Here is a 57,671-nt window from a genome sequence, read left to right on the forward strand (position 1 = left end):
TCAATGGAAGGGTTAAAAGTTCCTGCCGATGAATAACCTGCTCCAATTAAGCTTGCAAAGTAATTTCCTATTTGAGTAGCGGTTAGGGTGTCATCAAGTTCTGTTTCACAAAAGGTGACAGTAATGTCATCTCCTAGATCTCTACCCTCAGTAACAGTAATATCAAAAGTTGTAGAATCTGAAGTTCCAGGAGTTGTACAATCTGCAGAATCATCTACACTATAGGTGATGGTGTAAGTTCCTGTCCCAATAGATGGGTCGAATGAATTCTCATTTACACCTGTTCCTGTGAAAGTTCCTCCAGTTGAAGCTCCGGTTCCTGACAGGTAACCATTTAGATCGATTGAATCATCACCAACACACACTATTTTAGGACCGATTTCACCAGCCTCAGCATCTGTCGTGTTGTTAATAGTGATATTGATGTCGATAATTAAATTGTCACATCTTACAACTGATTCATTCTCATAAGAAAAATTAAATATTTCAGAATCTGAAGTTGGATTATTTATGAAGTTTGATAACCTATTTGCTTCATTTAAAGTATCAGGACCAAAATTTTCAGGGTTTACAGTTTCAATACCTGCTTCATTAAGAAGACTATTTAAAAATGCCTGTCCTTCGATTGGGTTTGAGATTAGTTCTCTAGCCTCGGTAACACATAATGTTCTATCTATTGAAGTCGCTACTAAGCTTTCTTCCACAGAAATTATAAAAGTAGTTTCAGAGTTACCTACTACGCATGGAAGTGAATCATCTACTATATAGGTAATTGTATATTCACCAGCTCCGATTGACGGATCGAACTCATTGTCCGTAACACCAGGTCCAGTGAAAGTTCCTTCTGTGCTAGCATCTGGATTATTGTTAGCAATGGCTGTTAGATCAATTAGATCGTCATTTGTGCAAACGTCTTCAATTGAATCAAAATTTCCTGCGTTAGCCGGGTCTGGCCTAGTAACCGTAATCGTTAATTCTACGCTGTAATCACAATCATCGATCGAGTAGCTATAGATGGTTGTGAAATCCTGGAAGTTATTTACTCCATAACTTCGAAGAATGGATGAAATAGTAGGATTAAAAGATCCATCTCTTGGAGTTTCTTCAGGTAGTAAGCTAAGATATAGTGGAGCTACATCGCCAATATCATCAACTCTTTCATCTAAATCATCATTACATATAGTTAAAGAATTGCTTGGTGGAGCGGGGTCACAATCTGTTACAATCACATTTACAATCGAAGAGTCTGAACAAGATCCGTTTTCGACTGTATAAATAAAATCTCCTGGAGTATCTGTTGCAGGATTAAAAGTTCCATCTCCAGGATTCCATGTTCCTCCTGTATCTGGTGTGCCGTTTAAATAATCGAATAGATTTACAGTGTCATCTGTGGAGTTTAGGATTACGGTGCCGTCCTCACCTGCGTTGGAAGATTCAGATATGGTAATATTAAAAATAAAACTATCCGAGCACTCTTCCGGAGTTGTAAAAGTTGCTTCAGTAACTATAGGTTGAGTAGGATCGTTTTGAAACTGTTGAGCTAAAGCTGATAACGTTGGATTGAAGGATACGGTTTCAGGTAATGTTCTTCCATCAGTGATAAAACTAAGTAGGATATCTGCGCCTTCTCCATTAGCAATTCTTTGTCTTAAGTCGTCCTCGCAAATTTCACCATTTACATCTGCTCCGGCATCAAAGGATATAACTTCAACAATAACCTGTGTTCTATCAGATTCACAAGGGGGGAAAATGCTATTTCTCTCATTTACAATCTGTGATACAAAATAATCTTCTCCATCAATAAGAGCTACATCATCAGTTAATGGAGTGCTTGAAGTTGCAGATCTATACCATCTAAAAGCTTGAAAATTTTCTTCCTCGCTGCTCGCCATTAAATCACCTACAGTCGCGCCTTCACAAAATGTTTGTGGACTAGCAGCTGTTGGGGCTGGAGCATCAACAACATCAATTCCAACAGCTACTCTTTCTGAAGGACAATCCGTTGTCGGGTCATTTGGAGCAAAACCTACAAAATAGCTATTTCCATCTGTAAGGTCGGCTGAATAATCGCTTATCTCTGAGTCACCAAATTGGTCACTGTAAATTTCAAGGCTGTAACCTGCAGGTGCAGTTTCGAATAAACCTAATAAATCATCTCCACTAAAATTAGAAGATTCACAAGGAGTTACGGTAAATCCATCAGTGCTGTTAGTAACAGTGTTTGTTGGTGTGTCAGCTGAATTTACTGTTACTTCAACAGCGACACGTTCACATGAATCATCAGAAGTGCTTCCAACATAATAAGTTTCTCCATTAGTTAGAAGTTCATTTTCGTCAATAGGGTCGGTGTCATTTACGGTGTCTGCACTTTCAAAGATAGCAGTGTCTCCGTCATTATCGGTAACCCCTTCATTAATAAGGTCCTGGACAGAGTCTAAATAACAGTAGGTCTGTTCGTTTTCTGACGTCGTTCCGTCTTCGTCGTTAACGGTATAGCATTGTCCGTAAGAGGACGCGCTACCCACAAATAAAATAAAGGCAAAAAGGAACCAATTAAGTCCCTTCCTCCCAAAAGTAAAATTTTGCATAGGCTAGGTGTTAAATTCAAAATTAGTATTCGGTTAAAACTCATTAAAAGTTGCACAAATATTAAAATAATATTTAATATGCGGAGTTAAATTAAGAAACATCTTAACATTTAAATCCGATGGCCGTAAGTTTGCTGAGTTACAACTCCTTGGGCGATCTAAATGTATAAAAAAATTGTCTATGTTAATAAAAATCAAGTGTGTTATCGGGATTTTTTTACTTTTAACCGTCAGTTCTATGGCACAGCAATCCCTTAAAGATGCTGAAAAACTCCTCGAAAGTGGGGAAGTTGTGGAAGCGAAGAAAATTTTTCTTCAAAATGATAACAACTCGTTAGCAAAAGAGTATTTAGGAGATATTGCTAGTTTTAATAAAAACTGGGATGAAGCAATATCATATTACAATGAATTGGTAGAGTCGCATCCTGAAAACGCCATGTATAACTTTAAATTAGGTGGCGCTATGGGGATGAAGGCTTACTACGGATCTAAATTTCAGGCGGCTATGCTTCTGGGCGATGTTAAGAAGTATCTGAAAAAGGCAGCCGAACTGGATAGTTCTCATAAGGAAGCCAGAAGGGCTCTAGTGGAATTATTCATGCAAATCCCGGGGTTCCTCGGTGGGAGTAAGATAATTGCTGAAAGCTATGCCTCAGATCTAGATAGATTAAATGACGTTGATGCGCTTTTAGCTGACGCTTACATATACAAAATCCAGGAGTATCGCGATCTGGCAAAAAATAAATATGAGGAGGCGATTCGGGTAGCCCAAAGAAAGCCTGAATTGATCTCTCGTAACTACCTCAATTATGAATTAGGTGAAGCTGCAGCTATTTACGAGGTGCAATTGGATGCCGGCGAGAAATTCCTAAAAAACTATATTAAAGATTACGGATATAAAGACCTGAAATCCCCGGCCTGGGCATATTACAGGCTCGCTCAAATAGAAAGGATTCGTGAAAATAGACAGGCTGCTCTTGCTTATATTGAAAAATCACTTTCTATAGATCCTAAATTTGATAAAGCTTTGATCGAAAAACTAAAGATCAAACGGTTATAATCCATCAAATCCCGTCTTCAAACTATTATATTTGCACAAAAATTTTCTATGAGAATTCATTTTATTGCAATTGGTGGAAGCGCCATGCATAGTTTAGCAATAGCATTAACCCAGAAAGATTATCAGGTTACCGGTAGTGATGATGCTATTTTTGAACCTTCCAAATCCAGATTAAAGAAATTTGGATTACTACCTGACAGAATGGGTTGGTATGAAGATAATATAACTTCAGATCTTGATGCTGTGATCTTGGGTATGCATGCTAAAGCTGATAATCCTGAATTGCTAAAAGCAAAGGAACTTGGAATTAAGATCTTTTCCTATCCTGAATTCTTATATGAGCAGGCAAAAGATAAGACCAGGGTTGTTATTGGTGGATCGCACGGTAAAACAAGTATTACTTCCATGATCCTTCATGTGATGAAATATCATGATAAGGAGATCGATTATATGGTGGGTGCGGCGCTGGAAGGAATCGATAACCCTGTACACTTAACTCAAGAAAATGATTTTATAGTTATTGAAGGTGATGAGTACCTCTCCTCACCAATAGACAGAAGACCGAAATTTCATTTATATCAACCTAATATTGCGCTATTAAGCGGAATCGCCTGGGACCATATTAATGTATTTCCAACCTATGAGAATTACGTTGAACAGTTCCGGATATTCATAGATTCTATCGTGAATGGAGGGATATTGGTCTATAACGAGGAAGACGCTGAAGTAAAAAAACTTGCTGAGGAAACTGAAAATCCTATTAGAAAGCATCCCTACCAAACTCCGGAATATCATACTGATGGTGATCATACAATTCTGGATGTTCCTGAAGGAGAGCTGCCACTGGAGATTTTCGGTAAGCATAATCTTAATAATCTTGCTGGTGCCAAATGGATCTGTCAGCATATGGGAATAGATGAAGATGATTTTTATGAAGCGATAGCTACATTCAAAGGGGCTTCGAAAAGACTGGAGAAATTAGCAGAAAACAACTCATCTATAATTTTTAAGGATTTCGCGCATAGTCCTTCAAAAGTAAGCGCGACTACCGCGGCGGTAAAGGAGCAATTTTCAGAAAAGAAACTTATAGCATGTTTAGAGCTGCATACCTTTAGTAGTCTAAATGCAGAATTCCTTAAAGAGTATAGGGACAGCCTTGAAAAAGCGGATGAAGCATTGGTATTTTATTCGCCTGAAGCTATTGCTGCTAAAAAATTAGATCCTGTCTCTGCCGATCAGATCATGGAAGCTTTTAGTAAGGAAGGTTTAAGAGTATTTGTTACTGCCGAAGAATTTAAAAAAGAACTGCATAATCTTAAGCTTGAGAATTCAGTATTATTGATGATGAGCAGCGGGAATTACGGAGGTTTAGATATGGAAGAAGTGAAAGCGATGATTTAATAATCTGACTTTCAGTAATTTTTGAATAAGTTTCATTTCATTGTTTATCTTTAGATCAGGATGAGCGATGAAAAAAATAATCTTAGTATAAAGAAATGGGCGGAGGATGACCGGCCTCGCGAAAAACTTCTTCAAAAAGGAAAGCTTAGTCTAAGTGATTCTGAACTTATCGCAATTCTTATAGGTTCGGGAAGTAGAAATGAGAGTGCTGTTGAACTTTCAAAAAAGATCCTTTCTTCCACGCAGAATAATCTAAGCGCTCTCGGAAAACTTTCTATCACCCAATTATGTAAATTCAAAGGAATAGGTCCGGCCAAGGCAGTTTCTATTGCCGCCGCACTGGAGCTAGGTAGAAGAAGAAGGCTGGAGGAGGCATTGGAGCAAAAGAAAATAACATCCAGTAATTCCGTTTTTGAAATTATGCAGCCTGTCATTGGTGAATTGGGACATGAAGAATTTTGGATCATTTATCTTAGTAATAACAATAAGGTAATCGAGCAGTTCCAGATTAGCAAAGGTGGAATAACCGGAACTCTAGTGGATGTTCGAATCACTTTGAAAAAAGCTTTGGAGGTTGGCGCGGTTTCTTTGATCCTGGTGCATAATCACCCTAGTGGAAACCTAAAGGCTAGTGAGGCAGATAAACAGTTGACCAAAAAATTGAAAACGGCTGCTGAAAGTCTCGATATCAAAGTACTTGATCATATTATTGTAACCGAAAAGTCATACCTTAGCTTTGCCGATGAAGGTATGCTTTAAGTCCCCTTTTAATGTTATTGATCTATACTCAAAAAATCACCCCAAGGATTATTTATGTGTTCAAGCACATTTGTACCCATGTACTTGGAATTCCTATAAAATTCACCTCCAAGATTGAAGAATTTATTGCCCATGATGGTGCAAAACTATCCTATGGAAAACAGTCTTTAGGGAATGAGTTTTTTATCCAGAAGGTAGATCTATTGATGGCGCAGGGTTTTTCTGAATTAGAAATAAAAGTACAACCCTGGGACGATACAGTTTGTTTTTTTCCGGTGCCAGAAGCCAGCGACCTTCCATTCGATATTTTCGCGGCTTCCTTCTACTTGTTAAGCAGGTACGAAGAATATCTGCCCCATGTGAAAGATGCAGAAGGGAGATTTCCGGCATCTGAAAGTCTGGCCCACCAGGAGAGTTTTTTACACAAACCCGTAGTGGATATATGGGCTATGAAGTTTCGGGAAATCCTTGTTGAGCGTTTTCCTAATCTTAAGTTTTCCGATAGGCGTTATAAAGTATGCACCATTGTAGCTTCTGAAAATACCTTCATTTTTAAGAATAAAGGATTTTTAAGAAGTTTTGTAGGACTACTTTCAGATCTCTTCCAGCTACAGTTAGGTAAAGTAATAGACCGGCTTCAGGTCTGGATAAGAATCAAAGATGATCCCCATGATATTTTCGAAGACCTCATAGAATTGATTAAACAGCATAAGATTTATATGTTGTTCATGTTTCAGTTAAGTGATTTTTCGCTTTACGATCGCAATATCAGTCATAACCGTATTCCGCACCGGGCGGTTATAAAGTCGGTAGCAGATTATGCCAAAGTTGGTTTGTTGATGGGGTATTATGCTATGGACGAGATAAGAAGTTTGCGGAAGGAAAAGTTGCGTATGGAAGAGATAATTCATGTTCCGGTGGAGCATGTGATGAATTCAAAGTTCAATTTGCGTTTGCCAGACCAGTATAATAACCTGACGGAATTGGAAATTAATAATGACCATTCCATGGGATATCCAGATGTACCTGGCTTCAGGGCAGGAACCTGTACACCTTATCTTTTTTATGATATAAATATGGAGGTTACCACTCCTCTTAAGGTGCATCCTTATGCATTTAATTCGGCGGTGACCGAAACTATGACGAAAACTAAACTGAAGGAAGAACTAGCACGAATGTTGCTGGAGGTAAAAGAGGTTAAAGGTATGTTTCGCGGGGTTTTCAGGAATCAGGATTTTTCTGATTATTCTAATAAAGAATATTACTATTCACTTTTAAAACAGATTCATGAAATTGGATAATATAGAACACGTTTTTTTTGACCTGGATCACACACTTTGGGATTTTGACAAGAATTCTGAACTGGCTTTCAGGGAAATTTTCGAAAAGCAGAAAATTGCTATAAATCTAGAAGAGTTTTTGGAGGTGTATAAGCCTATTAATTATAAGTACTGGGAATTATATAGAAATAATTCGGTGAGCAAAAAGGACCTTAGGTTTGGACGACTTAAAGAAACCTTTGATTCATTGAAATTCCAAACCCAAGACGCAACTATCAATTTGATCGCCGATGATTATATTGAATACCTTCCGAATAACAATCATTTACTGGATGGTAGTATGGAGCTTTTAAACCACTTAAAAGGTAAATATAGTCTTCATATCATTACGAATGGTTTTGAAGAGGTTCAGCAAAGAAAGATGAAAAGCTCCGGGATTCATGAGTTTTTTGAGACCGTTACGACTTCAGAAGAAGCCGGGGTAAAGAAGCCGCATCCGCAGATCTTTGAAATCGCAGTTAAGAAAAGCGGTGCAAAAATTGAGAGGTCTTTAATGATAGGTGATAATCTAGAGGCAGATATTATCGGCGCGCATAACTTTGGTTTGCAGGTAATTCATTTAAATTCTCACGATCAAGCTGTTCAAAATCAGTATCCTCAGGTTCAAAAGTTAAATGAACTTCTAAATTATTTATAGTACCAGCGAATAGGTATTTTCGTGCGCAAAGAAAAAGCAGGTGTCGCATTTAAGAATCATAAAATTAGTTTTACCGGTAATAATTTCCGGGCTACTCCTTACTTCCTGTTTTAAAGATGTCGATTTTGGGCAGTCTGAAGATATTTCCTTGGAGCCAGACCTCGAGGTGGACCTTTTGTTCTATCAATTGAATGAAACCGATTTTCTGGATTCTGAGACAAATGCTTTTACACCGGTTATTCGCGATACGGTGAGGCTTGAATTCTTGGATGATGACTATATACAGGATGGCTTGATGTATGCTGCTCTGCGGTTTAAGCATGAGAATAAATTTCCGTACGAGATAAATAGTAATATTAAGTTTTTAAGGGAGAACGGCAGAGGTGAGTTTAACGTAGCTTATACCATCCCGCCAGGTTCAGAATTTTCTTCTGCAGTCGTAGATACCACACATATCCTGGAGGGAAATAATATAGTGAATTTACGCAGGTCCATTCAGATGGTCGTTGAGCTTGAGATCGTAGGGGCTAACCAGAGTTTGCAGGGTGAATTGGAATTTATGTCAAAAGGGCTATTCAGGTTTGAATTTTAATATGCAAAGAATTTTACTGGTATTAATATTCTTCGTTACCATTATATGCAATGGGCAAAACAGGCCGCTGTTGTATAATGTAGATGATCTGCCCCAGTCTTTGCTTCAAAATCCAGGTGCACGAATAGATTTTACCAGGCATGTTGGAATACCGTTTTTTTCTCAGATCCATTTATCTGCCGGTTCTACCGGGGTGACGGCCTATGATATTTTTGCCGATGATGGTTCAGATGTAAACCAACGGGTTCGTAATGTAATGAGAGATATTACCGCTGGGGATTATTTCTCTGTCAATGAACAATTGGAAATTCTTTCTGTTGGTTGGAAAATGGGAGATAGAGGATATTTCTCAACAGGTATCTACCAGGAATTAGATGTTTTTGCTTACTTCCCCAAGGATCCGGCGGTGCTGGCCTTTGAGGGGAATGCAAATTACATTGGGCAGGACTTCGATTTTTCAGATGCTAATTTTACCGGCGAGGTATTAACGGTATATCATGCCGGTTTCAATTTTAAAGTGGACGCGAAATTAAGTGTTGGCGGTAGATTAAAACTTTACTCTGGGATATTTAATGTTGAAAGTACCGATAATGAAGGTGTGTTCAGGACCATCGAAACTCCTGGTGGACCTAATTTTTACCGCCACGAAGTTAGCGGACTGAATGTTACAGTAAACACCTCAGGATATGCTTCTTTGAAAAATGAAGAAGGGATGACGGTAGACCAGGCAGCGGCAGAACTAATGAGCAGGTCACTCTTTGGGCAGAATGGTGGTGTAGGTGTCGATCTGGGCTTCAATTACCGGGTGACAAATCAATTTTCGGTGAATGCCTCGGTGCAGGACCTTGGCTTGATGTTCCATCAGAAAGATGTCGAGAATTATAATTATTTCGGGTCTTTTCAAACCAACGGTTTAGAACCATTATTTCCTGAACTCGATAATAACGAGGCTACCATTCCATATTGGGATATATTCGAAGATAGAGTGGATTTGAGTTTACAGGATGAAACCACTAATAATGCTTATACTACCTGGCGGCCTTTAAAATATAATGCCTCTTTCGAATTTGGTACAGGTAAATCTATATTGCCCTGTGATTACTTGATAAGCAAGAAGCCGCGCTTCATGAATTTATTCGGAATGCTTATTTCGGGTGTGAACAGGCCTAAAGGACCAACTTATGGAGTGACTGCTTACTGGGACAGGAAAGTTAATGATCACTTGAGATTCCGGCTCGCCTATGCCGTAGATGAATTCAGTATCACAAAACTCGGATTCATGATGTCTTCAAGATTTAAGAATTTTAATATTTATCTTGCGGCGAACGATATTATTGGATATACTAACTTAGCAAAAGCAAATAGTGCATCTCTGCAACTGGGGATGCAATTTATATTTAAAGATTTATGAAAAATTTAATAATAGCATTATTCCTTTTTGGTGGGATATTTACATCTTCAGCTCAGAATATCAATGAATATAAATATATTCTGGTTCCTGAAACCTTTGAATTTACTGGAGAGGTTAATCAATATCAATTGAATTCTCTTTTTAAATTTCTATTTGAACAAGAAGGTTTTAATACAGTTATGAGGTCTGGTGATAAACCTCAGGATCTGGCAATAGATCCATGTATGGGTTTAAAAGCAAACCTGGTTAATAATTCAGGATTGTTTGTAACTAAACTGGTGATAGAATTAGAGGATTGTAGAGGAAGTGTAGTTTATAAGAGTAAAGAGGGTAGAAGCAGGGAAAAAGATTTCAAGACTGCTTATCACGAGGCCTTAAAGGATGCTTTTTCTTCAGTTGAAGCGTTGGATTATAAGTACACTCCTAATGAGAATTCAAAAGTAGCTGCCACTGATGATATGAGTTCAGCAAAAAAGACGGTTAAAGTTACTTTAGGGGCTGAGGTTGCCGGAAGTGTTGATAATGTTGCTTCTGAAGAAAAAACTGAGAAGCCTGAAACTGTTTTAAAGACAGGATCTGATCTGAAATATTCCAATGCAGGCAGGACTTTCCTTCTAGAGAAAACATCGCAGGGTTATAACCTGATCCAGGAAGGATCTATCGAACCAATTGCAATTCTTATTGAAACTGAAGGAGGTAAAAGTTATATCTATAATTCACTAACCAAACAGGGGATTGGTTATTTCGATGCTGAGAACAACCTGATGGTGGAGTATCTAGATCGTGATAAAAATAAAAAGGTCACTCTCAAATACGAGGTAATGGATTAATATCCATACTTTTTCTGCCAGCGTTTTCTTAAAAATTCCCGCTGGGCATTTTCACGTTGATTATTTCCTGGGTTATATAGAGTAGTGTTCTTGATCTCATCTGGCATAAATTCCGCTGCTACAAAATTACCTTCGTGGTTATGGGCATATTTATAGTCTTTCCCATATCCAATATCTTTCATAAGCTTGGTGGGTGCATTTCTGATGGAAAGAGGCACAGATAAATTACCTGTTTTCTTTACCAGTCGCTGTGCTTCATTTATGGCCATATACGCCGCATTGCTTTTTGGAGAAGTGGCGAGATAGGTAACACACTGGCTTAAGATGATTCTTGCTTCGGGGTATCCAATGGTATTCACCGCCTGGAAGGAATTATTAGCGATGACCAGTGCTGTAGGATTAGCGTTTCCTATGTCTTCACTAGCCAGGATCAAAAGTCTTCGAGCAATGAATTTCACGTCCTCACCACCTTCGATCATTCTTGCCAGCCAGTAAACCGCGGCATTCGGATCACTTCCCCGTATCGATTTAATAAATGCCGAAATGATATCATAGTGCTGCTCTCCTGTTTTATCATACAGCACAGTGTTCTGCTGAACCTTGGAAAGCACAAGATCATTGGTGATCTCAACATTTTTTTCTGCCGAGGTTACTAAAAGTTCAAAGATATTCAGAAGCTTTCTCGCATCACCACCACTCAATCTTAATAAGGCTTCGGTTTCTTTCAGCTTTACATTTTTAGCAGCGATGATCTTATCTTCTTTCATAGCTCTTTCTAAAAGGGCTACGAGGTCATCTTTAGAAAAAGGTTTTAAAATATAAACCTGACACCGGGAAAGTAGGGCAGAGATCACCTCAAAACTCGGGTTCTCTGTCGTTGCTCCTATAAGGGTTACCCAGCCTTTTTCAACCGCTCCTAATAAAGAGTCTTGTTGGGATTTACTAAATCTATGTATTTCATCTATGAATAGAATCGGGCTTTTAGTGGTAAAAAGACCATCGCTTTTCTTCGCTTTTTCAATAACCTCCCTTACATCTTTTACTCCGCTGCTAATCGCACTGAGGGTAAAGAAGGGTCTGCCAGACTCGGTGGCAATGATATTAGCAAGTGTGGTTTTTCCAACGCCTGGAGGGCCCCAGAAGATCATCGAAGGAATCATGCCCTGCTGGATCTGCTGTCTTAAAGCTCCATTTTCACCTATTAAGTGTGACTGACTTAGGTAATCATCTAGAGTTTTTGGGCGAAGTCTCTCAGCAAGAGGTTGATTCATAGCAATTAATTAGGTGACAGTTTTTCATCCGGTAAAGTTTGGATGCTTTTTTGTAATATTAATTAAAATTGAAGAAAGTTTGAAACCATCCAGTCCTTTTGTTTTTAGTACCGGAACTATAGGTTATCCTATCTTATTCGTTCTTTTGATCTGGATCGTATTCTGGGTCGAAGTAAGATTTGGAGTTAGTTTCAACAGTTATGGTGTAAGGCCCGGTGAAATGATGGGTCTTCGGGGTATTTTATTTTCCCCATTCATACATTCAGACATAGAACATCTCTTCAATAATACCATTCCGCTTTTTATATTATCCCTGGCCCTGTTCTATTTTTACAGGCCTATAAGCTGGAAAGTACTGCTCATTGGTCTCATTGCTTCGGGATTACTTACATGGCTTATTGGCAGGCCGGCAAATCATATTGGCGCCAGTGGAATAATTTACGTTCTGGCTTCCTTTTTATTCTTCAAAGGAATATTCTCTAAGTATTACAGGTTGGTGGCTTTGTCCCTGATCGTTGTTTTTATTTATGGTGGGCTTGTATGGTATGTTATCCCGATAGATCCAAGCATTTCCTGGGAAGGGCACCTGGCCGGTTTGATTACCGGCTTTAGTCTGGCTCTGATCTTTAAGCAGAATATAGTTGAACCGCCGAAATATCACTGGGAAAACCCAGAATACTCTGAAGAGAACGATCCTTTTATGAAGCATTTTGATGAAAATGGTAATTTTATAGAGAATTTGCCTGAAGAGGAATCAGATTCAGAAGAGGTTCAGTATAACTATATCTATAAGGATTCTAAAAAGGAAGAGTGATCTTGCTAGTTTAGAATTCCATTGAAATCTTAGAAATAAAAAAACCACCCGAAGGTGGTTTTCTTTATTATTGGCTAATTCTAATTACTTGGGAAAGCCCAAATGTCATCATCTAATAAATGTCCTCCCTGAGCTTGAATGGCAGCCTCGTAATTTTCAAGGTTGGCCTGGCGTTCCGAAATTGGGTAAAGGAACCTTCTAGGTATTATTCCGGAAGGATTTACTCCTGGAACAGCATCAGGATTAGGGGTTAGATCTGGATAACCTGTTCTGCGGTAATCTACCCATGCTTCTAGTGGGGCGTTACCGTAAAAGGCGATCCATTTTTCATTGATAATGGTTTCAATTTTATCATCTTCAGAACCTGAAAGTGATAAACCGCCAACATAAGAGTTGATTTCTTCATCTGAAACTCCTATATAAGACATGTTCGCAGAGACAGCATCTTTAAGAGCTTCTAGTGCCTCTGCATCAGATCCTCCGGTTCTTACTAAAGCTTCAGCCTCAATGAATTTCACCTCCCAGTAAGATATTAACGGAGTGGGTGAATCTGCCTGTCCCCAGAAAAGTCCATCTATACCTGCAAAACTTTCACCGTCTGTGGTGTAGAAAGGTAATCTTGGATCATCATTATCGGTTAGTTCATCGAAAAGAACCTCAGATATACCTAGAGTACTGGGCCTGTCATTGTCAAAAAGAAACCAGGGGTTGGCATTCTGGGCAGGCGTACTGTAAATGAAATCTGGTTGTTGAGCCGTGCTTGTAAAGGCTTGCTGGATCTCTGTCAGCGCATTTTGAGCCGCTGAGGTTCCATTAACTGAGGTAAGGTGAAGATAGTATCTCGCCTTTAACGCGTGAGCAACTCCTTCCCAATTCACATCATCGGCACTTCCAGCTCCTGCAAAAGCACCGATACCGGATGCTACACCTTCATCTATCGCTTCTGTCAATAACTGCTGGATCTCTCCATAGATCGATTCCTGAGTATCATATGATGGGTTTAAATTTCCCTCGTCACCTACGAAAGCTTCAGAATAGGGGATGTCTCCCCAGGCACTTGTAGCTACCCCTAGATTTGCGGCCATATACAATTTTGCCAAGGCACTAATCTCTCCTTCGTTATTCTGAATGATCACAAAGGCATCTTTCATGGAGCCGGCGCCATAAAGTCCGAAATCCCAGAGGTCATCTATATCACTCTCACCAATGTTGTATTGGTCATAAGCAATTTGTTGTGCATCTAGACCATCGAAATGCTGAACCAGGATTCCGGCGATCCTACCGCCAAGGGCGACAGAATTCCTGTGAGTTTGGGCGATCATACCTGGGTAAATTGCACCCGCGTTTACCAATTCTGCTGAAGGATTATCTGGATCTATGTTCGCATCTGTAATTTCACAGGAAACAGAAACGCTGATCAAGGCAATCCATATTAATATTTTTATAGTTTTCATCTTTTCCTAAAAATTTAATTGAACATTGAGACCGTAACTCTTGGTGTTGGGCTGGTTAAAATAATCCAGTCCCATACCGTTACTATCACCTGTTAAGTTGGTTTCTGGGTCTACTCCCGGATAGTCTGTTTCTACCCATAAGTTTCTTCCGAAAGCTGAAAAAGTAAGGCCGTCAAAAAATGTATTTTCCAGGAATTTATCCGGAAGGGAGTAAGTTAGAGTGACTTCTCTTAAACGTATCCATGAGCCATCATAGATCGCAGTTTCAGAAAGTCCTCCAAAACCATATCTTCTCCAGTAGTTGTTATTCTCACTAATAGTTGGATCGGAATATGGAACCACCTGAGTGTTTGGCTGACCTGTAGATTCTACTACTCCTTCAAAAACAGTTGACTGGTCTCTTAAGAGCGTAGCTTCAGATACACCAAAATAATCCAGGATACCGCAGGTTCCGCACCATACATCGCCTCCCTGTCTAATATCGATAAGAAAGGAAAGACCAAAATTCTTGTACTGGAACTGGTTATTGATACCCGCAAGCCAATCTGGGATTGGATCACCTATTACTCCATCTGTAGTTGCCTGCAGTGGATAGCCGTCATCATCGATCAAAACCTCTCCTGCGTCATTTCTGGCAAATCTAGAACCGAATATGGCTCCATAAGATTCTCCGGCTACAGCTCGTGAACTTGTACTCGAGAATCCGTTTAAAGTAACAGATTCTACACCTTCAACAAGTTCTTCCACCACGTTTTCATAGGTGGTCCAGTTAGTGCTAATTGTCCATTCAAAATTATCAGATCTAATAGGTGTTCCGCTTAATGAAACCTCGTAACCAGTATTGGATACCAGACCTACATTTTCAAACCTGTCTACGAACCCTGAGGAAGGAGCGGCATCTACGAAAATGATCTGATCTTCGGTCTCTTTATCGTAATAGGCGAAATCGAATTTCAACCTGCTTTCAAGCATAGATAATTCGATACCAACTTCAAATTCTGTGGTTTTCTCTGGAGTTAAGGTTGGATTACCTGCTCTCGATGATCTTTCGAAAGATGTTGCATCGTAGGCAGGGAAGGTTACACTTTGAATAAAACCATCACCACTTACAGAGGTTCCTCCAAAATTGGTTATGGTCGCGTAAACCGGTGCATCGTTACCGGCTGCACCCCATGCACCTCGAAGTTTTCCGTAGTTAAGGAAATTGCTGTCCATTAACTCAGTAAAAACAAAACTACCCCCAATAGAATAAGATTGGAAGGTGTTATCACCAACAGGTAGAGTGGAAGACCAGTCATTTCTGAAAGATGGAGTTAGGAATAGCATATTGTCAAAGCTAAACGTAGCAGTTGCAAAGACACCAATAAGTTCTCTTCTGGAAGATAATTCCTGTGCCTGGGTAGTGCTTACGTTAGAAAGATTGAAGAATCCAGGAATGGTCATACCATCTCCCAGAACTGTCTGCCTGTTCGTCTTATTATAATATCCGTCGTAACCTATGTTGGCGTCTACTCCAAAAGTGTCGCTAAAATTGTACAACAGGTTGAAGATACCATTCCAGTTCACATCCTGGTTCGCAATCACATCATTGATAACCCTACCATTTCCGAAGGATGCGTCAATTACATCAAATCCGATCTTACGGGTATCTGTATATCTATCGATAGATCCGGAAGTTTTGAAACTTAACCAATCTGTAATATTATAGGTAAGAGCTAACCTACCAATGAACCTGTTTACATCATCCAGGTTTATATTCCTGGCGACAGCAAAGTACGGGCTATTATATATACCGTCCCGGTAACTTCTCTGCCCAGGTAATTCAGCTCCCGGAATATCATAGAAATAAGTATCTGGATCATCTGCCGCAGCCTGTCCTTCCTTGCCATTTCCCATGTCGAAAGTTGGAGTGTTACGAAGTAAACCGAGCATAACCCCGGAAATATTTGATCCTCTCTGAACTCTGTTTCCTCCTGAATTAGTATACTGGCCGGAAGCATCTATTACCAGGTCTTCTGATAAGTCTGCCATTAGATCCAGTCTGAAAGTCTTTCTTTCGAAAATTTCATTTGGAGAAATACCTTCCTGGTTTAACTTTCCGATGGAAGCCCGGTAATTTACCTTTTCAGAACCTCCACTAATACCTAAACTGATATCTGTGGTTTGTCCGGTTTTAAAGAAGCCGTAATTATCGTAAGCCCTTGCCGGCATTCCGTTACCAGTTCCCGCTGGTACTAGTCTACCATTCCTGTCAAAAGGATAATCTGTAGCTCCATCGAATTCAAGATCTGAAATAAGCGGCCCCCATGAGTCTCCTTCAAAAGTTTCCGGGCCACGATATTGCAAGGCACCTTCGAAGTGGCGTCCCTGGGCATATTCTTTTTGCAGATCTGGAACCTGGTTGTATTCGGCAAATGACAGAGTAGAGTTTAAAGTAACCCTGGTTTGTCCTGCCTTACCTTTTTTAGTGGTGATCAAAACAACCCCATTCGCTGCTCGTAAACCATATAAGGTCTGGGCTGCGATACCCTTAAGTATCGAAATGGATGCGATATCATTTGAGTTAATGTCTATCGCCCTGTTTGAAAAGTCACTACCTCCAAGACTGGAGTTGTTGTTAGTCTGGGTAGGATCTTCTGAGAAGGAAGAGTTGTCGATAGGAACTCCATCCACTACAAAAAGCGGCGAGTTGGACCTGGTAATAGAGGTGTTACCACGAACACGAATGTTTGCTGAGGCTCCTACAGAACCTGAGGATGAGGTAACCTGTACACCTGAAGCTTTCGAGCTTAAGGCTGAAACAAGGTTTGTTTCACGTGATTTCTGTACATCATCTGCTTCAACAGATTCTAATGCGTAACTCAGAGAACGAGGTTTTGCACGAATACCCTGTGCAGTAACCACTACTTCTTCCAATTCTGCTGAGTCTGATGCCAGAGTCACATTAATCGTAGTTTGATTACCTACGGTGATTTCCTGAGTCTCTTTCCCTACAAATGAGTATACCAGAATATCGCCCTGATCTGCGTTGATGGAGTAATTTCCATCAAAGTCTGTTTGCGTACCGGTGGTGGAATTCTTAATAAAGACATTCACGCCTGGAAGGGGTACTCCCTCTTCACCGGTTACAGTACCAGTTATTGTTTGCTCCTGACCAAAGGAAAGGAAGGCCGTGAGCATAGAAAACAATACCATGATAATGCGAGGTAATTTTTTTTCCATTTTAAATGAATTTTGTTTATCAAGTAAAATTGTCAAAAAAATGTTAATAATTCTTAGGATTTTAGTTAAAAATCGAGAAAAATGATTTGTAATTAACTAAAAACGAGGTGAATAGCCAGTAAAATATGGTGAAAGGAGATGAAAGGAGATATAATTAGTGAAATTAACTAAATAACTGAAATCCAGTAATTTGTAAGAAATGGATTATATTTTTACTGTTTTTTGCAGAAAATTGAATTTACCCGTGTAAACAATTGTTAAACAGGTATGTGCATGTTCTATGGAGGGAAGGTACTAAAGTCTCTGTCTCACTGCTTCATATAGAAAAGCACCACAAGCTACAGATACATTTAAGGATGCTATGGTTCCAAGCATTGGTAGTTTAGCTTTGAAGTCTGCCGATTTCAAAATAGAGTTAGAAACGCCTTTCTCTTCATTACCCATAATGATAGCAATGGGTTGTTTAAGATCAAGATCATAAATTACATCATCAGTTTTTTCGGTGGCAGCAACCGTCTTTATATCGTAGGTCTGCAAATGGAAGATGGCGTCCTTAATATGGTTCACCTTACAGATAGGAATTTTGAATACAGCACCTGCCGAGGTTTTAACGGCGTCTGCATTGATAGGAGCAGATCCTTTTTCCGGAATGATGATTCCGGTTACTCCACAGCATTCTGCTGTTCTTATGATGGCCCCGAAATTCCTAACATCGGTTAGGCCATCTAATAATAAAAATAGAGGAGTAGAAGTAGAGTTTTGAGAATCTTCTACCAGCTTTTCCAGGCTTACAAAACTAATGGGAGAGATATTGGCAACAACGCCCTGGTGGTTTCCTTTGCTAAGTTTATTCAGCTTTTCTACAGGTACGTAAGAAACTGTAAAGTTGCCCTTGTTCAGATAACGGTTCAATTCCTGGAATAAAGAGCCGGAAAGTCCTTTTTGTATAAATATCTTTTCGATGGATTTGCCACTTTCGATCGCTTCGATAACCGTTCTGATTCCAAAAATTCGGGTAGTTTCTTTCATGGGGGCAAAGTTAGCATTTAAAATATTTCTCTGTCCAGCTTTTATAAATAAAAAAACCACCCGGTTAAGGGTGGTTTAATTAAACTGATCTTAAATCAATTTTTATTCATCTAGACAACCAACATAAGTTGATTGGTCTGGAGTTGTAGTATCCCAGAAAATAGGAGTTTGAGTATCATCACCTCCAATTGCAGTCGAAGCATCGATGTAATTGGCGTTGTTAAGGTTTTGCTCATCTACAGGATAAGTATATCTGTAAGGAACTAGGTTGCAGTATTCCTGAGGAATTCTTAACGCTGGTTCATCATATAATCTCCATACAGACCATCCCTGGAATGGGTTGTCATACATAGCAATCCAGAATTGAGTTGCAAGTTGTTCAGTTGAACCATCATATGCAACATCTGGCTGTGCTAGGTAAGCTGCAGCTTCGTCAGCAGAAAGTCCCCAGTAAGTAATAGAAGCAGTAATTGCATCATTATAGTGAGTCTCTGCGTCACCTGCACCTGCATAACCTAATTCAGCAGCATTTGCAAGGTTGAATTCAACTTCAGCATAGTCGATTAAAAGACCTTCTCTTGTTGGATCTAATAATTGATCACCAACGTGAGAGTAAGATCCGTAGTTGTTACTGGCACCATAGATACCACCAATGTAACCTTCTACGTTATCATCGAAATAAGCCATTCTTCTTGGATCTTCAAACTGGTTCATGTAATCAACCAATGTGTTTGCAGCCAAGAAATCTGAACGACCACTCTGTACTAGATCTTCCCATAGCGGGTTAGTGTTTGGAGTAGTACTCTGGTAATTGATAGCTGCGATATCGTCATTAGAAGTAAATACTCCTCCTGCGATAGCAGATTCAACAGTACTTTGAGCTAAACTTGGGTTTACATCTTGCAATCTTAGACCCATTCTAAGTTTAAGAGAGTTTGCAAACTTTACCCATGCATCCATATCACCACCGTAAATAACATCAGCGGTTGTGTAACCCTGTCCTGCATTAAGCATTGTAGTTACACTGTTTAATCTTGAAATAAGATCTTCGTATATAGCAGTATCGTTATCGTAAGCTGGTAGAGGGAACTCATCTGCCTGTACGGCTTGAGTGTAAGGAATATCTCCAAACGAATCTACCAATAAATGCCAAGCGTATACTTCTACTACTTCTAACTGTCCTAATCTAGCATCCTTTTCAGATTGCTCTAGTTCAGTGTCTTCCATTACGATGCTTTTTGCATTCTGAAGATCAAAGATCACATCTCTGTAAAATTCAGACCAAACTGCATCTGGGTTCTGTCTTGCAGTGAAATCATAGTTAGGCTCATCAAGATAAGTCGTAGCTGTGAAATACTGCCCTAGGAACCTGTAAAGGGTTCTGTTTACGTTAGGACTGGCTGTATAATCTCCTATACTTACCGTAGCTGCTGTGAACAAAAAGTCGGAAGCTACTTCAGTAGGGTTTTTCGGATCCCTATTCAGGTCCTCATACTTCTCGTCGCTTTGGCAAGACCAAAGTACCACGAGTGCTGTTATAGCAACAATATATTTTTTCATAGTTAATTTTATTAAAAGTTAAATTTAAGACTAGCACCTATTTCTCTCATAGTTGGGTAAGCACCAGACTGGTATCCCTGGATGTTACCAGAACTTAGACCTGCTTCTGGATCAGAGTAAGGAATGTTCTTGTCGATGATCCATAGGTTACGTCCAATTAAAGAGATTGAAGCTCTTGTAAATGGAGTAGCGTCGATGAATTTATCTCCAAAGTTATAGGTAATGTTAGCTTCTCTTAATTTAACGTAAGAAGCGTCATATACGTGACCTGCGTTAGCGTTTCTCGCGTAACCGTAAGGGTTACCGAAATAATCTGTTCTAGCTCTTGTAGTGTTAGGAGAAGTGTTAGTCACTTCGTAAGATCCATCAGGATTGAAAGTAACATCACCTTGTACACCGTCTAGGATTACACCACCACCGTTAGCGATTGTGTTTCTAATTGGGTTACCAAGTTCGTTAGTTCCAACACTGCTCTGGTAAATACCAGTTGCAGTACCATACCACTGGTCAAGAGAGAAAATATCTCCACCTTTCTGAACATCGATAAGGAATCCTAAAGATAGGTTCTTGTATGCGAAAGTGTTCTGAACACCACCATTCCAATCTGGCTGGATGTTACCAATGATGTAGTTAGCGTTAGGAGTTCTTTGGTAGTAACCACCAGAGTTGATCAATTTGTTTCCTTGATCATCATATACGTAATCTGTACCTCTAATAGCTCCGTAAGGTTGTCCTGGTGCAGCGTTGATAGAAATACCACCTTGTACACTTGCCAACTGTAAGTTGTCAATACCATCAGTTAATTCAAGAACTGTGTTCTCGTTTTTCGCCCAGTTCACGTTAATGTTCCAGTTGAAATCTTCAGTTCTAATTGGGTTAAGGTTTAAAGAAACTTCAACACCCTTGTTCTCGATAGTACCTGCGTTAAGTAATTTAGATGTGAAACCTGTAGCAGTAGAAACTGGTACTGGAGTAATCTGGTCTTCAGTTTGAGAGTTGTAGTAAGATACATCAAAACCTACTCTTCTGTCGAAGAAGTTAGCCTCTAAACCAAATTCGTAAGACTTCATACGCTCCGGCTTCAAGTTTGGATTGTTCAAGCTGCTATTGTTACTAGCTACACCTGCTCCACCAAATGGTGCGGAAATTGTATAAGTGTTGAATACGTTGTAAGGATCTGTATCGTTACCAACTTCGGCGTAGTTAGCTCTTAACTTAGCAAAAGATAACCAGTCTCCGTTGATCACGTTAGATAGGATGATACTTGTAGAGATAGAAGGGTAGTAGAATACGTTGTTGTTGTCTTCTATAGGTAAAGTAGAAGAACGGTCTCTACGGATAGTTCCTTCAAGATAGTAAGTGTCTAAATAACCAACACCAGCTCTAGCATAGATACCATCTAGCATTCTTGTCATTTCATACTCTGTTGGAGGGTTTAGCGGGCTGGCACTGTTGCTTAATGCATAGAATCCAGGCGCGTTTAATCCACCGTTTGTTTGAGCATAAATACTGTTTCTTTCGTTTCTTCTTAAGTTGAAACCAACGTTACCATCTACGTTAAGATCTTCAGTAACATCTTTGTTGAAGTTAAGAATAAGGTCGTAGTTGTATTCTGCAGCTCTGTTGTTGTAACGGCTATATTTTGCTACGTCTGCACTACCTACGTTAATTCTTTCTTCCTGTAGTTCATCATAAGTATCGAATGTAAATCTACCTAGAAGGCTGAATACATCGTTGAATTCGTAATTAAGGTTTACGTTACCAAAGTATCTGTTACGAGTATCTGTCTGAAAGTTCTCGTAGAAAGTAAAGTAAGGGTTATCAGAGTAGATTGGAGAAAGATCTGATGGGCTGTTCGGGTTCCAGGTAATGTTCTCACCTGTTGCGAAATAAGCCTCTCTTTGCTCCTGGAAGTCTACGTTAGTTTGGAACCATTGTCTAAACTGCTGCATTACGTTTAATGAACTATATCCAGTTCCGTAACGTCCTTTACCGTCTGTCTTTGTGTAAGTAATGTTTGCCTGAGCACTGAACTTGTCAGTGAAATCATGAGAACCACTGAATTTAAGCGTGTTTCTCTTGATCAATGAGTTAGGTAAGTTACCTTGTTGGTTCAGGTGAGTTCCACTTATTCTGAATGAACTCTTTTCTGTTCCACCATCTAAAGCTACAGAGTTGATAGAAGTATAACCAGTTTCCCAGATTGAGTTAGGGTCATTTTCTCCAGCAACCCATGGGCTAGCTTGTTGGTAAGTATCTAATTGTGGATAGATTGAGTTCCACTGATAGATCATTCTGTTAGGGTCAAAAGCAGCACCAAAAGAAGCATCTTCTGTAAATGGAGTAGCTTCATCTAAGTTACCATCACCATCAATGTCATAAAGGTTGAAGTAACCATCTTCTGAATCGTAGTAAGCACCGTAACCAGCACCATATTCTTTCTGATACTCAGGAAGAGTTTTCATGTCTGGGTTACTTACAGTAATAGAAGACTGAACAGAAACTCCAATTCCTTTACTCTTACGTCCTTTTTTAGTTTCGATGATAATCGCACCGTTAGCAGCTCTAGCTCCAAATAATGCAGTAGCGGCAGCACCTTTAAGTACGTTGATCGAAGCAATGTCGGCCGGGTTAATATCCGAAGCGGCGTTACCGTAGTCATAACCACCACGACCAGTTTGCTGGCTAGATCCGTTAGTGTTAAGGTTACTCACAGGAGTACCATCAATAACGAAAAGAGCCTGGTTGTTTCCAGTTAAAGAAGAGTTACCACGAATTACAACGTTGGTAGAACCTCCCATAGTACCAGAAGTCTTAATGTTAAGACCGGCAACTTTACCAGAAAGAGCGTTTACGAAGTTTTGAGTTGGGTTGTCTGCAACAGCTTCACCTCCAACTTCCTGCGTCGCGTAACCAAGCGACTTCTTCTCTCTTTCAATACCAAGCGCGGTAACAACAACTTCATCCAGTTGGGCGGCATCTGCCTCCATAATAACATCGATAGTGTCATTGTTGCTTACTGCATACTCAGTCTTTTTAAGACCGATGAAAGAGAATACAAGAACATCTCCTTGTTGTGCAGAGATGGAATAGTTACCATCAAAATCGGTTTGTACACCAGTGGATGTACCTTTTACAACGATGTTTACACCGGGTAGTGGCAGACCGTCTTCGTCTGTCACTGTACCGGTAATCGTTCGTTCCTGTGCAAAGGTCATTTGCACCACAAACGCCAGTAATAGCGTTAAAATACTACTAAACTTTGTTTTCATTTTTAAATTTGTTTGAATTAGCCAGCGCCAAATGTGCTAATAAATGGTTAATTAAACAAGCTTTTGGAATTAAAAATTAGTCTTATTATTAAATAGGTGTTAATAAAGGGGGTATATTGTCGATAAGCTAATTTCCTTTTGGGGAAGGGGTGTGATTTTTATCAAAAATCCAATAATTCTGAATTTTCACAGTAGAGCTTTTCTCAATTAGATACAATAGGACGGAGTCTTCTTATTCTTGAATTCCTGTTGAAAATCAGGTCCAGTTGAATCCGCATGAACTGAATATTGTATCCAGTTATGAAGAATTTATTCTCGTAATCTTATTTAATTTCCGAAAAACTTGAAAATTAATAAACTAAGGTTTGAATAATAATTATTTATTTCTACCTTTGCAGACCCTAAAAAACAGGGGAGTAAATTTTATTAATAATTAGTGTATAGGAAATTATGCCAACAATTTCACAATTAGTACGAAAAGGAAGAGCCAAAATAACCAAGAAGAGTAAATCGGCTGCTTTGGATTCGTGCCCTCAAAGGAGAGGTGTTTGTACACGTGTGTACACAACAACTCCTAAGAAACCAAACTCGGCTATGAGAAAAGTAGCTAGGGTAAGGTTGACTAACGGAAAAGAGGTGAATGCCTACATTCCGGGAGAAGGACACAATCTACAAGAGCACTCGATAGTATTGGTTAGAGGTGGAAGGGTAAAAGATTTGCCTGGTGTTAGATATCACATTGTTCGTGGTGCGCTAGATACTGCCGGTGTTGAAGGTAGAACTCAGCGTAGATCTAAGTACGGAGCTAAACGCCCTAAGAAGTAATTAAAAACTTTTAATGTAAAGAAATGAGAAAAAGACAGGCGAAAAAACGACCTCTTTTACCGGATCCAAAATTTAACGATCAGCTTGTGACACGTTTTGTGAACATGATGATGTGGGATGGTAAGAAATCGGTTGCCTTTAAAATTTTCTATGACGCTATCGCGATCGTAGAAGAAAAGAAACAAGACGAAGAGAAATCTGGATTAGAGATCTGGAAAGACGCTCTTTCTAACGTTATGCCTCACGTAGAAGTGAGAAGTAGACGTGTTGGGGGTGCAACTTTTCAAATCCCAATGCAGATAAGACCAGACCGTAAGGTGTCTACTGCTATGAAGTGGTTAATTAGCTTCGCGCGTAAGAGAAATGAGAAATCTATGGCTGCTAAATTAGCTGCTGAAGTTCTTGCTGCTGCGAAAGAAGAAGGAGCTGCTGTTAAGAAAAGAGTAGATACTCATAAAATGGCTGAAGCTAACAAAGCATTCTCTCACTTTAGATTCTAAAACAACATGGCACAAAGAGATTTAAAATTTACTAGAAATATTGGAATTGCAGCTCACATTGACGCGGGTAAAACCACGACTACAGAGCGTATCCTTTATTATACAGGTATAAGTCACAAAATTGGTGAAGTTCATGATGGTGCTGCTACTATGGACTGGATGGAGCAAGAGCAGGAGCGTGGTATTACCATTACCTCTGCAGCTACACACTGTAAGTGGCCTTATAGAGATCAGGAATATACAGTTAACATTATCGATACCCCAGGTCACGTTGACTTTACGGTAGAAGTAGAGCGTTCTTTACGTGTACTTGATGGTGTTGTTGCATTGTTCTCTGCAGTAGACGGGGTTGAGCCTCAGTCTGAGACTGTTTGGAGACAGGCAGATAAATATAGGGTTCCACGTCTAGGTTTCGTTAACAAAATGGACCGTCAGGGAGCAGATTTCTTCAACGTATGTCGCCAGGTAAGAGAAATGCTTGGTGGTAACCCGGTGCCTCTTCAGGTTCCAATCGGTGATGAAATCGACTTCAAAGGTGTGGTAGATCTTATTTCTAAGAAGGCGATTATCTGGAATGACGAAGATCACGGGATGACCTATGATACTATCGATATTCCTGCTGAATTAGAAGCAGATGTAAATAAATACCGTGCAGAATTAGTAGAAGCGGTTGCAGAATATGATGAAGCTTTGATGGAGAAATTCTTCGAAGATGAATCTTCTATTACTGAAGATGAGATCATCGCTGCATTAAGAGCTGCTACTATAGATATGAGCATCATCCCGATGATGTGTGGTTCTGCATTTAAGAATAAAGGTGTTCAGGCGATGCTTGACGCTGTTATGCGTTACCTTCCATCTCCAGTAGATGTTGAGGCTATCGTTGGTACTAATCCTGATACAGGTGAAGAAGAAAGCCGTAAGCCAAATGTGGATTCTCCATTTTCTGCGCTTGCATTTAAAATTGCTACCGATCCTTTCGTGGGTCGTTTAGCATTCTTCCGTGCTTATTCAGGTACTCTTGATGCTGGTTCTTACGTATTAAACGTACGTTCTGGTAAGAAAGAGCGTATCTCAAGAATATATCAAATGCACTCTAACAAGCAAGAGCCTATCGATAGTATCGAGGCTGGAGATATTGGAGCTGCTGTAGGTTTTAAAGATATTAAGACCGGTGATACACTTACAGATCTTAAACACCCAATTATCCTTGAATCTATGTCTTTCCCTGCACCAGTAATTGGTATCGCAGTAGAGCCTAAAACTAAGGCAGACGTTGAGAAAATGGGGATGGCTCTTGGTAAATTGGCTGAAGAGGATCCAACTTTTACAGTAAAAACTGATGAGAACTCAGGTCAGACTATTATTTCTGGTATGGGTGAGCTTCACTTAGAGATCATTATCGATCGTATGAAGCGTGAATTCAAAGTAGAAGTAAACGTTGGTGAGCCTCAGGTAGAGTACAAGGAAGCGGTAAGAAGACCTGCAGATCACAGAGAGGTTTACAAAAAGCAATCTGGTGGTCGTGGTAAATTCGCAGATATCGTATTCGAATTAGGACCTGTAGATGAAGATTTCGAAGGAACTGGTCTTCAGTTCGTAGATGAGATCAAAGGTGGACGTATTCCTAAAGAATTTGTTCCTTCAGTACAGAAAGGATTTGAAGAGGCTATGAAGAATGGTCCTCTTGCAGGATTTACAATGGACAGCCTTAAAGTTGTTCTTAAGGATGGATCTTTCCACCCTGTGGATTCAGATCAACTTTCTTTCGAATTGGCTGCTAAGATGGGATATAAAGAATCTGCTAAGAAAGCAGGAGCGGTTATCCTTGAGCCAATCATGAAGGTAGAAGTTGTAACTCCAGAAGAAAACATGGGTGATATCGTTGGTGACCTTAACAGAAGAAGAGGTCAGGTAAACAACATGTCAGACAGATCTGGAGCGAAAGTAATCAAAGCTGAAGTGCCACTTTCTGAAATGTTCGGTTATGTAACTACATTAAGAACACTTTCATCTGGTAGAGCAACTTCAACTATGGAATTCTCTCACTATGCTGAAACTCCTTCTAATATTTCTGAAGAAGTGATCAAAGCAGCTAAAGGAGCAGCAAACGAATAATCTTAAGGAAATGAGTCAAAAAATCAGAATAAAACTAAAATCTTACGATCATAACCTGGTAGACAAGTCTGCAGAGAAGATTGTAAAAACCGTAAAGACTACGGGAGCTGTTGTTACCGGACCAATTCCGTTGCCAACAAACAAAAAAATCTTTACTGTTCTTCGTTCACCTCACGTGAACAAGAAATCCAGAGAGCAGTTTCAATTAAGCTCTTACAAGAGATTACTTGATATCTATAGCTCTTCTTCAAAGACGATCGATGCGTTGATGAAGCTTGAATTACCAAGTGGTGTAGAAGTAGAGATCAAAGTGTGATAAAACAGTTCCGCGCACTACGGTGCGCGGTTAACATGTCTGGCGCGTTTCGCAAAGGAAAAACGGTGAAAAATACAATTCAGGGCTGAATGTGTTTTTCAGCCCTTAGTTTTTTAAATAAGTAAACAATTAATAATTAATTAAATATGTCTGGGTTAATAGGAAAAAAGATCGGTATGACCAGCATCTTCGACGAGAATGGGAAAAATGTCCCATGTACCGTGATCGAAGCTGGACCATGCGTGGTTACCCAAGTCAGAACCAAAGAGGTTGACGGGTATGAAGCACTTCAACTTGGTTTCGATGACAAAAAGACTGTAAATAAAGCTGCTGAAGGGCACGCTAAAAAAGCAGGAACCGTTGCAAAACGTAAAGTCGTTGAATTCCAGGGTTATAATGAAGATTACAAATTAGGTGACTCTGTTACCGTGGAGCATTTCAAAGAAGGTGAATTTGTGGATATCGCAGGTACATCTAAAGGTAAAGGTTTCCAGGGTGTTGTTAAGAGACACGGTTTTGGAGGTGTTGGGCAGGCCACTCACGGTCAGCACAACAGATTAAGAGCTCCCGGTTCTATTGGAGCGGCATCGTATCCTGCGAGAGTATTCAAAGGAATGAAGATGGCCGGAAGAATGGGCGGTGAGAGAGTAAAAGTTGAAAACCTTAAAGTTTTGAAGGTTGTGGCAGATAAGAACCTTTTAGTAGTAAAAGGATGTGTGCCAGGACATAAAAACTCATACGTAATCATTAGTAAGTAATGGAAGTAGCAGTTTTAGATATAAAAGGAAAAGAAACAGGCAGAAAAGCACAGCTTTCTGATTCTGTTTTCGCTATAGAGCCTAATGAGCACGCTGTTTATCTAGATGTTAAACAATACCTGGCTAACCAACGTCAGGGTACTCATAAAGCTAAGGAAAGAGCAGAGATCTCGGGTTCTACTCGTAAGATCAAAAAACAAAAAGGTACTGGTACTGCAAGAGCAGGTAGTATCAAGTCTCCTATCTTTAAAGGTGGTGGACGTGTTTTTGGACCAAGACCAAGAAATTACGGTTTTAAATTAAATAAAAACCTTAAGCGTCTTGCAAGAAAATCTGCGCTTTCTATCAAAGCAAATGATAAGGCAATTATGGTAATTGAAGATTTTTCTTTCGATACACCAAAGACCAAAAACTTCATGGAAGTTCTTAAGGCTCTGGGGATTGAAAGTAAAAAATCGCTAATAGTATTGGGTGACTCAAATAAAAATGTATATTTGTCGTCGCGCAATTTAAAGACGTCTGAAGTGATAAGTAGCTCAGAATTAAGTACTTACAAAATACTTAATGCGAAAAGTATTGTCTTTTTAGAAGGGTCTTTAGAAGGAATTGAGTCGAAATTAAGTTAATAAACCGTTATGAGCATCTTGATTAAACCTGTTATTACAGAAAAAGCTACCGCAGATAGTGAGATGAATAATCGCTTCACTTTCGTGGTAAGTAACAAGGCAAATAAGATTCAGATCAAAGACGCGATCGAATCTGCTTATGGCGTGTCTGTTACTAAAGTTCGAACTATGAATGTCCGTCCAGATCGTAAAACCAGATATACAAAATCTGGAATGATCACTGGTAAAACTAATGCTTTCAAAAAAGCAATAGTACAGGTGGCGGAAGGTGAAACTATTGATTTATACAGTAATCTTTAAGATTAAAGAATGTCAGTTAGAAAATTAAAACCAATTACACCTGGTCAGCGTTTTAGAGTAGTGAATGGGTATGACGCCATTACTACTGATAAGCCGGAGAAAAGCCTATTGGCGCCGATAAAAAAATCAGGTGGTAGAAACAGTCAAGGTAAGATGACCATGCGCTACAAAGGTGGTGGTCACAAGAAACGTTACCGAATTATCGATTTTAAACGTGACAAGCAGGGAATCCCTGCAACAGTCGCTAGTATAGAATACGATCCAAACAGAACGGCCTTTATCGCATTATTGAATTATCAGGATGGCGAGAAAAGGTATATTATTGCTCAAAACGGGCTTCAGGTAGGTCAAAATGTAGTTTCAGCTAATGAAGCTGCTACTCCTGAAATCGGGAATGCAATGCCGTTGGCAAACATTCCTCTTGGTACTGTGATCTCTTGTATCGAGCTAAGACCTGGACAAGGTGCTGTAATGGCACGTAGTGCAGGTGCATTTGCTCAATTATTGGCAAGAGAAGGGAAGTATGCTACTATTAAATTGCCTTCTGGTGAGATCCGTAGAGTTCTTGCATTGTGTATGGCGACTATAGGAGCTGTTTCTAACAGTGACCATCAGCTAATGATCGGTGGTAAAGCCGGTAGAAGCCGTTGGTTAGGAATCAGACCAAGAACTAGACCAGTAGCGATGAACCCTGTAGATCACCCAATGGGTGGTGGTGAAGGTAGAGCTTCAGGTGGTCACCCACGTTCAAGAAAAGGTCTTCCTGCAAAAGGATTCAAGACCCGTTCAAGAACGAAGGCGAGTAATAAATATATTGTAGAACGTAGAAAGACTAGAAAGAAATAATAAGATATGGCACGTTCATTAAAAAAAGGACCTTTCGTTCATTACAAACTGGAACAAAAAGTGGCTCAGAATGTTGAGTCAGGAAAGAAAGCCGTGATCAAAACCTGGTCTAGAGCTTCTATGATTACTCCAGATTTCGTAGGACAAACTATTGCAGTACATAACGGGAAACAATTTGTTCCTGTTTATGTAACTGAAAACATGGTAGGTCATAAACTAGGAGAATTTTCACCAACACGTTCTTTCAGAGGACACGCAGGTGCAAAAAATAAAGGTAGAAAATAATTGAAGCTATGGGAGTTCGTAAAAGAGAAAGAGCAGAGCAAATAAAAGAAGCCAAGAAACAGGTAGCTTTTGCAAAGTTAAATAACTGCCCTACTTCGCCTAGAAAGATGCGTCTTATGGCGGATCTGGTAAGAGGTGAAAAAGTAGAAAAAGCGCTTCATATTTTGAAATTCAGCAAGAAAGAAGCATCAAACCGTTTAGAGAAGCTTTTAGTTTCTGCGATTGCCAACTGGCAAGCGAAAAACGAAGATGCAAATCTTGAAGAAGCTGAATTATTTGTGAAAGAGATTCGTGTAGACGGAGGAAGTATGTTGAAAAGACTTCGTCCAGCTCCACAGGGTCGTGCACACCGAATTAGAAAGAGATCCAACCACGTTACATTAGTGCTTGGAGCAAACAATAATACACAAAGCTAAGAGATAGTATGGGACAAAAAACAAATCCAATCGGGAATCGCCTTGGTATCATTAGAGGTTGGGAATCCAACTGGTACGGAGGTAATGACTACGGCGACAAACTAGCCGAAGACGATAAGATTAGAAAGTATATCCATGCTCGTCTTTCTAAAGCGAGTGTATCGCGTGTAATCATCGAGCGCACGCTTAAGCTTGTAACCGTTACTATCACTACTGCTAGACCTGGTATCATTATCGGTAAAGGTGGTCAAGAGGTAGACAAGCTTAAGGAAGAGCTTAAAAAGATTACCGACAAAGAGGTTCAAATTAACATCTTTGAGATTAAGAGGCCAGAACTTGACGCTCACTTAGTGGGGGCAAGTGTTGCCAGACAGATAGAGAATCGTATCTCTTATCGTCGTGCAATTAAGATGGCTATCGCGGCTGCAATGAGAATGAATGCTGAAGGGATCAAGATTGAGATTTCCGGACGTTTAAATGGTGCTGAGATGGCACGTTCAGAATCATACAAAGATGGAAGAATACCTTTGTCTACTTTTAGGGCTGATATTGACTATGCTTTAGTTGAAGCACACACTACTTATGGTAGATTGGGTGTTAAAGTATGGATCATGAAAGGTGAGGTATACGGAAAAAGAGAGCTTTCGCCTCTAGTTGGCCTTGCGAAAAACCAAGGTAAGAAATCCGGTGCCGGACGAGGTGGAAACAAATCACGTCGTAGAAAGTAATTTTTTAAAGGAAAGAAAAAATGTTACAACCTAAAAGAACAAAATACCGTAAGCAACAAAAAGGCCGTATGAAGGGCTTGTCTCAAAGAGGACACAGACTTTCTAACGGGACCTTTGGAATCAAATCTATGGATTCCAGCTTCGTTACTGCTCGTCAAATAGAAGCAGCGCGTATCGCCGCTACCCGTTATATGAAAAGAGAAGGTTCTATCTGGATCAAAATTTTCCCAGATAAACCTATCACTAAGAAACCTCTTGAGGTTCGTATGGGTAAAGGTAAAGGTGCCGTGGAATATTGGGCAGCTGTAGTTAAGCCAGGAAGAATCATGTTTGAAATTGGTGGTGTACCAATGGCAACTGCTAAAGAGGCGTTACGTCTTGCAGCGCAGAAGCTTCCTGTGAGAACTAAATTTGTTGTAGCTAGAGATTATCAAGAATAATATTGGAATTATGAAACAATCAGAAGTAAAAGAATTGTCTGTTGCAGAATTGCAAGAAGAGCTTGGTAAGTCTCGTAAAGCTTATTCAGATTTAAAAATGGCTCACGCTGTTTCGCCTTTGGAAAATCCGATACAGTTAAGAACTGTAAGAAGAGACGTGGCGAGACTAGCTACAGAGTTAACTAAAAGAGAACAACAATAATTGTTATTCTGCTGAAAGATGGAAAAAAGAAATTTAAGAAAAGAGCGTGTAGGAGTTGTTACAAGTAACAAAATGCAGAAATCTATCGTGGTTTCTGAAGTGAAAAAAGTAAAACATCCTATGTATGGAAAATTCGTTTTGAAAACGAAAAAGTACGTAGCACACGACGAAAATAACGACTGCAACGAAGGTGATACTGTAAAGATCATGGAAACACGACCTTTAAGTAAATCCAAGACTTGGAGACTAGTAGAAATAATTGAAAGAGCTAAATAATCATGGTACAACAAGAGTCCAGACTAAAAGTAGCAGATAATACCGGAGCTAAAGAAGTTTTAGCTATCCGTGTATTAGGAGGTACAAAGAAAAGATACGCATCTGTTGGAGACAAGATCGTTGTCAGTGTAAAAGAAGCTACACCTAACGGGAACATCAAGAAGGGTGCAGTTTCAACAGCAGTTGTTGTTCGTACCAGGAAAGAAGTTCGCAGACCAGACGGATCTTATATCCGTTTCGATGACAACGCATGTGTGTTATTAGGTCCTCAGGGAGAAATGCGCGGTACCCGTGTATTTGGTCCTGTAGCTCGTGAACTTCGTGATAAGCAATTCATGAAGATTGTATCATTGGCACCAGAAGTGCTTTAATACATTAAGAAAATGACGAAGCTTAAGATAAAATCAGGAGATACCGTTCGTGTAATTGCCGGAGACCATAAAGGTCAGGAAGGTAAAGTGCAGAAGGTACTTATTGAAAAGAATAAAGCCATTGTGGAAGGGGTTAATATGATTTCTAAACATGAGAAGCCTAGTGCTTCTAATCCACAAGGTGGAATTAAGGAGAAAGAAGCTCCTATCCATATTTCTAACCTTGCACTAATCGACAAGAATGGTGAAACTACCAGAGTTGGTTACAAGGAAGAGGATGGAAAGAAGGTGAGATTTTCCAAAAAATCTAATGAAGTAATATAGTTATGGCATACGTACCAAGACTTAGACAGGAATATAACGAGAGAGTGAAAAATGCTCTTAAGGAAGAATTCAGCTACTCCAATATTATGGAGGTGCCAAAACTTACGAAAATAGTAATTAGCCGTGGAGTTGGTGGAGCAGTGGCAGATAAAAAACTTATCGATCACGCTGTAGACGAACTTACCGCGATCAGTGGTCAAAAAGCTGTGTCTACTATTTCGAAAAAGGATGTTGCATCGTTTAAGCTGCGTAAAGGAATGCCAATTGGTGCTAAAGTTACTTTACGTGGATATAGAATGTATGAATTCTTAGATAGACTTATTACTACCGCGTTACCGCGTGTACGTGATTTTAACGGAATCAAATCTAATGGATTTGATGGTAGAGGTAACTACAACTTAGGGATCACTGAGCAGATCATTTTCCCTGAGATCGATATTGATGCAGTAAATAGAATTGCTGGTATGGATATCACTTTTGTTACGACTGCTGAAACCGATAAGGAAGCAAAAGCATTGTTAACAGAACTAGGATTACCTTTTAAAAAGAACTAATTATGGCTAAAGAATCAATGAAAGCCCGTGAGGTAAAAAGACAGAAATTGGTAAAAAAGTATGCTGAAAAAAGAGCTGCGCTTAAAGAAGCCGGTGATTACGAAGGCCTACAGAAATTACCAAAGAACTCTTCTCCAGTTCGTTTACACAACAGATGTAAATTAACAGGTAGACCTAAAGGGTATATGAGACAATTTGGTCTTTCTCGAGTAATGTTCAGAGAAATGGCTAACCAGGGTCTTATTCCAGGGGTTAAGAAAGCAAGCTGGTAGAATTATAAATTGAATGAAGGTTCATAAAAAAGTTGAAAACCACATTCGCAAATTAAGATAAATGAATACAGATCCTATTGCAGATTATTTAACAAGAATCAGGAATGCTAATGCAGCAAACCACAGAGTAGTGGAAATTCCCGCTTCCAATGTTAAGAAAGAGATCACCAAGATATTATTCGATCAGGGATATATTCTTAGTTACAAGTTCGAAGATACTACCGCTCAGGGAACTATCAAGATCGCTCTTAAGTATGATAAACTAACTAAAGAGCCGGTAATTAAGAAAATTCAAAGAATAAGTAAACCTGGTTTACGTAAATACGCCGGATCAACTGAGATCCCAAGAATCCTTAACGGTCTTGGAATTGCTATCGTTTCTACGTCTCACGGAGTGATGACTGGAAAACAGGCAAAAGCTGAAAAAGTTGGTGGTGAGGTATTGTGCTACGTTTACTAATACTTAAAAGACTAAAGAAATGTCAAGAATAGGTAAAAGCCCAATTACGATTCCAGAAGGTGTGACAGTAGAGCACAAAGATGGTCTTGTAACGGTAAAAGGAAAATTAGGAGAACTTAAGCAGCTAGTAAATGACATCGATGTAAAAATCGAAGATAATGTTATTACTTTCGAGCGTTCTTCAGACAAAAGTGATCAGAAAGCTAAACATGGTTTATATCGTGCGTTAGTTAACAATATGATTGAGGGAGTTACAAACGGATATACTAAATCTCTTGAATTAGTAGGTGTAGGTTACCGTGCGAGCAACCAGGGTAATAAGTTAGACCTTGCGGTTGGTTATTCCCATAATATTGTACTAGATTTGGCTCCGGAAATTAAGGTGGAGACTATATCAGAAAAAGGTAAGAACCCTATCGTAAAGCTTACTTCTTATGATAAACAACTTGTAGGACAAGTTGCGGCGAAGATCCGTTCATTCAGAAAGCCTGAACCATACAAAGGAAAAGGTATTAAGTTTGTAGGAGAGCAATTGAGAAGAAAAGCAGGTAAATCAGCTTAATAAAGTTTAGTTATGGCAGTGTCAAAACAAGATAGAAGAAATAAAATCAGAAAACGTATCCGTAAGGATATCGTTGGAACAACAAGCCGTCCTAGATTATCTGTTTTTAGAAGTAATAGAGAAATTTATGCTCAGATCATCGACGACGTAGAAGGTAAGACCTTAGCTTCAGCTTCTTCAAGAGATAAAGAAATCGCTACTGCTTCTGCAGATAGAAAAGAGCAGGCTCAAATGGTTGGAAAAGCCATTGCAGAGAAAGCGAAGAAAGCCGGAATAGATACGATCTCTTTTGATAGAGGTGGTTATTTATATCACGGTAGAGTTAAATCATTAGCAGAAGGTGCTCGCGAAGGAGGACTAAAATTCTAGAAAATTATGTATCAAGATTATAAAAACGTAGAACATGTAAAACCAGGAGGTCTTGAATTAAAAGATCGTTTGGTTGGAGTACAACGTGTTACTAAGGTTACAAAAGGTGGTAGAGCATTTGGATTCTCTGCTATTGTTGTAGTTGGAGATGAGAATGGCGTAGTTGGACAGGGACTTGGAAAATCCAAGGAGGTTGCAGACGCTATCTCTAAAGCGGTAGAAGATGCTAAGAAAAATCTGGTACGCATTCCTTTGCATAAAGGAACTTTACCTCACGAACAAAAAGGTAAGTACGGTGGAGCAAGAGTAATGTTGCTTCCAGCTGCTGCCGGTACCGGTATTATTGCTGGTGGTGCGATTCGTGCGGTATTGGAATCTGTAGGAGTACATGATGTACTTTCTAAGAACCAGGGATCTTCGAACCCTCACAACGTGGTAAAAGCTACTTTTGATGCCTTACTACAATTAAGAAGCGCTGAAACTGTTGCAAAACAAAGAGGTGTTTCATTGGAAAAGGTTTTTAAAGGATAAATCAAGGAATAAGATGGGAAAGATAAAAGTCACAAAAGTAAAAAGTGCGATCAACCGCACGAAGAATCAAAAGCTTGTTCTTGAGTCATTAGGACTTAAAAGAATCGGGCAGACGGTTGAGCATGACGATACGCCAAACATCCTTGGTATGGTAAATAAAGTTAAACACTTAGTTTCTGTTGAAGAAACAAAATAATAATCTCTCATGGATTTAAGTAACTTAAAACCTGCAGAAGGTTCAGTTAGAAAAAATAGCAAGCGAATTGGTCGTGGTGAAGGATCTGGTAAAGGTGGAACCGCTACCAGAGGTCACAAAGGTGCCAAGTCACGTTCAGGTTATTCTAAAAAGATTGGTTTTGAAGGTGGGCAGATGCCACTTCAAAGACGTGTTCCAAAATTTGGATTCACTAACAGAAATCGTAAAGTATACCAGGGTATTAACCTTGATACTCTTCAGGCTCTTGTAGATGAAGGGAGAATTAAGGATACAGTGGATATGGACGTTTTAGCTGAAAACGGTCTTGCTGGAAGAAACGAGCTTGTTAAGATATTAGGTAGAGGTGAATTAAAGGCAAAGTTGAAAATATCTGTTCATAAATTTACGGCCTCAGCGAAAGAAGCTATCGAAGCTGCCGGAGGTGAAGTTGTTACTTTATAATAGATAATCAAATGAAATTCATCAATACGATTAAGAATATTTGGAAAATCGAGGAGCTAAAAAATAGAATTTTAGTTACCCTCGGTTTGCTTTTGGTATATCGTTTCGGTGCACAGGTTGTGCTTCCCGGAATTGATGCAGCTCAGCTTTCAAATCTGGCGAACCAAACAGACAGTGGTCTTCTAGGGCTTCTTAACGCTTTTACCGGAGGTGCGTTTTCTAACGCCTCCGTATTTGCATTAGGGATCATGCCTTACATCTCTGCTTCTATTGTGGTTCAATTGATGGGGATTGCAATTCCTTATCTTCAGAAACTTCAGAAAGAAGGAGAAAGCGGGCGTAAGAAGATTAATCAGATCACACGTTGGTTAACAATCGCAATTACCCTGGTACAGGGACCTGGTTATATTTATAACCTGTTCGCAACACTACCAGGAGAAGCGTTCCTATTAGGAGATAACATCACCTTTGTTGTTTCATCGGTAATTATCCTAACAACAGGAACCATTTTCGCGATGTGGCTGGGTGAGAAGATCACAGATAAGGGTATTGGTAACGGTATTTCATTATTGATTATGGTTGGTATTATCGCCACCCTGCCTCAAGCCTTTATTCAGGAATTCGCTTCAAGAGTATTTGAATCGAATGGTGGTCTGGTAATGATACTGATTGAATTAGTTATCTGGTTTGCCATCATTATGGCATCAGTTATGCTGGTTATGGCGGTGCGTCAAATTCCGGTGCAGTATGCCAGAAGATCTGCCTCAGGTGGATATGAAAAGAATGTTTTCGGATCAAGACAATACATTCCGTTAAAACTGAATGCTTCAGGAGTTATGCCTATCATCTTTGCTCAGGCAATTATGTTCATACCTGTTGCTGTAGCTGGTCTTTCAGATTCAGATACTGCTCAGGGAGTAACTGCTGCATTTCAGAATATATTCGGATTTTGGTATAATCTTGTGTTCGCTATATTGATAATAATATTTACTTATTTCTATACAGCGATCACTGTTCCAACAAATAAAATGGCTGATGATCTTAAAAGAAGCGGTGGATTTATTCCTGGGATTCGTCCGGGGACTGAAACTGCTGAATACTTAGATCGTATCATGTCTCAGATAACTCTTCCAGGATCTATATTCCTGGCGCTTATTGCAGTGTTCCCTGCGATAGTATTCTCTTTGCTGGGTGTACAGCAAGGTTGGGCGTTATTCTTTGGAGGTACCTCGCTTTTAATTATGGTTGGAGTTGCAATAGATACTATGCAGCAGGTAAATTCATACTTGTTGAATAGGCACTATGACGGACTAATGAAAACAGGTAAAAACAGAAAAGCAGTAGCGTAATTATGGCAAAGCAAGCAGCAATAGAACAGGATGGAACTATTATTGAAGCATTGTCTAATGCAATGTTTCGTGTAGAACTTGAAAATGGTCACGTAGTGACTGCCCATATCTCCGGGAAGATGCGTATGCATTACATTAAATTGTTGCCAGGAGATAAGGTAAAACTGGAAATGAGTCCTTACGATTTAACTAAGGCTCGAATAACTTACAGATACTAAAAAGTAATTTTCAGCCTTTTATAAATTTTTTATACTTTTGCACTCTGAAAAATTTATGACGGCTAAAAATTTCACAGAAAGAGTTAATGCTCTGCCTGTGAATAAAAAAGAGATAAGATGAAAGTTAGAGCATCAATAAAAAAGAGAAGTGCCGACTGCAAAATTGTACGCAGAAAAGGGCGCCTTTACGTAATTAACAAAAAGAATCCTAGATTTAAACAAAGACAAGGCTAATTATGGCAAGAATTGCAGGGGTAGATATTCCCAAACAAAAGCGAGGAGTTATAGCGTTGACCTATATCTTCGGAATTGGCAGAAGCAGGGCTCAAGAGATACTTGCACAGGCTAAAGTAGACGAAAGCAAGAAAGTTTCAGAATGGGACGATGAGGAGATCGGAAAGATCCGTGAAGCCGTTGGTCAGTTTACAATCGAAGGTGAGTTGCGTACTGAAGTTCAGATGAGCATCAAACGTCTTATGGACATTGGATGTTACAGAGGTATCCGTCACAGAGCTGGATTACCTTTAAGAGGTCAGAGAACCAAGAACAACTCCAGAACCAGAAAAGGAAGAAGAAAAACAGTTGCTAACAAGAAAAAAGCGACTAAATAGTAAGTAGTATGGCAAAGAAAGCAAATCAAAAGGCCGGTAAAACTCAGAAGAAACGTAAAGTGACCGTTGAAGCAAACGGGGAAGCTCACGTTACTGCTTCTTTCAACAACATCATTATTTCTCTTACCAACAAAAAGGGAGATGTTGTAGCATGGTCATCTGCAGGGAAGATGGGTTTTAGAGGATCTAAGAAAAATACTCCTTACGCTGCACAGCTAGCTGCTGAAGATGCTTCTAAAGTAGCTCACGAAGCTGGATTGCGTAAAGTAAAAGTATATGTAAAAGGTCCAGGAAACGGAAGAGAATCTGCAATTAGATCTATCCATAACAATGGTATAGAAGTGACTGAGATTATCGATGTAACTCCGCTTCCACACAACGGTTGTCGTCCACCAAAGAGACGTAGAGTTTAATTAATTTTATTAATAGGAGAGGATTTAGATTATCGAAGGACTAATGCCTTAATTCATAATCCCTTTCTAAAACAACAATAGTAATGGCAAGATATACTGGTCCAAAAACTAAAATAGCCCGTAAATTCGGTGAAGCTATTTTTGGAGACGACAAATCTTTCGAAAAAAGAAATTATCCTCCAGGACAGCACGGTAACAACCGTCGTCGTGGAAAAAAATCAGAATATGCAATCCAGTTAATGGAGAAGCAAAAAGCCAAGTATACTTATGGTATCCTTGAGCGTCAATTCCGCAATATGTTCGAAAAAGCAACCCGTGCCCAGGGAATTACTGGTGAGGTTCTTCTTCAACTTTGCGAATCCCGTTTAGATAACGTAGTGTACCGTATGGGAGTTGCTCCATCAAGAAGAGCTGCCCGTCAGTTAGTTGGTCACCGTCACATCACTGTAAACGGAGAATTAGTTAACATCCCTTCTTACCACCTTAAGGCTGGTGATGTTGTTGGTGTTAGAGAAAAATCTAAATCACTTGCTGTGATTCAGGAGTCATTATCAAATAACAGCAGTGTTTACGAATGGATTACCTGGAATTCAGAGAAGAAAGAAGGAACTTTCGTTTCAGTACCTGGAAGAGTCCAGATTCCTGAAAACATTAATGAACAATTTATAGTCGAATTATATTCGAAATAATAATTCACACAGAAGTCGAAATATGGCAATACTAAATTTTCAGAAGCCCGATAAAGTAATAATGATTGATTCAACCGATTTCGAAGGGAAATTTGAATTTCGCCCTTTGGAACCAGGTTACGGATTAACCGTTGGTAATGCTTTAAGACGAGTGCTTTTATCTTCTTTGGAAGGTTTCGCGATCACTTCAGTACGAATTGAAGGTGTAGATCACGAATTCTCAACCATCGCAGGTGTAGTGGAAGATGTAACCGAGATAATCCTTAACCTGAAACAGATCAGATTTAAAAGGCAGATCGATGAGATCGATAACGAATCGGTTACTATTTCAGTTTCGGGAGAAGAGCAGTTAACTGCCGGTCACTTCCAGAAATTCATTTCAGGTTTTCAAGTTCTTAATCCAGATCTAGTGATCTGTCATATGGACAAAAAAGTAAGCCTGAACATGGAAATTACTATCGAGAAAGGTAGAGGTTACGTTCCGGCTGAAGAAAACAAGAAAGCCAATGCTCCACTAGGCACAATATTCACAGATTCTATTTACACTCCTATAAAGAATGTAAAGTATAGTATCGAGAACTATCGTGTTGAGCAGAAGACTGACTATGAAAAACTGGTATTCGAAATTATCAGTGATGGTTCTATTCATCCAAAAGATGCATTGACCGAAGCAGCTAAGACGCTTATCCACCACTTCATGTTATTCTCTGATGAGAGAATCACTCTTGAAGCAGATGAGATCGCACAAACTGAAACTTATGATGAAGAATCTCTTCACATGAGACAGCTTCTTAAGACGAAGTTGGTAGATCTTGATCTTTCAGTGAGAGCTTTAAATTGTCTTAAAGCAGCTGAAGTTGATACTTTAGGAGACCTTGTTTCTTACAACAAAAATGATTTGATGAAGTTTAGAAACTTCGGTAAAAAATCTCTTACCGAACTTGAAGAGCTTGTAAGCAATAAAGGTTTAAACTTTGGTATGGACCTTTCAAAATATAAACTAGATAAAGACTAAGCTGGAAATTAATTTCGGCTGAAATTTAAAAATAAATAACCGTCATAATTTGCTCCTCAAAGTGAGTTGCAGCAAGATGATGAAATATAAAATGTCATGAGACACGGAAAGAAGACGAATCATTTAGGTAGACAAACTGCACATCGTAAGGCAATGCTTGCGAACATGGCATGTTCCCTAATTGAGCACAAGCGAATCAATACTACTGTCGCTAAAGCTAAAGCTCTTAAAGTATTTGTAGAGCCTCTAGTAACAAAATCTAAAGAAGATACTACGCATAACAGACGTATCGTATTTAGTAAGCTAAGAAGCAAGGAAGCAGTAAGTGAACTGTTTCGTGAGGTAGCTCCTAAAGTAGGAGATCGTCCAGGAGGTTATACCAGAGTTATTAAACTTGGTAGTCGTCTTGGTGATGCTGCAGAGATGGCGCTTGTAGAGCTTGTAGACTTCAACGAAACCTACAACGTAGGAGAGAAGCCTAAGAAGAAAAAATCTACTCGTCGTGCTGGTAAGAAGAAGACTGAAGATACAGCTTCTACTGCACAGCCTAAAGAAGCTTCTGCAAAAGAAACTAAAAAAGAAGAGCCAAAGGCTGAAGAGTCTAAGGCTGAAAAAAAGGACGATAAAAAAGAAGAATAGTAATGATTCTAATTACCGCCTAAATTTTAAAAGGATAAGCTTTAATAGTTTATCCTTTTTTTATACCCAGTAATTAATTGATTAAATTTGCCGCAACAGCAACTATAACACAACTATGAAATATCAGGCTAAACGTAAAGCGATCATTTTACTTGAAGACGGAACTATTTTTTATGGAAAAGCAGTTGGAAATAAAGAAGGAAGCGCCGTTGGAGAAGTTTGTTTCAACACCGGAATGACGGGATATCAGGAGATCTTCACAGATCCTTCCTATTTCGGCCAGTTAATGGTGACCACCAATGCCCATATTGGTAACTACGGAACCAATGAAGAAGAAAATGAATCTGATAAGGCTAAGATCGCCGGGCTTATTTGTAAGAACTTCAGTTACACCCACTCAAGACCTGCTGCAGATAGAAGCCTTGAAGACTTCCTGGAGGAGAGCAATATTTTTGCAATTTCAGATGTAGATACCCGTGCTTTGGTAACTTATATCCGTGAGAATGGAGCCATGAACGCAATAATTTCTACAGATGTGGAAAATATTGATGAGCTTAAAAAGGAGCTTGCAAAAGTACCGGATATGAACGGTCTGGAATTAGCTTCAAAAGTATCAACTAAGGAGCCTTATTTCTACGGAAATGAAGATGCAACTTATAAAATTGCTGCCCTGGATGTGGGAATCAAAACGAACATCCTGAGGAATCTTGCGCAAAGAGATGCTTATATTAAGGTTTTCCCTTATGATGCTACCTATGAGGAAATGAAAGAGTGGAATCCAGATGGATACTTCCTTTCTAATGGCCCTGGAGATCCACAACCTCTGGAAAGTGCGATCAACGTGACTAAAACCATTATCGAAAAGGATCATCCATTATTCGGAATTTGTCTGGGTCACCAGATCATTGCGATTGCTAATGGGATCAAAACATATAAGATGCACCACGGGCACAGAGGTATTAATCACCCGGTGAAGAATTTGCTTACCGGTAAAGGTGAGATCACTTCACAGAATCACGGGTTCTCTGTAGATAAAGAACAGACTGAGGCACATCCAGATGTAGAGGTAACTCACATTTGTTTGAATGACGGCACTGTAGGAGGATTGGCTATGAAAAGCAAGAATACCTTTTCTGTGCAATATCACCCGGAAGCTAGCCCAGGACCTCATGATGCAAGCTACCTGTTCGATGAGTTTATAGATAGAATCAAATCTGTAAAAGCTTAATACATTCAAAATATTCAAAATAAGAAGACCGGATTTATTCCGGTCTTTTTTATTACCCTTAGGGATAAAATAAAATTTGGGTTTATGGAATATTGGTTTAGCTTTGGTTCTTTATTAAAATCCCCCTGAATGAAACATTACCTAATTATTGCTTTTTTATTGATCAGCATTAAATCCTTATCCCAGGATATTAAAACAGAAAACCAGTTCTCCCTAAATTTATTGGCGCCTTCAGCTGAATATGAGTTTTCGGTTTCAGACAATTCTACTATAGATTTAGATCTTGGCGTAGGCTTCGCTTACCATTATTCTTCCATCACCGGTGAGAATTATGGTTTTTACCCGGGTTTCGAGGGACAGTACAGATATTATTACAATTTTGATAAAAGGGCAGATAAAGGAAAAAAGACCTCAGAGAATTCTGCGAACTACATTGCCGGTGTTGCATCTATCACTAGTGGAAAGCCAATTTTCGGAGATCTTGAGTATGAAAATGAGTATGGTGCTTTTATTGGTCCTGCCTGGGGATTACAGCGTGTTTATAATAGCGGGTTTAAATTGAACCTGAATTTAGGTCTTGGTCTTGGATTCAATGACGACGGAGATACTTACTTGAGACCATTATTCGGATTGAGTTTAGGATGGCTGGTCGCAAATTAATCTTCATATTAGCGCTCTTCTGCAGTGCTGTTTCTCTCGCGCAAAAACATCCCGTGATTTATGCCGGCGCAGAATACTATCGCGATAAGGGATTTGAAACTAATTCCTATGTCGGCCTGCAATTTGGGTCACAATTATTTCAATGGGGGTTTCTGGCTCCAGAAGTTGGGTTTGATGCCTATTTCGGTTCTCCGGCTGAAATGGAATTTAATTACATAGGTGAAGCTAATTCGATCCCTGAAGCTAAACTAAAGACTCAATTCTCATCTTATTTCTTTTCAATTACTCCTAAGCTGAAGTTTGGAAATGAAGAGGCAGCTTTAGTGATTTTGCCACAATACAATATTGGGAAAGTTAGTGCTCGCGGTGATTATCTTGTGTATAACGGAAATCTTTATGCGTTAGAGGACCGTGAAAAAGTATCCGGTAATCAATCCTTCTGGAGTATTGCCGTTGGGGTAGAAGGGCAGATATTTGACGTAGATCATCTTTGGTTTTCCTTGTTTCTGAAATATACTCTGCTTAATTCTGAAGAAATAATTGAAGAACTGGGCTTTCCAGATCAGAATTTTGATCCCGCCGGAGGCAGTTCAGACGGAATTGGCGTCGGTTTTCGTGTTTATTATGATCTCTTTTCCGCTTTATGATAAAAAGTTTCTAAACCGAAAACGTTTTAGTGTGTTTTAATGTTATAAATGCTTTAAAACTAAAGGTCTCAGTCGATTTTTAATCCTTGTATTTGTATCTTGCAGTTTGTTGAACTAACTAAAAAATTTAAGATAATATGAGCGCTATATTAGATATTCACGCACGTCAGATTTTTGATTCAAGAGGGAATCCTACTGTAGAAGTAGATGTATATACAGAAAATGGAATTATGGGTCGTGCTGCGGTTCCTTCGGGGGCATCAACAGGAGAACATGAGGCCGTTGAACTTCGTGATGGAGGTAAGGACTATATGGGAAAAGGAGTTCAGAAAGCGATTGAAAATGTAAACGGAGAGATCGCCGAGAAACTTTTAGGTTATTCTGTTTTCGAACAAAACCTCATAGATCAAATGATGATCGATCTTGATGGTACTCCGAATAAATCGAAATTAGGAGCGAACGCTATTCTAGGTGTTTCCCTGGCAGTAGCAAAAGCGGCGGCGAATGAATTAAATATGCCTCTTTACAGATATGTTGGCGGAGTAAGTGCGAATACTTTACCAGTGCCAATGATGAACATTATTAATGGTGGGTCTCACAGTGATGCTCCTATCGCTTTTCAGGAATTTATGATCATGCCAGTAATGGCTGAAAGTTTTTCTCATGCTTTGAAAATGGGAACAGAGATCTTCCATAATCTTAAAAAAGTACTTCACGATCGCGGTCTTAGTACTGCCGTAGGTGATGAAGGAGGTTTCGCTCCAACCCTTGACGGAACTGAAGATGCTTTGGATACTATTCTGAAAGCAATCGAAAAAGCTGGTTACAAACCAGGTAAGGAAGTGATGATCGCCCTAGATTGTGCTGCTGCGGAATTTTTCGTAGATGGAAAATATGACTACACTAAATTCGAAGGAGATAAAGGTAAAGTAAGAACCAGCCAGGAGCAGGCAGATTATCTTGCAGAACTAGCTTCGAAATATCCGATTATCTCTATTGAAGATGGTATGGATGAAAATGACTGGGAAGGCTGGAAAGCTGTTACAGATAAGATTGGTGATACAGTTCAGTTAGTAGGTGATGATCTATTTGTAACCAATGTTGAACGTTTAGGAAGAGGGATTAAAGAGAACATTGCAAATTCAATTTTGATCAAAGTAAACCAGATTGGTACTTTAACCGAAACTATCGCTGCGGTGAATATGGCACATAACGCCGGATATACTTCAGTAATGTCTCACCGTTCAGGTGAAACTGAAGATAATACCATTGCAGATCTTGCAGTTGCTTTGAATACTGGTCAGATCAAAACCGGTTCTGCATCTCGTAGTGATCGTATGGCTAAGTACAATCAATTAATAAGAATTGAAGAAGAATTAGGGCATGTAGCTTATTATCCTCAGGATAAAGCTTTCAAAATAAAATAGTCTCTAAATACTATAATTCTAAAGCCTCTTCGCAAGAAGGGGCTTTTTTTTTGGAGACAATACCGTATATCCTTTATATTAACAATCATTTAATCAATATCGCATTGATTCCTGTATCTTAATCACTAATTTCAAATTATTAACCAACCATACCATTGAATACCAATTTTTTATTTGTTGCTGCAGAGAATGATGGCATTCCACGCTGTAAGGCGGGAGGAATGGGAGATGTTGTAAGAGATGTTCCCAGGCAGATCGCTGCAAGAGGCGACCAGGCTAAGGTCATTACACCATCTTACTCCAGATTACATACCCAGGAAGCTGAAAAGATTGCCGATGTAAATTTCGTCTTTCGCGGCGTGCCTCATAATGGGGAGATTTACGAAGTGCCGGGGAAAAAACAAATTGAAGGAGTAAAGCATTATGTATTCCACCATCCAGATATTAAAGCTGGGGATATAGCTCATATTTATTTTAATGACCCAGACCAACCCTTTTATACAGATGCTAATGTATTTTCTCTTTTCTGTACGGGTATAGCCGCTGCGATTAGAGAAGGCGTATTCGGGAAGATCGATATTATTCACCTGCACGACTGGCATACCAGTATGCTGTTATTTCTTAGGGAATTCAATCCCAGGTTCAAGATCCTGAAAGATATTAGAATAGTTTATTCTATTCATAACCTCGCGATACAGGGTATCAGGCCTTTTGATAATAATTTTTCTTCTGTTCAGGCATTTTTTCCTGATGTGAATTATGACCGGGAAAAACTTTACGATCGTCGTTATCCAGATTGTATTAATCTTATGGCAGTTGGAATTCGTCTGGCAGATGCTGTGCATACGGTTTCACCTTCTTATATGGAGGATATTCAGAAACCCAGTGACCCTCCACATTTTATAGGTGGCGAAGGCCTCGAGGAGGATCTTAAAAAAGCGAGCGAGGAGAAGCGTTTATTCGGAATATTGAATGGGGCTAATTATACCAATATTACCCAGGTTGAAAAAGGCATTCTTCTTCGTCAGTGTGTAAGAAGATTGTTTAGGTGGTTGCAGGAAGAGAAAAAAGATTATAAGGCCCACTATCTGGCACACACTGGCGAAAAGATAACACGCTGGCAGGAACATAAGCCAGATTTTATTTGTAGCAGTGTAGCCAGGTTGACCGAACAAAAATTTTTCTTTTTCAGAGAAGATCCAGAATTATTACCAAGGCTGATGGAAAAGCTTTCCAAAGTAAATGGGGTTTATATTTTGCTGGGAACTGGCGCACCCGAATATGAATCGATTTTCAGGGAAGCCAGTTATAAATACAAGAATTTTATATTTATCAATGCGCAATCAGATAGCATCATAGATATGCTTTACCAGGACTCAGATCTTTATTTGATGCCGAGTCAGTTTGAGCCTTGTGGTATTAGCCAGATGCTGGCCATGAGAAACGGGCAGCCTTGCCTGGTTCATCATACCGGAGGTTTAAAAGATACCGTAGTGCATATGGAGACCGGTTTCAGTTTTGAAGGAGGAACAATAGGCGAGAAGACCAGTAATTTTGTTTCGGTATTTTCTGAAGCTGTCGATTTATTTTTCAATGATAAGAAGCAATGGAAGAAGATTTGTGCCAATGCTAAAAAGCAAAGATTTACCTGGGAGAAATCTGTAGATGAATATTATAAAGATCTATACCGAATTTAAAATCATGAGGTTTTCTGAAAGCCTTCACGTGCTAAAGAAGCTGTCTATTTCTATATAGAGACTTAATATTTTAAACAGGATTTTTTCCATATTCCAGTCTTTCTTATTAAAACTGCCTTAAGTTTTTGGTAGACTATAGTTAAAATTCACGAAAACTGAATAAAATCAAGCTATTTGTGAAATTTCCTTACCAAGCTTAAAATTATTTTAACACTAAATTTCGTAATTTAGCAATCCTTAAAAATTAATCTAAAAGAACTATATATAATATGTCTAAAACAGCGACACTCGAATTTGACGGAAAGAAATATGAGTTTCCCGTTACTGTGGGAACCGAAGATGAAATAGGGATAGATATTAAAAAACTACGTGCAGAAGCAGGTCTTATTACTTTAGACCCTGGGTTTAAAAATACTGGAAGCTGCGAGAGTGCTATCACATTTTTAGACGGTGAAAAAGGTATTTTAAGATATCGTGGTTATGCTATAGAGGATCTTGCTGAAAAAGCTGATTTTCTTGAAGTAGCATATCTTTTGATATTTGGAGAACTTCCGAATAAAGCACAACTTGAAAAGTTCACTAATGATATTAAAGAACAGTCTCATGTAGATGAAGAGATGAAGAAGATCCTTGACGGATTTCCAAAGTCTGCTCACCCAATGGGCGTTCTTTCATCTTTGACAAGTGCCTTGATCGCTTTTAATCCATCTTCTGTTGATGTTTCTTCTGAAGAGGATATGTATAAGGCTATTGTAAAGATCTTAGGTAAATTCCCTGTACTTGCTGCATGGACATTAAGAAAGAAAAATAGTCTCCCATTAAATTATGGAGATGAGGATCTTGGTTATGTAGAGAACCTGCATAAAATGATGTTCGAGAAACCTAATAAGACTTACAATGTAGATAAGGCAGTTATCGATGCATTAGATAAATTATTGATATTACACGCAGATCATGAGCAAAACTGTTCTACTTCTACAGTAAGAATGGTTGGATCATCACATGCAGGTCTATTTGCGTCACTTTCTGCAGGTATTTCTGCACTTTGGGGACCACTTCATGGTGGAGCAAACCAGGCGGTGATAGAAATGCTTGAAAAGATCAAGGAAGACGGTGGGGATACTCACAAATTCATGCAAAAGGCAAAGGATAAGGAAGATCCTTTCCGTTTGATGGGCTTTGGACACCGTGTATATAAGAACTTTGATCCTAGAGCTAAGATCATCAAGAAATCTGCAGATGAAGTTCTTGGTCAGTTAGGTGTTGAGGATCCGGTACTTGATATCGCTAAAGGACTTGAGAAAGAAGCGTTGGAAGATGATTATTTCGTAAAAAGAAAACTATATCCAAATGTAGATTTCTATTCAGGGATCATTTATCGTGCGCTTGGAATTCCAGTGGATATGTTCACGGTAATGTTTGCTTTAGGTAGACTTCCAGGATGGATCGCACAATGGAGAGAAATGAGATTGAAGAAAGAACCAATCGGGCGTCCACGTCAGATATACATAGGTGAAAATCACAGAGATTTCAAACCTCTTGGTAGTAGATAAATATCAGATTTTATCTGAAACTAATTAATTAAAAAAGCTTCATCATAGGATGGAGCTTTTTTATTTTTCGGTTATTAGGGGTGTGTTGAGTTTTGTAATGCTGCGCATAACAAAATCCTCGGAAGGAGATTTAACGGTTAACAGCAACCGGTAAAAATCGTAATCATGTGGAATCTTTAAGGAAAGTTCGGGCTTATTACCTAATTTTTTCAATGCTAGAGGATTATTAAAAGTATCAGTTTTAATGAGGGTCCATTCATATAAATAATCCTCTTCTATTTTATTCCCATAAAACCATTTGCCATTTGAAAATAACATAGCCTGATAAGAAACTTTTTCTGAAGGAATTAAAGAAATGGCTGGTTTTAAAATTCCTATTTTAGTCTGGTTTGTTTTAATTTTTTTATTGCTCCAGTGATTGCTTAAATTTTTAAAATTCAGCTTTTTTCTGCCTTCAAAATCTAATAGACCGTCAAAACTTAATTTATTACTCAATCGTTCATCCTGCCAGTTTTCTACGATAAGTGGTGTATCGTCAATTTTCATGTTTAAGCCTATATCGGCAGATATAGAACTGATTATTAAAGGAATCTTATTTTGATTTGCGAAATGAATGGTCTCTTTTAGAAATACAGTATCCTTTACGATCAGGCCAAAATAATCTATAGGAACAGTTTTAACGATATCTTTCATTATTGATCTAGTATCGGCATTCAGCTCAAGATCGAGGATCAAAGGAATGCTTATATTACGTGCCTTTATTCTTGAAAAGACACTGCTATACCATTCTATGCTTGCTTCTCTTTCTTCAAATAGCAATGGCTTGATGAAATTTGATCCCGACGGCAGGTTAAATGAAAGTCCGGTGATATTCGGAAGAGTTTTTAATTCTTCAATCTTCTCCAGAATGGAATTCTCAAAATACCCCAGTTTAGATCTATCTTCTAAAAAATATTTCGGAGTTAATTCCCTGAAGTCATAAATAATATTCACATTTTGGTCAAGGGCATATTTCAAGGTGTTTCGCTCATAAACATTTCCTCCAGGGTAGTGAATGGTATTAATTCCATGTTCGTTCATTAGTTTAAAATCTTCTAATAAAGTTTCGCGACTAAGAACATAATAATTATCCTTCCAGTTTAAACCTTTTTTATAGCGAACTCCTTTTGGCTTTTCATTAAACTTTAATTGTTCGTCAAAAACCACGATTCTATCCTTTTTAGATTCAAATGCGGTTCTTTTTGAATCTGCGAAACTTTTTAAATAGCTGATAGAATCTGTAGTCCAATCCAGGTATTTTTTCGGATAAATTTTACCTACCGGAATATTATCGTCAAATGCACTATTGAACATGACCACGGCTGCGATCTCATTGTAATTATTCTTTAATTCTCTTGCGGCATTTTTTAACCATTGAGATTGATTCCCATTGTGCTTTATTGAACCAAATTCGGCAAGCATTACCGGTTTTCTGGTAAACCAGTACAATTTATCATGAAAACGCTGGTATAATTTTTCGAATGCTACACTTTTCCCATTCATATTTAATGGGCCGTAATTTAAAATTGTAAAACCAACCCAGTCCACATACTCATCTCCTGGATAAAATTTCCCCATGCCTTTAGCCTTCCAGGGATTCCAAACGAACATTGTTTTTTTAGCTCCCTGAGCTTTAAGGATCTTATAAATATGTTTCCAGGCTAATTTGAATTCTTCAGGATGCTTAGCATTTGTTTGACTCCAGGGATATTGTGGGTTGTCAAACTCATGGGCAAATCGCAAAAATACAGGTTTGTCAAATTCGGCAAGAGCCCTCCCGAAATTAGCAATGTAAGTGTCATAATCTCCACTGGAGATTCTTTGAAAAATGCTCCTTTTTTCAGCAACCCTGGCGGAGTCTGATATAACTGGAAGCCATGGTTCCCAGGTTATCATAGGGATTGCTCCTTTCCTCGCAATTGAATCCATTAATTGACCTGGAATAAGCTCATTCTGCCCTATATCCCACCCAAGATAAAATGATATGATGTCGAAATCTACATTTTGTTTTTCTTCTATTTGATTAATTTGATTCAGGTTTACCAGGCCCGTATCCTTTTCGGGATGATATATGCCTAAATAGGAATCCTTTTTAATTTCATGATACTGTGGAGATATTTTGTCCCATTTGGCCAGATCATTCTTTTGTTTGAAATGTAACGATCCTACCAGGATAAATAAAAGTAATGGCAAGGCTGCAAACCTGGTAATTGAGAAAATTGAATTTCCTGTTTTGAATAATTTTGATCGGAAAATATTCAGATCTGTTAGAATTTCCTGATTTAAGTTATTCTTTAGAATGTTATTTTCATTAGTGGTTTTTATTGTTAGGTAAACTCCCAGAAGCATAATTATAGCGTTAAAGATGGCAAAACCAGCCATAACCAGGGTAAAGGGTGTAAAATCTCTCATGAGACCAATGTATACCGCGAAGAGAGATAAGAAGGCTACAATAGAGTTGGGAATTATAATCTTCAGATTGGTGGCGAATTCATTTTCCTTTGGTGTTGGCAGATAAGGGATGTTTTTATCTATAATAGTATAAAATAAGCCCAGAATGTAGATCCACCAGGTGTTTATCTCCAGGAGACCACCTATTAAATGAAACCCTCTTTCTTTTTTATTAATTACCCATTTCTGTATAAAAGTTCTAATTAAGATAGAGCTAATCACAACTGGTAAGAGAACAAGAGCAAAGTCTATTACGTTCCCTTTCCAGGGCGTAACTGAAAATAAGAGTGAAATTATCGGGATCAGGAAATTTATCAAATAGATAACTCCGCTCAGGTAATGAAGTGGTAAAATTCCAAAGTGTACCTTCTGCCGTAAAGAAAAATCTATATAAAGTTTTGGATATACCTTAAAGAGGAGCTCGAAGGTTCCCCTTGCCCACTTTAGCTGTTGTTTAAAATAACTGGTAAGGTTAGAAGGAGCAAGCCCCTGAGCTAACACTTCCGGAAGATATACCGCTTGCCATCCTTTTGCATAAAGTTGCATGGCAGTATGCATATCCTCGCAAAGGCCAGGAGCATGACCTCCTATGCTATCTAAAGCAGACCTTCGAAAAACGCAATTAGCACCTATGGCGTTCACACTCTTATATGAATTAAGAGTCATCATCATGGGTCCGTAAAACTGAAAAGTTTGTTCAGCTGCACCACGAGCTACTAAGGTTTCTTTGATATTGTAATATCCCTGAACAGTTTGTACAAAGGCAATTTTAGGATCTGTGAAATAGGGTAAGACCGTATCAAGAAAATCCGGATCTGGAATATGATCTGGATCCAGGATTACCGCGATCTCTCCTGTTGCTACTTTTTCAAGAGCATTATTTATGTTTCCAGCCTTAGCATCTTTTCTGTTATTCCTAGTGACATGATGGATACCATTTTCTAAACAGAATTTTTTTAGATAGAGATCGTTAGCCTCATCACATAAATAAGTTTCGTGGGGATATTTAATTTTCAGGATCGCCTCCAGAGTCGTAATGATCATTTGGCGAGGTTCACCAGGGAAATAAGTAGTTAATACATCTACGGTGAATTCCTTTTTCTTCTCTGGGATTTTTGGGATAGAGATGTTGGAATAGTTATACCACAGATAAAGTTTTTTCAGAATTCCGTAGAAGAGACTAATTAGTAAAAGACCAAAAAGAAATAAATTACCCCAGTATTCTTCGTTCAAGAAAAAGAATATAAAGTTGAGGATACTTACGATCCCAAGGAGGATCAAAAACTTAATGATCCTGTCCTCATTTTTAGTGGGGGCTTTTATTTTATTCCTCATTATATGGTTTTAATACATAAAAAGGAATATTCGCTGTAGCATAATACTCTGAGTCATCGGTTAAGTATAAAAATAAACGATAGGGGCCCTCATCTTTTGGTGTTTTAAAACTAACTTCTTGACCATCAATTTTAAAATCAATTTCTGTAGAGATATTGCTTTCTCTGACATCATACCATGATTCCGGTCTTATCTCCCAGTGGTAATTCAATTTTTGAGCTTTTGAATCGGGTAATTTAACTTCAGCCTGAACCAATGTACCTGGAGAGAGGACAATACTTTCTTTTGCTCCCTGTTTATTTAAAAGGATATAGTCTAATTCGGGGCCGGGAAATTTTTCATCTTTATTTTTCCAGATATTATTTAATTCAAAGATTGCCTGTGTTTTTAATTTATTCTTTCCAAAAAGACTGTACCAGGTAGGGGTGAATTCATTTTTGGTCGCCCAATAAAATACAAAACTTCCTAAAGAGCCTTTACCTATCTTAGGCTCTAGATATTCAAAATACCTTTCTCGTATTTGCTCTGCCTTTTTCGTGCTGGTTTCCTCGACAGGAGCTCCCCAATATGTATGAGTGGCTTCCCATGGACCGTTTACGCCCCATTCAGAAATCACGTAAGGTCCATCCCAGATTGGAGAAATGGGATCAAGTTTACTAGAGAATTGACTTAATACCCCAAATGAGTTGAACGAAATGAAATCAAGTTGAGGACTTTTTGTAATAATGCTGAGTACCCGGGATTTGTTTGCACCAATTGTAGTGGTGCTCACGGGATGTTCTGAATCTATTTCATGTATAAGATCTATTAACTGATTATAATTATCGAAGAAATCGGTTGTTTCATATAGGTACGGATAATAAAGTTCGTTACCCAGATTCCAGTAGAGTAAAGCTGGGTGGTCTTTATGTCTCTGGACAATTTCCTCAACTTTTAATTTTAGTTCAGTGAATAATTCTTCATTTTCCCAATATTCAGGTGTTCTGTCAAACTTAGGTAATGGAATATCTACAGCCACTGCAAGGCCCAATGAATGTGCTTTGTCAAGCGTTCGTTTTAAATATAAAGTATCGTAAATACGTGCGGTATTGGCGCCAGCATCTTTTAATTCCTCCAGATATTCTGGCTTTGTACCAGCCCCTTTTATATAAAAAGGATTGCCATTACGAATTAAGCTGTAACCATCTTCCGTTTTTTCAAAATGTACTTTAGCAGGATGATTGGCATACTTTTCCTCATCACATGTAAATGCGATGAATAAAAACGCCCCCATAAGAATTTTTAAACTGAGTTCTTTTAGAAAATAGATATTAAGCAAACTAATTTCTTAGATATATGGCTAATATATCAAAGTATAGCCAATTTTTTGAAGAATGAAAGTCTGAAAATCAGTAAAGCATGTAAAATTATAATCGATGAAATGCTTGTTTTTATTCTTAAGCCTATTCGCATTTTTAGGCAAAGGCTTTTATTATATTTGCTAAAATTTGCGATATGAACCTGCATATAACCAACGAAACATCAAAACTTAAAGCGGTGGTACTGGGCACCGCAGAGAGCAATGGTCCTATTCCTACTCTGGAAGAGGCCTATGATCCCAAGTCTAAAGAGCATATTAAAGCCGGGACTTATCCAAAAGAGGAGGATATGATCAAAGAAATGGAGGCTGTAGCATCTGTTTTGAAAAAATATGACGTTGAGGTTTATAGACCTAAAATTATTGAAGATTATAACCAGATCTTTACCCGCGATATAGCCTTTGTGATAGACGATAAGTTCATTAAATCCAACATACTTCCAGACCGCGGTCAGGAGATCGAAGCTATAGAGCATGTTTTAAAACAAATTGATCCTTCTAAAATAATTACTTTGCCTGAAGATGCCCATATTGAGGGTGGGGATGTTATGCCAATGGGAGATCATATTTTCGTGGGAACCTATAAAGGCAAGGATTATAAGGATTACATAACTGCCAGAACTAATTTAAAGGCTGTAGAGGCTTTGCAACAAATATTTCCGGAGAAAAAGATCGTTTCTTTCAGTCTGAAAAAATCTAATACGATTGCAAAAGATAATGCACTGCATTTGGATTGTTGTTTTCAGCCCGTAGGAAAAGATAAAGCGATCATATATAAAGATGGCTTCCTTATTGAAGAGGAATATCAGTGGCTCGTGAATTTTTTCGGAAAGGCTAATATCTACGAGATCACCAGGGATGAAATGTATAATATGAATTCGAATATCTTTTCTATATCTGAAGATGTGGTGATTTCAGAAAAAGGTTTTACCAGGTTGAACTCCTGGTTAAGAGAGCAGGGGATTACCGTGGAGGAAGTGCAATACGCTGAAATTTCAAAGCAGGAAGGTTTGCTGCGTTGTTCCACCTTACCTCTAATTAGAGAATAAAGAAATAATGATGAGACAGATTACAGATACTATATTAATGGTTAGACCGGTAGGATTCAGAATGAATGAACAAACTGCCGTAAACAATTATTTTCAGACCAAACTGGAAGGAGATGATATTAACGAGATTGCGACTCAGGAGTTCGATATTTTCGTAGAAAAATTAAGGTATGTAGGGGTTAATGTGGTCGTCGTAGATGATGTGCCTGAAGATGATACTCCAGATTCCATTTTCCCTAATAACTGGGTATCCTTCCATGAAAACGGGCAGGTTGCTTTATTTCCTATGTTCGCCGAGAATAGAAGGAAAGAACGTCGCCTGGAATATTTCGCTGAATTGGAAGAAGCAGGGTTTAAGATCACAGATATTGTTGATTATACTATAGCTGAGGAAGATGATGTATTTCTAGAAGGAACGGGAAGTCTGATCCTGGATCGTGTAAATCAAAAAGCTTATTGCGCAATCTCTCCAAGGGCAGACGAGGAACTTCTAATCGAATTTTGTGAAGACTTTGAATTTACTCCGGTAATATTCAATTCTTACCAAACTGTTGGTGATAAGAGACTACCTATTTATCATACTAATGTCATGATGTGCATCGCAGATGAATTCGCAGTTATCTGCCTCGATACTATAGATGATAAAAAAGAGCGTAAGAATGTCGTGAAGCATTTGAAAATGGATGGTAAAGAAATTATTTCTATTACCGAGCAGCAGATGCATGAATTTGCCGGGAATATGCTTCAGGTGCAGGGAGCCGAAGGGAAAAAATATCTGGTGATGAGCGCAAGAGCTCATAGAAGTTTAACCGATGAACAGGTTAAAAGCATTGAGAAACATTGTGAAATCTTAAGTTCTGAAATTCAAACGATAGAAACCTGTGGAGGTGGTAGTGCGAGATGTATGATGGCCGAGGTTTTTCTTCCGAAAGCTTAAATTAATTACATTAATAATTTAAAAAAGGTGATCCATTTGGATCACCTTTTTTTATTCTCTCATTTTACAGCCACTTCAGAAGATTTTACTGTAGAATCGACGAGGTGTGCACCTATATCATCGTTAATAGCTCCCAATAGATTTCCATAAAAGTCCCGGCTTCCTGTATTGCTTAATTCTATCCCTGAGTTTATTGCAGGTGAAGTAGATTGAATGCGATATGCATCAAGATTGGAGATGCTGTTTCCGTAGCCAATGATGCCTCCATTTCCAGCGTCATTAAGAAGAGGGTCTGCCTGTATTCCCGCATCAATACGGTTATATATTTCGTTTCCGGTACTTCTGAAATCGTCCAGAGAAGCGTAGTTCTGTCCTTTGTAATTAATATTAAATGACGAAGAGAAATATAAGTTTCCAGCAAAATAACCGTCATATCCTGAAGGAATATTTATTAGATCTGCCCCATTTTCAGCGTAAAGGATATTATTATAAAAATTAATATTGTCTTTTACCGGCTTCCAGTAAATATATTTGATGTTTGCCGAAGCAGTATTGGTGCTTTGTTCGCTAAGGTATAAGGTATTGTTGTAAACATGAATGTCACTCATGCTGCCGTTATTCCCGTTAAAAAGATATATGCTGCCACCATTTGTTGCCGCGTCATTCTCGCTCACATTATATCTTACAATGATATTCTTCATAGTCCTTGCTCCAGTAAACTGGCCAACCATAAATCCTGCTCCATCATTATCATGTGAGTAATTATATTGCATAACACCGTTGGTAACTCCGCCGTCCATATCAAATCCTCCGCCGTCGCAACCAGTTCCTGAACTCATATTGTAAACTTCAGAAAACTGAATAGTTACCTGATCTGCATCCCAGTACCATATTCCTACAGGGCCTCCACAATTTGTATTTCCGCTACCAGAATCGTACACTGTAGAATGTTCTATTACCGAGTTTTGAACATCAGAAAGAAGTATACCGTTGCCGGAATGCTTATTCTTGTTATAACCTGTTATATTGAATACTTCACAATTTCTCACCGTGATGTTGGAATGCGCGTATCCAGTTTTTGAAGAAGAGAAATATCCGAAAGAAGAAATTCCCACATCTAGACAGTCGTGAACTTTATTGTTTTCGATAAGTACATTAGTAAACCCGGAGTTCCCATTGTATGCTCCAATAACGATCCCAAAATCCCGGAATTCATAAACTTCTGTATTTGTGATTTCAACCAAGTCTAATTTAATATCCCCTGGCAAATCATTGTAGAAGTATATTCCTGAATTAGTGTTAGAGTTCATTCCACTTCCTTTTATAACAAGATTATCTATCCTGATACCTGAAGTATTATAAGCATAAATTCCATAATCTGTCCCAGCATTGATCTTTGCTCTACCGCTTCCATAAGATGAGATTAAAATCGGGTTAGCACTATTATTTGCATCTTCGGCGTCCAGGTAGACATTTCCTGAAAACTCTTCACCACCTTTAAATAGAATTTTATCTCCTGGATTGATCTTTATGGCATTAATTTTTGAAATACTTTTCCAGGCATCATCTGGGGATAATCCCGTGTTGCTATCATTCCCGCTATTGCTTACAAAATAGGTTTTGTTAGGGCAGGTACTGTCACTTTTGAATTCTCCTTCTATGCTGCCAAAATTTCCATAGTTAAAATCAAAATTTCCTGCTAAAGTAGAACAACGTTCTCCACTTGTTTCATTAGAAGTATACCTATGGACACCAGACCAGTCCAGATTCTCGTTGGTTCCGTTTTCCCCGCTCCTGTAAACGCAGAAGGTATAATCTGAATTAGTAGTACACGTTTGCTGTGAGACTACTTTCGTTTCCTGAAGAGAAACCACCAGCGCCTGAATATTGATATTGGTAGTACCATCTGCAGTAGTAAGCAACATGTTAAATGTTCTTTCTTCATTATTCAGAACAATGCCGTTAAGTGGGGAGTCCTGGTCCTGGCAATTCGTACACTTATAAGTCCCGGTTATAGGAGTAACACTATTATTTGCCGTTTCTTCAGCAACTACGATTGTACCTTCCTGTTTTTTGAACACTACATCTGAGATGATAGGTTCATTTTTATCATTATACGTGAAATTGAAGCTGAAATCTTCAGAATCGAATTTCACCAATACATCTGAACTTTTAACCGGATTCTCAGCTTGTTTCACTTCAACAACTTCAGCAGTATATTTTTCTCCGCCAGGCAATGTGAGAACTCCGGAAGCATCTGGGTCCATCTTAGAAATTTCATCAGATTTTCCCGGAATTTTCAGAACAAAGGTTCCTCGATATTCAGATCTTGAAGCGGCAAAAATACCTTTATAGATAGAGATCTTCCGATCTCCGGTTT

59 protein-coding genes (2 of these 59 cut by a window edge) are annotated in these 57,671 nt (G+C 38.8%); 49 read left to right on the plus strand and 10 right to left on the minus strand.

Going from position 1 to position 57,671, the window contains the following annotated elements; genetic code table 11:
* On the minus strand, window positions 1-2,525 hold the 5' portion of the coding sequence (locus C8P64_RS11690) for a T9SS type B sorting domain-containing protein (RefSeq protein WP_170106659.1). Its footprint begins 2,167 nt before the window's first position; the window shows 2,525 of its 4,692 coding nt (coding positions 1-2,525); its start codon is at window positions 2,523-2,525; its stop codon lies beyond the left edge, outside the window.
* Between the two features lie 301 nt (window positions 2,526-2,826).
* Between C8P64_RS11690 and C8P64_RS11695 the strand changes: the two genes are divergently transcribed.
* From C8P64_RS11695 to C8P64_RS11730, 8 genes are read left to right on the plus strand one after another with little or no spacing between them, the layout of a single operon-like run.
* On the plus strand, window positions 2,827-3,648 hold the full coding sequence (locus C8P64_RS11695; RefSeq protein WP_170106660.1) for a tetratricopeptide repeat protein: 822 nt from the start codon (window positions 2,827-2,829) through the stop codon (window positions 3,646-3,648).
* Window positions 3,649-3,696: 48 nt separating this feature from the next.
* The gene (locus tag C8P64_RS11700; protein ID WP_108172285.1) at window positions 3,697-5,049 is read left to right on the plus strand and encodes a UDP-N-acetylmuramate--L-alanine ligase; all 1,353 of its coding nucleotides are present in this window, start codon (window positions 3,697-3,699) and stop codon (window positions 5,047-5,049) included.
* A gap of 60 nt (window positions 5,050-5,109) precedes the next feature.
* A complete protein-coding gene (gene radC / locus C8P64_RS11705; RefSeq protein ID WP_108172286.1) occupies window positions 5,110-5,808 on the plus strand; it encodes a RadC family protein in 699 nt (232 codons plus the stop codon).
* An 11-nt stretch (window positions 5,809-5,819) separates the two neighbouring features.
* The gene (locus C8P64_RS11710) at window positions 5,820-7,109 is read left to right on the plus strand and encodes a polysaccharide deacetylase family protein (protein WP_108172287.1); all 1,290 of its coding nucleotides are present in this window, start codon (window positions 5,820-5,822) and stop codon (window positions 7,107-7,109) included.
* The gene (locus C8P64_RS11715; RefSeq protein WP_108172288.1) at window positions 7,096-7,785 is read left to right on the plus strand and encodes a YjjG family noncanonical pyrimidine nucleotidase; all 690 of its coding nucleotides are present in this window, start codon (window positions 7,096-7,098) and stop codon (window positions 7,783-7,785) included. Before C8P64_RS11710 ends, C8P64_RS11715 begins: the two co-directional genes overlap by 14 nt.
* A 40-nt stretch (window positions 7,786-7,825) precedes the next feature.
* Window positions 7,826-8,377, plus strand: a complete 552-nt coding sequence (locus C8P64_RS11720) for a hypothetical protein (RefSeq protein ID WP_108172289.1) — start codon at window positions 7,826-7,828, stop codon at window positions 8,375-8,377.
* 1 nt (window position 8,378) lies between these two features.
* Entirely contained in the window at window positions 8,379-9,788 is a 1,410-nt protein-coding gene (locus C8P64_RS11725) for a DUF5723 family protein (protein ID WP_108172290.1), read from the plus strand.
* Window positions 9,785-10,618: a hypothetical protein gene (locus C8P64_RS11730; protein WP_108172291.1), complete on the plus strand. Its 834-nt coding sequence runs from the start codon at window positions 9,785-9,787 to the stop codon at window positions 10,616-10,618. The genes C8P64_RS11725 and C8P64_RS11730 overlap by 4 nt, the downstream gene beginning before the upstream one ends.
* Here the strand turns inward: C8P64_RS11730 and C8P64_RS11735 are convergent.
* Window positions 10,615-11,889 (minus strand): replication-associated recombination protein A, encoded by a 1,275-nt coding sequence (locus C8P64_RS11735; protein ID WP_108172292.1) that lies wholly within the window; start codon window positions 11,887-11,889, stop codon window positions 10,615-10,617. The genes C8P64_RS11730 and C8P64_RS11735 overlap by 4 nt on opposite strands.
* A 79-nt stretch (window positions 11,890-11,968) precedes the next feature.
* Here C8P64_RS11735 and C8P64_RS11740 point away from each other — a divergent pair, with 79 nt between their 5' ends.
* Window positions 11,969-12,703: a rhomboid family intramembrane serine protease gene (locus C8P64_RS11740; protein WP_108172948.1), complete on the plus strand. Its 735-nt coding sequence runs from the start codon at window positions 11,969-11,971 to the stop codon at window positions 12,701-12,703.
* 80 nt (window positions 12,704-12,783) lie between these two features.
* Here the strand turns inward: C8P64_RS11740 and C8P64_RS11745 are convergent, their stop codons facing one another.
* The 5 genes from C8P64_RS11745 to C8P64_RS11765 form a co-directional block, all read right to left on the minus strand.
* Window positions 12,784-14,157: a SusD/RagB family nutrient-binding outer membrane lipoprotein gene (locus C8P64_RS11745; RefSeq protein WP_108172293.1), complete on the minus strand. Its 1,374-nt coding sequence runs from the start codon at window positions 14,155-14,157 to the stop codon at window positions 12,784-12,786.
* Between the two features lie 6 nt (window positions 14,158-14,163).
* Window positions 14,164-17,379 (minus strand): SusC/RagA family TonB-linked outer membrane protein, encoded by a 3,216-nt coding sequence (locus C8P64_RS11750; RefSeq protein WP_108172294.1) that lies wholly within the window; start codon window positions 17,377-17,379, stop codon window positions 14,164-14,166.
* Window positions 17,380-17,673: 294 nt separating this feature from the next.
* Window positions 17,674-18,408, minus strand: a complete 735-nt coding sequence (gene rlmB / locus C8P64_RS11755; RefSeq protein WP_108172949.1) for a 23S rRNA (guanosine(2251)-2'-O)-methyltransferase RlmB — start codon at window positions 18,406-18,408, stop codon at window positions 17,674-17,676.
* 102 nt (window positions 18,409-18,510) lie between these two features.
* On the minus strand, window positions 18,511-19,968 hold the full coding sequence (locus C8P64_RS11760; RefSeq protein WP_108172295.1) for a SusD/RagB family nutrient-binding outer membrane lipoprotein: 1,458 nt from the start codon (window positions 19,966-19,968) through the stop codon (window positions 18,511-18,513).
* Between the two features lie 11 nt (window positions 19,969-19,979).
* Window positions 19,980-23,240, minus strand: a complete 3,261-nt coding sequence (locus tag C8P64_RS11765; protein WP_108172296.1) for a SusC/RagA family TonB-linked outer membrane protein — start codon at window positions 23,238-23,240, stop codon at window positions 19,980-19,982.
* 450 nt (window positions 23,241-23,690) lie between these two features.
* Here C8P64_RS11765 and rpsL point away from each other — a divergent pair, with 450 nt between their 5' ends.
* The 38 genes from rpsL (at window position 23,691) to C8P64_RS11955 (ending at window position 48,123) form a co-directional block, all read left to right on the plus strand.
* Entirely contained in the window at window positions 23,691-24,065 is a 375-nt protein-coding gene (gene rpsL, locus C8P64_RS11770) for a 30S ribosomal protein S12 (RefSeq protein WP_010230128.1), read from the plus strand.
* A gap of 23 nt (window positions 24,066-24,088) precedes the next feature.
* Window positions 24,089-24,565: a 30S ribosomal protein S7 gene (gene rpsG / locus C8P64_RS11775; protein ID WP_108172297.1), complete on the plus strand. Its 477-nt coding sequence runs from the start codon at window positions 24,089-24,091 to the stop codon at window positions 24,563-24,565.
* A 6-nt stretch (window positions 24,566-24,571) separates the two neighbouring features.
* A complete protein-coding gene (gene fusA, locus C8P64_RS11780; RefSeq protein ID WP_108172298.1) occupies window positions 24,572-26,683 on the plus strand; it encodes an elongation factor G in 2,112 nt (703 codons plus the stop codon).
* 10 nt (window positions 26,684-26,693) lie between these two features.
* The gene (gene rpsJ, locus C8P64_RS11785; protein WP_026915146.1) at window positions 26,694-26,999 is read left to right on the plus strand and encodes a 30S ribosomal protein S10; all 306 of its coding nucleotides are present in this window, start codon (window positions 26,694-26,696) and stop codon (window positions 26,997-26,999) included.
* Between the two features lie 146 nt (window positions 27,000-27,145).
* Window positions 27,146-27,757, plus strand: a complete 612-nt coding sequence (gene rplC, locus C8P64_RS11790) for a 50S ribosomal protein L3 (protein WP_108172299.1) — start codon at window positions 27,146-27,148, stop codon at window positions 27,755-27,757.
* Complete coding sequence (rplD, locus tag C8P64_RS11795; RefSeq protein WP_108172300.1) at window positions 27,757-28,383, plus strand: 50S ribosomal protein L4; 627 nt, start codon at window positions 27,757-27,759, stop codon at window positions 28,381-28,383. Before rplC ends, rplD begins: the two co-directional genes overlap by 1 nt.
* A gap of 9 nt (window positions 28,384-28,392) precedes the next feature.
* On the plus strand, window positions 28,393-28,683 hold the full coding sequence (gene rplW / locus C8P64_RS11800; protein WP_108172301.1) for a 50S ribosomal protein L23: 291 nt from the start codon (window positions 28,393-28,395) through the stop codon (window positions 28,681-28,683).
* 9 nt (window positions 28,684-28,692) lie between these two features.
* Window positions 28,693-29,529 (plus strand): 50S ribosomal protein L2, encoded by an 837-nt coding sequence (gene rplB / locus C8P64_RS11805; protein WP_108172302.1) that lies wholly within the window; start codon window positions 28,693-28,695, stop codon window positions 29,527-29,529.
* Window positions 29,530-29,535: 6 nt separating this feature from the next.
* Complete coding sequence (gene rpsS / locus C8P64_RS11810; protein ID WP_011710692.1) at window positions 29,536-29,814, plus strand: 30S ribosomal protein S19; 279 nt, start codon at window positions 29,536-29,538, stop codon at window positions 29,812-29,814.
* Between the two features lie 8 nt (window positions 29,815-29,822).
* Window positions 29,823-30,230, plus strand: a complete 408-nt coding sequence (gene rplV, locus C8P64_RS11815) for a 50S ribosomal protein L22 (protein ID WP_011710691.1) — start codon at window positions 29,823-29,825, stop codon at window positions 30,228-30,230.
* An 8-nt stretch (window positions 30,231-30,238) separates the two neighbouring features.
* The gene (rpsC, locus tag C8P64_RS11820; RefSeq protein WP_011710690.1) at window positions 30,239-30,958 is read left to right on the plus strand and encodes a 30S ribosomal protein S3; all 720 of its coding nucleotides are present in this window, start codon (window positions 30,239-30,241) and stop codon (window positions 30,956-30,958) included.
* A gap of 20 nt (window positions 30,959-30,978) precedes the next feature.
* Window positions 30,979-31,398 carry a 50S ribosomal protein L16 gene (gene rplP / locus C8P64_RS11825; protein WP_108172303.1) on the plus strand — a complete coding sequence of 140 codons (420 nt, stop codon included), beginning with the start codon at window positions 30,979-30,981 and terminating at the stop codon, window positions 31,396-31,398.
* Between the two features lie 10 nt (window positions 31,399-31,408).
* Window positions 31,409-31,600, plus strand: a complete 192-nt coding sequence (gene rpmC / locus C8P64_RS11830; protein WP_011710688.1) for a 50S ribosomal protein L29 — start codon at window positions 31,409-31,411, stop codon at window positions 31,598-31,600.
* A gap of 18 nt (window positions 31,601-31,618) precedes the next feature.
* Window positions 31,619-31,876: a 30S ribosomal protein S17 gene (rpsQ, locus tag C8P64_RS11835; RefSeq protein WP_011710687.1), complete on the plus strand. Its 258-nt coding sequence runs from the start codon at window positions 31,619-31,621 to the stop codon at window positions 31,874-31,876.
* 2 nt (window positions 31,877-31,878) lie between these two features.
* Entirely contained in the window at window positions 31,879-32,247 is a 369-nt protein-coding gene (gene rplN, locus C8P64_RS11840) for a 50S ribosomal protein L14 (protein ID WP_026933550.1), read from the plus strand.
* Between the two features lie 12 nt (window positions 32,248-32,259).
* A complete protein-coding gene (gene rplX, locus C8P64_RS11845) occupies window positions 32,260-32,571 on the plus strand; it encodes a 50S ribosomal protein L24 (RefSeq protein ID WP_108172304.1) in 312 nt (103 codons plus the stop codon).
* Between the two features lie 2 nt (window positions 32,572-32,573).
* Window positions 32,574-33,125, plus strand: coding sequence for a 50S ribosomal protein L5 (rplE, locus tag C8P64_RS11850; RefSeq protein WP_108172305.1), 552 nt, complete (start codon window positions 32,574-32,576; stop codon window positions 33,123-33,125).
* A gap of 2 nt (window positions 33,126-33,127) precedes the next feature.
* On the plus strand, window positions 33,128-33,397 hold the full coding sequence (rpsN, locus tag C8P64_RS11855; RefSeq protein ID WP_011710683.1) for a 30S ribosomal protein S14: 270 nt from the start codon (window positions 33,128-33,130) through the stop codon (window positions 33,395-33,397).
* A gap of 61 nt (window positions 33,398-33,458) precedes the next feature.
* Window positions 33,459-33,857: a 30S ribosomal protein S8 gene (gene rpsH / locus C8P64_RS11860; RefSeq protein ID WP_108172306.1), complete on the plus strand. Its 399-nt coding sequence runs from the start codon at window positions 33,459-33,461 to the stop codon at window positions 33,855-33,857.
* A 19-nt stretch (window positions 33,858-33,876) separates the two neighbouring features.
* On the plus strand, window positions 33,877-34,419 hold the full coding sequence (gene rplF, locus C8P64_RS11865) for a 50S ribosomal protein L6 (protein WP_108172307.1): 543 nt from the start codon (window positions 33,877-33,879) through the stop codon (window positions 34,417-34,419).
* 12 nt (window positions 34,420-34,431) lie between these two features.
* Window positions 34,432-34,788, plus strand: a complete 357-nt coding sequence (rplR, locus tag C8P64_RS11870) for a 50S ribosomal protein L18 (protein ID WP_108172308.1) — start codon at window positions 34,432-34,434, stop codon at window positions 34,786-34,788.
* 6 nt (window positions 34,789-34,794) lie between these two features.
* Complete coding sequence (gene rpsE / locus C8P64_RS11875; protein ID WP_011710679.1) at window positions 34,795-35,319, plus strand: 30S ribosomal protein S5; 525 nt, start codon at window positions 34,795-34,797, stop codon at window positions 35,317-35,319.
* 13 nt (window positions 35,320-35,332) lie between these two features.
* Window positions 35,333-35,515, plus strand: coding sequence for a 50S ribosomal protein L30 (gene rpmD / locus C8P64_RS11880; protein WP_208012724.1), 183 nt, complete (start codon window positions 35,333-35,335; stop codon window positions 35,513-35,515).
* 9 nt (window positions 35,516-35,524) lie between these two features.
* A complete protein-coding gene (gene rplO, locus C8P64_RS11885; RefSeq protein WP_108172310.1) occupies window positions 35,525-35,977 on the plus strand; it encodes a 50S ribosomal protein L15 in 453 nt (150 codons plus the stop codon).
* Window positions 35,978-35,988: 11 nt separating this feature from the next.
* A complete protein-coding gene (secY, locus tag C8P64_RS11890) occupies window positions 35,989-37,326 on the plus strand; it encodes a preprotein translocase subunit SecY (RefSeq protein WP_108172311.1) in 1,338 nt (445 codons plus the stop codon).
* Between the two features lie 2 nt (window positions 37,327-37,328).
* Window positions 37,329-37,544, plus strand: a complete 216-nt coding sequence (infA, locus tag C8P64_RS11895) for a translation initiation factor IF-1 (protein WP_011710675.1) — start codon at window positions 37,329-37,331, stop codon at window positions 37,542-37,544.
* Between the two features lie 117 nt (window positions 37,545-37,661).
* A complete protein-coding gene (gene ykgO / locus C8P64_RS11900) occupies window positions 37,662-37,778 on the plus strand; it encodes a type B 50S ribosomal protein L36 (RefSeq protein WP_010519235.1) in 117 nt (38 codons plus the stop codon).
* A 2-nt stretch (window positions 37,779-37,780) separates the two neighbouring features.
* A complete protein-coding gene (gene rpsM / locus C8P64_RS11905) occupies window positions 37,781-38,155 on the plus strand; it encodes a 30S ribosomal protein S13 (protein ID WP_026933560.1) in 375 nt (124 codons plus the stop codon).
* A gap of 8 nt (window positions 38,156-38,163) precedes the next feature.
* Window positions 38,164-38,568 carry a 30S ribosomal protein S11 gene (gene rpsK, locus C8P64_RS11910; RefSeq protein ID WP_108172312.1) on the plus strand — a complete coding sequence of 135 codons (405 nt, stop codon included), beginning with the start codon at window positions 38,164-38,166 and terminating at the stop codon, window positions 38,566-38,568.
* Between the two features lie 83 nt (window positions 38,569-38,651).
* The gene (gene rpsD / locus C8P64_RS11915; protein WP_108172313.1) at window positions 38,652-39,257 is read left to right on the plus strand and encodes a 30S ribosomal protein S4; all 606 of its coding nucleotides are present in this window, start codon (window positions 38,652-38,654) and stop codon (window positions 39,255-39,257) included.
* Between the two features lie 22 nt (window positions 39,258-39,279).
* On the plus strand, window positions 39,280-40,272 hold the full coding sequence (locus tag C8P64_RS11920) for a DNA-directed RNA polymerase subunit alpha (protein WP_108172314.1): 993 nt from the start codon (window positions 39,280-39,282) through the stop codon (window positions 40,270-40,272).
* A 96-nt stretch (window positions 40,273-40,368) separates the two neighbouring features.
* Window positions 40,369-40,911, plus strand: a complete 543-nt coding sequence (gene rplQ / locus C8P64_RS11925) for a 50S ribosomal protein L17 (protein WP_108172315.1) — start codon at window positions 40,369-40,371, stop codon at window positions 40,909-40,911.
* A 115-nt stretch (window positions 40,912-41,026) separates the two neighbouring features.
* The gene (gene carA, locus C8P64_RS11930) at window positions 41,027-42,139 is read left to right on the plus strand and encodes a glutamine-hydrolyzing carbamoyl-phosphate synthase small subunit (protein WP_108172316.1); all 1,113 of its coding nucleotides are present in this window, start codon (window positions 41,027-41,029) and stop codon (window positions 42,137-42,139) included.
* A gap of 129 nt (window positions 42,140-42,268) precedes the next feature.
* Window positions 42,269-42,799 (plus strand): hypothetical protein, encoded by a 531-nt coding sequence (locus tag C8P64_RS11935; protein WP_108172317.1) that lies wholly within the window; start codon window positions 42,269-42,271, stop codon window positions 42,797-42,799.
* A 53-nt stretch (window positions 42,800-42,852) separates the two neighbouring features.
* Complete coding sequence (locus C8P64_RS11940) at window positions 42,853-43,446, plus strand: hypothetical protein (protein ID WP_146167220.1); 594 nt, start codon at window positions 42,853-42,855, stop codon at window positions 43,444-43,446.
* A 137-nt stretch (window positions 43,447-43,583) separates the two neighbouring features.
* On the plus strand, window positions 43,584-44,873 hold the full coding sequence (eno, locus tag C8P64_RS11945; RefSeq protein WP_108172319.1) for a phosphopyruvate hydratase: 1,290 nt from the start codon (window positions 43,584-43,586) through the stop codon (window positions 44,871-44,873).
* Window positions 44,874-45,028: 155 nt separating this feature from the next.
* A complete protein-coding gene (locus tag C8P64_RS11950) occupies window positions 45,029-46,570 on the plus strand; it encodes a glycogen synthase (RefSeq protein WP_108172320.1) in 1,542 nt (513 codons plus the stop codon).
* Window positions 46,571-46,839: 269 nt separating this feature from the next.
* Complete coding sequence (locus tag C8P64_RS11955; RefSeq protein ID WP_108172321.1) at window positions 46,840-48,123, plus strand: citrate synthase; 1,284 nt, start codon at window positions 46,840-46,842, stop codon at window positions 48,121-48,123.
* A gap of 60 nt (window positions 48,124-48,183) precedes the next feature.
* On the opposite strand, the gene C8P64_RS11960 is transcribed toward C8P64_RS11955, so the two are convergent.
* Complete coding sequence (locus C8P64_RS11960) at window positions 48,184-51,948, minus strand: glycosyltransferase (RefSeq protein WP_108172322.1); 3,765 nt, start codon at window positions 51,946-51,948, stop codon at window positions 48,184-48,186.
* On the minus strand, window positions 51,938-53,221 hold the full coding sequence (locus C8P64_RS11965; protein WP_108172323.1) for a glycoside hydrolase family 2 TIM barrel-domain containing protein: 1,284 nt from the start codon (window positions 53,219-53,221) through the stop codon (window positions 51,938-51,940). Before C8P64_RS11965 ends, C8P64_RS11960 begins: the two co-directional genes overlap by 11 nt.
* A 221-nt stretch (window positions 53,222-53,442) precedes the next feature.
* Between C8P64_RS11965 and C8P64_RS11970 the strand changes: the two genes are divergently transcribed.
* Window positions 53,443-54,354 (plus strand): dimethylarginine dimethylaminohydrolase family protein, encoded by a 912-nt coding sequence (locus C8P64_RS11970; RefSeq protein ID WP_108172324.1) that lies wholly within the window; start codon window positions 53,443-53,445, stop codon window positions 54,352-54,354.
* Between the two features lie 10 nt (window positions 54,355-54,364).
* Window positions 54,365-55,291, plus strand: a complete 927-nt coding sequence (gene ctlX, locus C8P64_RS11975) for a citrulline utilization hydrolase CtlX (RefSeq protein WP_108172325.1) — start codon at window positions 54,365-54,367, stop codon at window positions 55,289-55,291.
* Window positions 55,292-55,350: 59 nt separating this feature from the next.
* On the opposite strand, the gene C8P64_RS11980 is transcribed toward ctlX, so the two are convergent.
* Window positions 55,351-57,671, minus strand: partial view of a right-handed parallel beta-helix repeat-containing protein gene (locus C8P64_RS11980; RefSeq protein WP_146167221.1) — the 3' portion only. It continues 160 nt past the right edge of the window; only the last 2,321 of its 2,481 coding nucleotides appear in the window; the start codon falls outside the window, past its right edge — the gene reads right to left on this strand; it ends in the stop codon at window positions 55,351-55,353.

This window comes from Christiangramia gaetbulicola, from assembly GCF_003054225.1.
In the GTDB taxonomy this organism is placed as follows: domain Bacteria; phylum Bacteroidota; class Bacteroidia; order Flavobacteriales; family Flavobacteriaceae; genus Christiangramia; species Christiangramia gaetbulicola.

Coding starts and splice junctions, on each gene's coding strand:
- C8P64_RS11695 (WP_170106660.1), top strand. CDS start 2,827: ATGGCACAGCAATCCCTTAAAGATGCTGAAAAACTCCTCGAAAGTGGG.
- C8P64_RS11700 (WP_108172285.1), top strand. CDS start 3,697: ATGAGAATTCATTTTATTGCAATTGGTGGAAGCGCCATGCATAGTTTA.
- radC (WP_108172286.1), top strand. CDS start 5,110: ATGAGCGATGAAAAAAATAATCTTAGTATAAAGAAATGGGCGGAGGAT.
- C8P64_RS11710 (WP_108172287.1), top strand. CDS start 5,820: ATGTTATTGATCTATACTCAAAAAATCACCCCAAGGATTATTTATGTG.
- C8P64_RS11715 (WP_108172288.1), top strand. CDS start 7,096: ATGAAATTGGATAATATAGAACACGTTTTTTTTGACCTGGATCACACA.
- C8P64_RS11725 (WP_108172290.1), top strand. CDS start 8,379: ATGCAAAGAATTTTACTGGTATTAATATTCTTCGTTACCATTATATGC.
- C8P64_RS11730 (WP_108172291.1), top strand. CDS start 9,785: ATGAAAAATTTAATAATAGCATTATTCCTTTTTGGTGGGATATTTACA.
- C8P64_RS11735 (WP_108172292.1), bottom strand. CDS start 11,889: ATGAATCAACCTCTTGCTGAGAGACTTCGCCCAAAAACTCTAGATGAT.
- C8P64_RS11745 (WP_108172293.1), bottom strand. CDS start 14,157: ATGAAAACTATAAAAATATTAATATGGATTGCCTTGATCAGCGTTTCT.
- C8P64_RS11750 (WP_108172294.1), bottom strand. CDS start 17,379: ATGGAAAAAAAATTACCTCGCATTATCATGGTATTGTTTTCTATGCTC.
- rlmB (WP_108172949.1), bottom strand. CDS start 18,408: ATGAAAGAAACTACCCGAATTTTTGGAATCAGAACGGTTATCGAAGCG.
- C8P64_RS11760 (WP_108172295.1), bottom strand. CDS start 19,968: ATGAAAAAATATATTGTTGCTATAACAGCACTCGTGGTACTTTGGTCT.
- C8P64_RS11765 (WP_108172296.1), bottom strand. CDS start 23,240: ATGAAAACAAAGTTTAGTAGTATTTTAACGCTATTACTGGCGTTTGTG.
- rpsL (WP_010230128.1), top strand. CDS start 23,691: ATGCCAACAATTTCACAATTAGTACGAAAAGGAAGAGCCAAAATAACC.
- rpsG (WP_108172297.1), top strand. CDS start 24,089: ATGAGAAAAAGACAGGCGAAAAAACGACCTCTTTTACCGGATCCAAAA.
- fusA (WP_108172298.1), top strand. CDS start 24,572: ATGGCACAAAGAGATTTAAAATTTACTAGAAATATTGGAATTGCAGCT.
- rpsJ (WP_026915146.1), top strand. CDS start 26,694: ATGAGTCAAAAAATCAGAATAAAACTAAAATCTTACGATCATAACCTG.
- rplC (WP_108172299.1), top strand. CDS start 27,146: ATGTCTGGGTTAATAGGAAAAAAGATCGGTATGACCAGCATCTTCGAC.
- rplD (WP_108172300.1), top strand. CDS start 27,757: ATGGAAGTAGCAGTTTTAGATATAAAAGGAAAAGAAACAGGCAGAAAA.
- rplW (WP_108172301.1), top strand. CDS start 28,393: ATGAGCATCTTGATTAAACCTGTTATTACAGAAAAAGCTACCGCAGAT.
- rplB (WP_108172302.1), top strand. CDS start 28,693: ATGTCAGTTAGAAAATTAAAACCAATTACACCTGGTCAGCGTTTTAGA.
- rpsS (WP_011710692.1), top strand. CDS start 29,536: ATGGCACGTTCATTAAAAAAAGGACCTTTCGTTCATTACAAACTGGAA.
- rplV (WP_011710691.1), top strand. CDS start 29,823: ATGGGAGTTCGTAAAAGAGAAAGAGCAGAGCAAATAAAAGAAGCCAAG.
- rpsC (WP_011710690.1), top strand. CDS start 30,239: ATGGGACAAAAAACAAATCCAATCGGGAATCGCCTTGGTATCATTAGA.
- rplP (WP_108172303.1), top strand. CDS start 30,979: ATGTTACAACCTAAAAGAACAAAATACCGTAAGCAACAAAAAGGCCGT.
- rpmC (WP_011710688.1), top strand. CDS start 31,409: ATGAAACAATCAGAAGTAAAAGAATTGTCTGTTGCAGAATTGCAAGAA.
- rpsQ (WP_011710687.1), top strand. CDS start 31,619: ATGGAAAAAAGAAATTTAAGAAAAGAGCGTGTAGGAGTTGTTACAAGT.
- rplN (WP_026933550.1), top strand. CDS start 31,879: ATGGTACAACAAGAGTCCAGACTAAAAGTAGCAGATAATACCGGAGCT.
- rplX (WP_108172304.1), top strand. CDS start 32,260: ATGACGAAGCTTAAGATAAAATCAGGAGATACCGTTCGTGTAATTGCC.
- rplE (WP_108172305.1), top strand. CDS start 32,574: ATGGCATACGTACCAAGACTTAGACAGGAATATAACGAGAGAGTGAAA.
- rpsN (WP_011710683.1), top strand. CDS start 33,128: ATGGCTAAAGAATCAATGAAAGCCCGTGAGGTAAAAAGACAGAAATTG.
- rpsH (WP_108172306.1), top strand. CDS start 33,459: ATGAATACAGATCCTATTGCAGATTATTTAACAAGAATCAGGAATGCT.
- rplF (WP_108172307.1), top strand. CDS start 33,877: ATGTCAAGAATAGGTAAAAGCCCAATTACGATTCCAGAAGGTGTGACA.
- rplR (WP_108172308.1), top strand. CDS start 34,432: ATGGCAGTGTCAAAACAAGATAGAAGAAATAAAATCAGAAAACGTATC.
- rpsE (WP_011710679.1), top strand. CDS start 34,795: ATGTATCAAGATTATAAAAACGTAGAACATGTAAAACCAGGAGGTCTT.
- rpmD (WP_208012724.1), top strand. CDS start 35,333: ATGGGAAAGATAAAAGTCACAAAAGTAAAAAGTGCGATCAACCGCACG.
- rplO (WP_108172310.1), top strand. CDS start 35,525: ATGGATTTAAGTAACTTAAAACCTGCAGAAGGTTCAGTTAGAAAAAAT.
- secY (WP_108172311.1), top strand. CDS start 35,989: ATGAAATTCATCAATACGATTAAGAATATTTGGAAAATCGAGGAGCTA.
- infA (WP_011710675.1), top strand. CDS start 37,329: ATGGCAAAGCAAGCAGCAATAGAACAGGATGGAACTATTATTGAAGCA.
- ykgO (WP_010519235.1), top strand. CDS start 37,662: ATGAAAGTTAGAGCATCAATAAAAAAGAGAAGTGCCGACTGCAAAATT.
- rpsM (WP_026933560.1), top strand. CDS start 37,781: ATGGCAAGAATTGCAGGGGTAGATATTCCCAAACAAAAGCGAGGAGTT.
- rpsK (WP_108172312.1), top strand. CDS start 38,164: ATGGCAAAGAAAGCAAATCAAAAGGCCGGTAAAACTCAGAAGAAACGT.
- rpsD (WP_108172313.1), top strand. CDS start 38,652: ATGGCAAGATATACTGGTCCAAAAACTAAAATAGCCCGTAAATTCGGT.
- C8P64_RS11920 (WP_108172314.1), top strand. CDS start 39,280: ATGGCAATACTAAATTTTCAGAAGCCCGATAAAGTAATAATGATTGAT.
- rplQ (WP_108172315.1), top strand. CDS start 40,369: ATGAGACACGGAAAGAAGACGAATCATTTAGGTAGACAAACTGCACAT.
- carA (WP_108172316.1), top strand. CDS start 41,027: ATGAAATATCAGGCTAAACGTAAAGCGATCATTTTACTTGAAGACGGA.
- C8P64_RS11935 (WP_108172317.1), top strand. CDS start 42,269: ATGAAACATTACCTAATTATTGCTTTTTTATTGATCAGCATTAAATCC.
- eno (WP_108172319.1), top strand. CDS start 43,584: ATGAGCGCTATATTAGATATTCACGCACGTCAGATTTTTGATTCAAGA.
- C8P64_RS11955 (WP_108172321.1), top strand. CDS start 46,840: ATGTCTAAAACAGCGACACTCGAATTTGACGGAAAGAAATATGAGTTT.
- C8P64_RS11960 (WP_108172322.1), bottom strand. CDS start 51,948: ATGAGGAATAAAATAAAAGCCCCCACTAAAAATGAGGACAGGATCATT.
- C8P64_RS11965 (WP_108172323.1), bottom strand. CDS start 53,221: ATGGGGGCGTTTTTATTCATCGCATTTACATGTGATGAGGAAAAGTAT.
- C8P64_RS11970 (WP_108172324.1), top strand. CDS start 53,443: ATGAACCTGCATATAACCAACGAAACATCAAAACTTAAAGCGGTGGTA.
- ctlX (WP_108172325.1), top strand. CDS start 54,365: ATGAGACAGATTACAGATACTATATTAATGGTTAGACCGGTAGGATTC.